Source organism: Mesorhizobium sp. M4B.F.Ca.ET.203.01.1.1 (genome assembly GCF_004791025.1).
Lineage (GTDB): Bacteria > Pseudomonadota > Alphaproteobacteria > Rhizobiales > Rhizobiaceae > Mesorhizobium > Mesorhizobium abyssinicae.
On the sequence record NZ_SRUO01000027.1, the window covers coordinates 1 to 42,406 of the forward strand.

Below are 42,406 nucleotides of genomic sequence, written 5' to 3' on the forward strand. Positions count from 1 at the left end.
CATCGCCAGAAACGTCCTCCAGGCAGCCGATGCCGACAAAGTCCCCATCAGCCACCGCATCAAGAAATGCGCCTGGAACGACGACTATCTCATCCAGGCGCTAACCCATATGCGATAGCCCTGCCCTTGAGGGGGAGATGCCCGGCAGGGCCGAGAGGGGGGCGAAGGAACGCTGCGCTTCCTTTCAACGCCCCAAGCAGCCTAAGCCCAGCGCCGCTCCGGCCCGTTGTCCAGCCAGGCGACATCTTCCGCCGACAGCTTGATATCCAGCGCCCTGAGACTGTCCTCCAGCTCGTCCAGCGTGCGCGGGCCGATCAGCGGCACCGACGGGAAGGGCTGCGCCAGCACATAGGCGAGCGCGACATGAATCGGGCTCTTGCCGAGGCGGTTGGCGAGCTCGATGGCGCGGTCGCGGCGGCCGAAATTCTTTTCGGAGTACCAGACCCTGACCAGCTCCTCGCTGTCATGCTTGTCGCGGCCAGCGCGGTCGGTGAAGAAGCCGCGGCCCTGGCTCGACCAGGCGAAGTTCGGCATCTGCCTTGTCGTCAGCCAGGCCTTCCAGTCGTCGGTGGACGAGGTGACGCAGCCGGCCCAGATCGGCTCCAGCATCTCGGCCAACGAGAAATTGTTGGAAAGCGCGCCGGGCTTCTGCTTGCCGGTGCGCTCGGCATAGGCGATCGCCTCGTCCATGCGCTCCATGGTCCAGTTCGAGCCGCCGAACGGACCGCGGATGCGGCCGGCCTTGACCTCTGCGTCCATGGCGTCGACGAACTCGCCGACCGGCACGTCCGGATTGTCGCGGTGCATGAAATAGATATCGACATGGTCGGTCTGCAGCCGGTCGAGCGACTGGGCGAGCTGCTTGCCGATGACGTCGGGATAGCAGAGCGGCGAATGCGCGCCCTTGCCGATGACGACCGACTGTTCGCGCACGCCGCGGCTCCGCAGCCATTGCCCGAGCAGCGTCTCGGTGTAGCCGGCGCCATAGACATAGCCGGTGTCGAACAGATTGCCGCCGGCCTCGAAGAAGGCGTCGAGCAGGATCGAGCCCGAGGAGAAAGTCCGGAAGTCCTCGAAGCCGAGCGCCACCACGGACGCCGGCTTCGGCAGGCCGGGAATGGCGCGCTTGGCTATCGCCTTGCCATCCCTGCGCAGCGGCCGGCCGGAGAGGGTGTTGAAGCGCTTAGCCGGCTTTTCGATCTCGTACTCCAGCCCGACCGCGGCGCGCCATTTGTCGAGCGCGCGCAGCGTGCCGAGGCTGTCGGCCCAGGACATGCCCGGCCAGGCGAATTCCTGCCGACCGGCCAGGATCGCCTCGCCGGCGCCGTCGACCTCGAAGGAATAGACATGGCGGGTCTCGTTGACGCTGATGGTCTCGCGGCTCCCGTCGGGCCGGATCAGGTCGATCCTGCCCAGCCCGACGTCGCGGTTGCCACCGGCGAACCAGAAGTCAGGCACCTCGATCTGGCCCTTGGTGCCAAGGATGCGCAGCACATTGTCCTGGTTGAGCGAGATGCTGCAGGAAACCTCGGCGACGATGCCGTCGGCAAACTGCAGCAGCGCCGAGGCCCATTCGTCGACGCCGGACTGGCCGAGATGGGCAGCGCCCACAACCTTGTCGGGCTCAGCGAAGGGTTGCCCGACCGCAGCGCCTGCAAGCAGCCGCGCCATCGATACAGGATAGCCGCCGACATCGAGGATGCCGCCGCCGGCGAGGTCGTTAGCATAGAGCCGGTGCTCCGGCATGAAGCCCGGCATGGCGAAGCCGAAGCTCGATTTGATCATGCGGACTTCGCCGATGACGCCCGACTTGATCAATTCGACCAGCTTCAACGTCTGCGGGTGCAGCCGGTACATGAAGGCTTCGCCGAGGAAAGTGCCGGCCTTGCGCGCGGCATGGATCATGGCGTCGGCCTCGAAGGCGGTGAGCGCCAGCGGCTTCTCGCACAGCACGTGCTTGCCGGCTTCAGCGGCCTTGATCGCCCATTCGGCATGGCCGGGATGCGGGATCGAGATATAGACGGCGTCGACGCCATCGTCGGCGAGCAGCGCCTCATAGCCGTCGAGGATGCGCGCGCCGGGGAAGGCCTCGGCGAGGCCCGGCTTGCCGGAGTTGCGGGCGCCGAGCGCTACCAGTTCGCCGGTGCGCGACTGCGCCACGCCGCCGGCAAAGGATTTGGCGATGCTGCCGGGCCCGACAATGCCCCAACGAATCTTTTGCGGTCTGGATGTCATGTCAAATCTCCTGCGGTCGCCGCCACGCATCCGCGATCGGGCAAGAATGGACCATTTTGTTCGAGCATGATCTTTCCGAAAACCGGTTCCCGCTTTTCGGGATCATGCTCCTAGAGCGGTTCAACGTTTCTTGGAATCGCCGAACCGCTCTAAGTATTTGTTTTTACGCAATTCCGGACGGAAAACCGTTGCACACTTTTCCTGGAATTGCTCTAGCGTATCCGCGCGCCCTTGGTGTCAAAGAGTAGCGCCTTGTCGGCCTTGATCGCCACCGTCAGATGGTCGCCACTCGCCCGCTGCCTGGATGCCTCGCGCTCGATGATCAGTTCGTCGTCTCCGGCACCGGCGTAGACGTAGCTCACCGATCCGAGATGCTCGGCGACATCGGCCTTGACGGCGATGTCGCAATCGCCTTTGCCGGCATCGAAGAAGTGTTCCGGCCTGACCCCTAGCACGACCTCGGCGCCGACCGCCGGAGGCGTGCTCTGGAGCGGCTTGCTCAGCCGCGCGCCGGCGTGGTTGACGAGCTCGACCGTCGCCGCGCCCGGCCCGGTCTCGACCACCCTCGCCGGCATGAAGTTCATCTTCGGCGAGCCGATGAAGCCGGCGACGAAGCGGTTGGCCGGGTCGTCATAGAGATCTAGCGGGGCGCCGATCTGCTCGACATTGCCGGCCTTGAGCACGACGATCCGGTCGGCCAGCGTCATCGCTTCGGTCTGGTCGTGCGTCACATAGATCATGGTGACGCCGAGTTCCTTGTGCAGCCGGGAGATCTCGACCCGCATCTGGACGCGCAGTTCCGCATCGAGATTGCTGAGCGGCTCGTCGAACAGGAAAACTTGCGGCTCGCGCACGATGGCGCGGCCGATGGCAACGCGCTGGCGCTGGCCGCCCGACAATTGCTTCGGCCGCCGGTGCATCAGCTCGTCGATGCGGAGAATCTCGGCGGCGCGCCTCACCCGCCGCTCGGTGTCGGGCTTCGGGTTGCCGTTCATGCGCAGGCCGAAGCTCAGATTCTGCTCCACCGTCATGTGCGGGTAGAGCGCGTAGGACTGGAACACCATGGCGATGCCGCGCTCGGCCGCCTCGACATCGTTCACCACCTTGCCGCCGATGGCGATCTCGCCGGCGCTGATGTCCTCCAGCCCGGCGATCATGCGCAGCAGCGTGGACTTGCCGCAGCCGGACGGGCCGACGAAGACGACGAACTCGCCTTCGGCGATGTCGATGTTGGCGCCATGGACGACGCCGAAGCCGCCGAAGCGCTTGACGACATTGGTGAGTGTGACCGCTGCCATATCGCCTTTTCCTACTTGACCGCGCCGGCGGCGATGCCGGCAATGAAATGACGCTGCAGGAGCACGAAGACGACGAGCATCGGCACGGTCAGCATGACGGCGCCGGCCATGATGCCGCCCCAGGAGACCTTGGTTAGGCCGATCAGCGTGCCGAGCGCCACCGGCGCGGTCATCGAACCGGGCTGGCTGTTGATCAGCAGCGGCCAGAGATAATTGTTCCACGAGGCGAGGAAGAGGATGATGGCGAGTGCGGCCAGCATCGGCCGTGCCAAAGGCAGCGCGACGAACAGGAAGATGCGCCACTCCTTGACGCCCTCGACGCGGGCGGCGTCGAACAGATCGGCCGGCATCATCGAGAAGGCCTGCCGCATGAACAGCACGCCGAGCGAATTGAACAGCGGCGGCACGATCAGCGCGATCCAGGTGTTGGCGAGCTGGAAGTCGCGCGCCACCATGATGAACTGCGGGATCAGCACCACCGAATAGGGCAGCGTGATGGTGCCGAGGATGATCGCCACCACCGCGCCCTTGCCGACGAACTGATAGCGCGCCAGCGCCCAGCCGGCCATCGAGGTGAGCAGCACCGACAGGAAGGTGTAGGTCACCGCCACCGAAACCGAGATGCCGATGGCGCCGACGAAATTGGTGTCGCGCTGCAGATTGTTGAAATTGTCGACGAAATTGTCGTGCGGCAGAAGCTCGATGCCGGGGCTGAAGATGCCGTTGTCGGGCATGGTCGAGAACACCACCATCATCCACAGCGGAAACAGCCAGATCACCGCCAGCGGCGTCAGGAACAGATGCAGCGCGATTGCGCGGCCGAGCCGGCTTTGCGAGCGCGAGGTCATTTCGGGTCCCTCGTCAGCCAGAGCTGCACCAGGGTGATGGCTATCGCCAGCCCCGCCATGGTGTAGGCGACGGCCGAGGCGTAGCCGAAATTGAGCGAGCGGAAGCCCTGGCGGTAGAGCAGCAGGCCGAGCGTCTCGGTGCCACCGCCGGGGCCGCCGCGTTCGGTGATCAGGAACGGCTCGGTGAACAGCTGCATGGTGCCGATGATCGACAGCACGGCGCAGAAGACGATGATCGGCTTCAACAGCGGCAGGGTGATGTAGAAGAACTGCTTGACCTTGCTGACGCGGTCGAGCGTGGCCGCCTCATAGACGTCGTCCGGGATGGATTGCAGGCCGGCGAGCAGGATGATGGCGTTGTAGCCGGCCCAGCGCCAGGTCACCGCGATCATGATCAGCGCCATGGCCGGCGTGACGTTGGAGAACCAGTCGACGCTGGGCAGGCCGACGCTGTTCAAGAGCTTGTTGATGATGCCGAAGTTCAGATTGAACATCAGCCGGAACACCGCCGAATAGGCAACCTCGCCGACTACCACCGGGGCGAAGAAGGCAAAGCGGTAGAGGCCGCGGACTTTCAGCAGCGGCGAGTTCAACAGCACCGCCATGACGATGGCCAGCGAGATCATCACCGGCACCTGGATGACGAGGATGAGCAGCGTGTTCTTCAGCGCGTTGTAGAAGGCCGGGTCGCCGATCAGCCGGCCCCAGTTGAAGGTCGGCGCGAAGCGCCAGGGCACGGTGCGCGTCGCCTGGAAGGAGATCAGGAACGAGCTGATGATCGGCCAGACCCAGAAGATGGAAAAGATCAGCAGATAGGGCGTGAGGAAACGATAGGCCGTGGCGTTCTGATGGCGCATCGTTTCCTCCTTCAATCGGTTGCCGCCTGTTGTGGCGGGCAGTGTTGATATGGATGCTGCCGGTGGGAGCAGCATGATTTGGCCAGGTCAGCGCCGCCCCTCATCCCCCTGCCGGGACCTTCTCCCCGTATCGTGACGGGGAGAAGGGGCTGGCCGCGGCCTTGGCATTTTGCAACGCTGGCGATTGGCGAAATCGCTGGCGGCAGCGTCCCTCTCCCCGTCACTATACGGGGAGAGGATGCCGGCAGGCAGGTGAGGGGCAGCGCCAACAGTCCGGCAAGGTGCCCTATATCTGGCCCACCAGCATCTCTGCCTTCACTTCACCGGCAGGCCGGTCGCCGAGGCGATCTGGCTTGCGGCGTCGTCGAGCGCCGCCTTGGCGTCCGGATAGCCGCCGCCCAGATATTTGGTCTGCACGGCGCGCATGATGAGCTCGGCATCGCTCTGGAACTGCGTGCCGCGGCTCGGCACGACCTTGGGCAGGGTGGCCAGGATATCCTTCCACACCGCCTGGCCGCCCCAGTAGGGCAGGCCTTGCGAGACATAGGGGTCGTCGAGCGCCGAGATCAGCGACGGCACCAGGCCGAAATCCTTCAGCATGGTGATCTGGCCTTCATTGGTCTCCAGCGTGTATTTCAGATAGGCGTAGGCCGCTTCCTTGTTCTTCGAGGCCGAGGTGATGGCCAGCGACGAGCCGCCGAGATTGGCGGCGCGCGGGCCGTCGGCGGTCAGGCTCGGCATCGGATAGACGCCCCACTTGCCGTTTTCGCCGGCCGATTCGGTGCGGATGGTGCCCTCATACCAGCCGCCATAGACCTGGGTGGCGACGGCGCCGGCGGTGTTGTTGGTGATCTTGGTGCCCCAGTCGGCCGAGGCCATGATGCCGGCGTCCTTCATCTCCTTGATCTTGGTCAGCGTGTCGACGCATTTGGGCTGGTTGACCGTGATCGACTGGCCGTCCTCGGCGAAATAGCCGCAGCCCTGCTCGTTGGCGATCATGCGGAAGAATTCGGTGTCGCCGTTGAAATCGGCGTTGGTCATGGTGACGCCGGGATTGGCGGCCTGGATCTTCTTGCCGGCGGCGATGAAATCGTCCCAGGTCTTGATCGAGGCGGGGTCGACACCGGCCTTCTCATAGAAGTCGCGGCGGTAGAAGGAGGCGACCGGGCCGGAATCCCAAGGCATCGCATAGGCCTTCTCGCCGACCTCGAGCTCGGTGCGCTTGAAATCGGGGAATTTCTTCTGGTCCTCGGCGGTGTAGCCCAGCGTATGCAGGTCGACGAAGCAGTCGGGGAACTGGCTCCAGTAGTTCTCGGCCTCGCCATTCTCGATCGAAACGATGTCCGGCAGACCGACGCCGCCGGCGGCGCAGCCGGCAATCGACTTGTCATAGGTCGGTTGGTTGCCGAGATCCTCGACGGTCACCTTGATGTCGGGGTATTTCTTGTTGAAGCCGGCGACGGTGGCCTTCAGCGACGAAGCCGCGATGTTCCAGCTCCAGATCGTGATTTCGCCGGATTGCGCCATGGCCGGGCCGGAGCCCAGGGCAAGCGCGAGCGCGGCGCAGGTCAGTGTGGTGCGCATTGAACTCCTCCCATTTCATTTGCTCTCTCACAGTGAGCGTGGCTAGATTATGCAGCGCGGAAGGCTTGTCCCGGACAAAGGGAAAAGAAAATTGGCGGAAAGTAAGATGCCGGAACGGCCGTTCTACCAGCCTGGCGCCAGCAGCGTGGAAGGCATGCCGCTGATGCTGCAGATGTTCCACACACAGCCGCTGGTTATGCTCAAGCCGCATTGGCACGCGCAGGTGGAAGTCAATTTCATCGTGCGCGGCAGCGTGCACTATTTGATGAACGATCACGAGATCTCGCTGTCGGCCGGCGAGATGTGCCTGTTCTGGGGCGGCCTGCCGCACCAGATGGACGATCTCAGTGACGATGCCGTCTATGCCGGGGCGCATTTGCCGCTGGTGCATTTCTTCCGGCTGCATCTACCCACCGATGTCCGGCACCGGCTGATGACGGGCGCCACGCTGGTGACGTCGGCCACCGACCAGGCTGACAACCACAATTTCGAGCGCTGGAACAACTACGCCCGCTCGGGCGACGCGGCCAAAGCCGAGCATGCGGTGAACGAGCTGCTGCTTCGGCTGGAGCGGGTGCGGTTCGAACCCTACCGGCTTGTTTCGAGGGTTCCCGCCGCACATTCGGCGGGCAGCCCCTTCGACCAGCAGTCCTCGCGCAATGTCGGGCGCATGTGCGACTTCATCGCCGAGAATTTCCTCTATGAGATCGACTGCGTCGACATAGCGGCTGTCGTGGATATCCACCCGAAATACGCCATGAGCATCTTCAAGAAGTCGACCGGGATGACGCTCAACGAGTATGTCAACCTGCTGCGGCTGAGCTATGCGCAGGCGCTCTTGATGCATGAAGACGCCAACGTGCTGCGCGTCGCCATGGATTCGGGCTTCGGCTCGCTCAGCGCCTTCAACAAGTCGTTCCGCAAGCTTGCCGGCATGTCGCCCTCCGACTTCCGCCGGGCCGGCGTCAAATAGCCGAGGATCACTTCATGGGTGCGCGCGTCGCGTCACCCCACCTCGACCGCCACCACCGAAATGCAGTCGCCGGCCTTGACCAGGCCTGGAAAATGCCGCGCCGCGAGCAGGCCCGACATTTTCGCCCCGATCTCCTGCGGCGCGACGCCGGTGCGGCCGATGCCATGAATGCGGGCGACGACCTGTCCCTCCTCGACGGGCTCGCCGAGATCGACCATCGTCTCGATCATGCCGTCGTCCTCGGCGAAGGCGAAGCTGTCGCCGGAAGGCATGTCGAGCCAGCAGGTCTTTGCCAACTCGACCGCACCGGCGACGATGCCGGCATGCTTGAGCACGTTGCGCACGCCGCGGCGCGCGATGCGCACCGTCTCGGCGCGGGAGGTGCCGCCGCCGCCGAGCTCGGTGGTGATGAACAGCTTGCCCATCTCCTCGGCGGCGGTGTCGAACATGCCGACGGCGTCGATCTCCAGCATCTTCATCGACCACGGCGCCGAGAACGCCTCGACCGCGTCGAAGCCCTTCGCTTCCAGGTCCTTGTCCGGCCTTATGTGAGCGGCGCAGAACGGCACGAAGTCGAGCGTCCTGCCGCCGGAGTGGAAGTCGAGCGCGATGTCGGTGCGCGGCAGGAGCTCACGCTGGAAATAGTCGGCTATCTTTTCCGTCACCGTGCCGTCGGGGCGGCCGGGGAAGCTGCGGTTGAGATTGCCCTTGTCGATCGGCGAGGTGCGGGTGCCGGCGCGGAAGGCCGGGTAGTTCATCGCCGGCACGATGATGACCGTGCCAGAGACGTCCCTGGGATCGAGCGTGCGGGCAAGGTCGTAGAGCGCCAGCGGCCCCTCGTACTCGTCGCCATGGTTGCCGCCGGTGAGCAGCGCCGTCGGCCCGTTGCCGTTGCGGATGACGCAGATCGGGATCATCACCGAGCCCCAGGCCGAATCGTCGCGGCTGTAGGGCAGGCGCAGGAAACCGTGCTGGACGCCGTCCTTGTCGAAATCGACGGTCGGGGCGATCGGTGAAGGACGCAAGGCCGCCATCGCGATCAATCCTTCGCGACCAGCTTGCGCGGCACGTTGGCCAGGCACTCGACGCCGGTCTCGGTGATCAGAATGGATTCGGTGATCTCCAGCCCCATCGTCTCCAGCCAGAGGCCCGTCATGAAGTGGAAGGTCATGCCGGGTTTCAGCTCGGTGCGGTCGCCGGGGCGCAGGCTCATGGTGCGCTCGCCCCAGTCCGGCGGATAGGAGATGCCGATCGGATATCCAGTGCGGTTGTCCTTGACGATGCCGTATTTCTTCAAGACGGCGAAGAAGGCGTTGGCGATGTCCTCGCATGTGTTGCCGGGCCTGGCGGCGGCAAGACCTGCCTCCATGCCTTCCAGCGTCGCCTTCTCGGCATCGAGGAAGGCCTGCGTCGGCTTGCCGAGGAAGACGGTGCGCGACAGCGGGCAATGGTAGCGGTTGTAGCAGCCGGCGATCTCGAAGAAGGTGCCCTCGCCGGCCTGCATCGGCCGGTCGTCCCAGGTCAGATGCGGCGCCGAGGCGTCGGCGCCGGACGGCAGCAGCGGCACGATCGCCGGATAGTCGCCGCCGATCCCATCGACGCCGCGCGTGCCGGCATCGTAGATCTCGGCGACCAGATCGCATTTGCGCATGCCGACCTCTATTTTGTCGACGATGCGCTGGTGCATGGCCTCGACGATGCGCGCGGCCTTGCGCATGTAGTCGATCTCGGTCGGGCTCTTCACCGCGCGCTGCCAGTTGACCAGCGCGGTGGCGTCGACGAACCGGGCGTTGGGCAGATGCTTCTGCAGCGCGGCGAAGGCGGCGGCCGAGAACCAGTAATTGTCCATCTCGACGCCGATGGTGAGCTTCTCCCAGCCGCGATCGGAAAGCACGCTGGACAAGAAGTCCATCGGGTGGCGCTCGGTCGACTGCACGTAGTGGTCGGCGTAGCCGATGATGTTGTCATGCGCGAGATAGGCGGTGCGCTTGGCGCCGTTGGCGTCCTGGCCGCGGCCGTACCAGACCGGCTCGCCTGAAGGCGGCACGATGACCGCCTGGTGGACATAGAACGACCAGCCGTCATAGCCCGTCAGCCAGGCCATGTTGGAGGGATCGCTGACGATCAGCAGATCGACCCCCTTGGCCGCCATGGCCTTCCGCGTCTTGGCGAGGCGCTCCGCATATTCGCCGCGCGTGAATTTCAAATTCGGCTGCATTGTTCTTGGTCCTCGTTTGTTGGGCCTTGCGGCCTTTTCGGAAAGCAGGTTTCCACCTTTCCGGATCACGCCTTGGCCAGGCCTCAGCTTTCGAAAATGGTCCCGGCATTGGCCGCTTGGGCGCGGTCACGGGCCAAGGTGGCGATCGCCGTGTCCTGCACGCCGGTGCCGGTGAGGTCGGCGATGGTGATGTCGCTGTCCGAGCGCCGGCCGTGCTTGTCGCCGGCGATGATCTGGCCGAGTTCGGCAACGTCGGCGTCGGCCGTCATCACCCCCGTCGCGATGGCATGATGCAGTTCGCCGAGCCGCTTGGTTTGCCTGGCGCTGTCGGCGACATAGAGATCGGCCATGCGCAGGATCGCCGGCGCGATCTCGTTCTTGTGCTCGGCATCCGAGCCCATGGCGGTGATGTGCTGGCCGGCCACGACGAAGCCGGCCTTGATCAGCGGTTCGGTCGACGGCGTCGTGGTGACGATGACGTCGGCACCGGCGGCCGCCTTCGCCGCGTCCGGCTCGGCGCGCACCATGATGCCGAGCTTCTCGCGCAAGCGGGCGGCGGTGGCGTCTGCCTTGGCGGCATCGCGCGCCCAGATGCGGGCTTCCGCGATCGGCCGCACCAGGCGCAGCGCCTCGAGCTGCAGTCCGGCCTGGAGGCCGGCGCCGAAGATCGCGGCGACGGCGGAGTCCGGCCGCGACAGGTGTCTGGCGGCGACCGCGCCGGCAGCGGCGGTGCGGATGTCGGTCAGATAGCCATTGTCGAGCAACAGCGCCTCGACCGCTCCGGTCTTGGCCGAGAGCAGCACCATCATGCCGCCGCCGCTGGGCAGGCCGAGCTTCGGATTGTCGAAGAAGCCGGAGCTGATCTTGACGGCGAAGCCGTCGATGCCAGGCACATAGGCGGATTTTACGTCGACCTCGCCGTGATGCTCGGGAATGTCGAGGCGCAGGATCGGCGGCATCGCCACCGGCAGCGTGGCCAGCGCGCGAAAGGCGTTCTCGACGCAGGCCACGGCATCGAGATCCAGCGCAACGATCTGGCGCAGCTCGGCCTCGGTGAGGATCATCATCCGGCTCATGCGGCACGCTCCACGGTTGATGGCGCCTCGCCGCAGACGATTCTTCTGTGCAGCGCCATGTCGATGTTGCGGCCGGACAGGATGAGCACGGCAGGTCCGGCCGTCTTGACCTTGCCGGCAAGCAGCGCGGCGATGCCGACCGCGCCGGCGCCCTCGACGATCTCGCGCTCCTGCTCATAGGCATGACGGATGCCGGTGGCGATCTCGTCCTCGGAGAGCAGAATAACATCGTCGAGCAGGTCGCGGCACATGCCAAAGGTCAGCCGGTTGTCGAGGCCGATGCCACCGCCGAGCGAATCCGCCAGCGTCGGCAGTTCCTCCACCTCGACTGGCCGGCCGGCGTCGAGGCTCGCCTTCATCGCGGCGCCCCGCGCCATGGTGACGCCGATGACTTTAGTGTTCGGGCTGACGCCCTTGACGGCGGCGGCGACGCCCGAAGCCAGTCCGCCGCCGGACAGCGGCACCAGCACGCTTGCTGCGTCCGGCACCTGCTCGATGATCTCCAGACCGAGCGTGCCCTGGCCGGCAATGATGTCGGGGTGGTCGAAGGGCGGCAGCATGACCAGGCCCTGTTCGCCGACCAGTTTCTCGACCTCCTTCTGCGCATCATCCTGACTGTTGCCGACGATGCGGATCTCGGCGCCGAGCCGACGGATCGCGTCGAGCTTGTTGTCGGGCACCAGCCGCGACATGCAGATCACGGCGCGGATGCCGTCGAGCCGCGCCGCATGCGCCAGCGCGCGGCCGTGATTGCCGGTCGAGGCGGCGACCACGCCGCGCGTCTTATCCTCAGGGCTTAGTGAAGCGATCGCGTTCGAGGCGCCGCGCAATTTGAAGGCGCCGGTGGTCTGATGGTGTTCGAGCTTGAGGTGGACGGGGTGGCCGATGCGATCCGTAAGGCTTTGCGACTGCACGTTCGGCGTGCGCTCGACCTTGCCGGCGATGCGCTCGCGGGCGGCGCGGATGTCGGCGAGGGTGATGGCGCTCGTCATGATTGGCTCAGCGACTTCGTCATCAGCCGGCCGAACTGAGGCCGCGCCGTGTCGTCGCCACACAGCCGCAGGCAATTCCAGGCCGTGGCCTGGTTGCTGGTGACGACCGGGCGGCCGATCGCCTGCTCCATGCCGGCGACCGCGAGCGCCGAGCGCAGCGCGGTGCAGGACACGAACAGCGCATCAGCCTCGGCATCGGTTGCCTTGCCGGCCAGTTCGACGAGCGCGGCCGGCGGGATGCGCGCCATCTCACGGTCGTCCTCGAAGCCGAGGCAGGTGAAGCTCACGATCTCGAAGCCGCGCTCGGCGAAATAGGCCGCCATCGGCCGGCTGGTCTCGACCGTGTAGGGGGTGAGGATGCTGATCCGTCTCGCGCCCAGCGCCTTCAGCCCGTCGACGCCGGCCATCGGCGGCGTCACCACGGCAACGCCGGGCCTGGCGGCCCGTATCGCCGCCTCGATCTCGGCGTCGCCGATCACCACCGAGGCCGAGGTGCAGGAATAGCAGATGGCGTCGAGCGGCTCGTCCGGCAGGATGAGCGCGGCGGCGGCCTCAAGCTCAGGCTGCATCCTGCGCAGATTCTCCGGCGTGGTCGGGTTCTTGTAGGGGATGCGGGCGACATAGACGCCGATCCGCTCGCTCGCCACCATGCGGCGGAAATCCGGCTCGCTGGTGTGGTCGGTGGCAAGGATGATCAGGCCGACGCGCTTTTCCAGCGGGCGCGCATCGAGGGCCGGCCTTGTCGGCAACAGCCTGATTTCGGGCAGCGGTTGCATCAAAACTACCTTTCGATCTTGCCGTAGCGGTGTTCCAGCCAGCGCAGCAGCACGACCGAGAAAAGGCTGATGATCAGGAAGAAGGCGCCGACCAGCGTCATCGGCTCGACGTAGCGGTAATAGGTGTTGGCGACGCTCTTGGCTTGGTTCATCAGCTCCAGCACGGTGATCGCCGAGAGCAGCGGCGTCTCCTTGAACATGGCGATGAAGTAATTGGCCAGGGCCGGGATCATCGGCGGGATCGCCTGCGGCAGGATGATGTGCGTCCAGGTCTGGCCGGCGCCGAGATTGCAGGCCTTGGCGGCTTCCCACTGGCCGCGCGGCACGTTGTCGATGCCGGCGCGGTAGACCTCTGCCGTGTAGGTGCCGTAGTGCAAGCCGAGCCCGATGACGCCAGCCACCAGCGGCGGCAACAGGATGCCGAAGTCGGGCAGCACGTAGAAGATGAAATAGAGCTGCACCAGCAGCGGCGTGCCGCGGATGAATTCGGCGAGGAAGCCGACGGTGCGCGACACGGCCCGGTTCTCCGAACGCCGCGCCAGCGCGATGGCCAGGCCGACGATCGCCGCCAGCACCGAGCCGAGCAGCGTCGCCAGGATGGTGATCTTCACCCCCTGGATCAGCGTCGGCAGGATCTCCCTGACGAAATTCCAATCCCAGTCCATCAGACGCGCACTCCGTCGATGCCGCGCGCCATGCGGCGTTCCAGCGAGCGCACGCCCCAGGAGATGACCAGCGCAAGCACGAAATAGATGACCAGGATGGTGGTGAATGGCATCAGCGTGTTGCCGGTCTGCGAGCGCACCACCTGCGCCTGGAAGGTGAGATCGGCGAGCGAGATCAGCGAGACCACCGAGGTCGCCTTGAGCAGTTCGATGGCGTTGTTGCCGAAGGTCGGCAGCATGACCAGCAGCGCCTGCGGCAGGATGACATGGCGCATGCCTTGCCAGCGGCCGAGATTGAGCGCGATGCAGGCCTCGTACTGCTCGCGGCCGATCGACTGGATGGCGCCGCGCACAACTTCCGCCGCATAGGCGCCGACATTCAGGCCCAGCGCCAGCACGCCGGCCTGCAGCGGCGTCAGCGAAATGCCGGCAAGGGGCAGCACGAAGTAGGCCCAGAACAGCTGCACGAAGATCGAGGTGCCGCGGAAGAACTCGATATAGGCGGTGGCCAACGCGCGCACGATGAAGAAGCGCGGCAGCCGCCCCATGCCGGCCAGGAAGGCCATGATCAGCGCCAGCACCGACCCCATCAGCGTCAGCTCGATGGTGACAAGCGCTCCCTGCAATATCAGGCCGAGATAGCCGGACCACTGGGTCATCTGGGTTCCAACGTTGGCGGTTAGCTTTCTTCTCCCCGTTCTACGGGGAGAAGATGCCGGCAGGCAGATGAGGGGCGGAGCCACCTTCTGATATCTTGGCGCTGCCCCTCATCCGGCCCTTCGGGCCACCTTCTCCCCGTGAACGGGGAGAAGGAAGAAAGCGCCCTACTTCGCCGCGCAGAGCTTTTCGCGCGTCGTCGACATCGCGGCGGCGGCCGAGAAGCCGTAGGGCTCGATGATCTTGGCGAACTCGCCCGACTTCTTCAGCTTGGCGAGCTCGACATCGTAGGCATCGCGCAGCGCCTCGTCGCCCTTCTTGAAGGCGGCGCCGTCGCAATAGACCGGCGCGCCCATCACCGGGGCGATGACTTCGAGGTTCGGGTCGTTGGCCTTCTTGACCAGGTCGTTGATCGACAGAACGGGGAGCGAATAGGCGTCGATGCGGCCATCCTGCAGCATCTTCAGGCCGCTCTGGCCGTCCGGCACGACGATGACGCGATCGCGCGGCACGCCGGCATTGAGCGCCAGCTTCTCCTCGGTGCCGCCGCCCGGCGCGCCGATGGTGGCGGAGCTATCCTTGGCGACGTCCTCATAGCTCTTGAAACCCTTCGGATTGCCCTTCTTGACCAGCATCGCCTCGGCGTCGCAGAGCACCGGCTCGGAATAGGCGACCGCGGCGCAGCGCTCCGGCTTCATGAACAGGCCGGCGGTGACGACGTCGAAGCGGCCGGCCTGCAGGCCGGGGATCATGGCGCCATATTCGGAGATCGAGGCGACGATGTCATTGACACCCAGGCGCTTGAAGATCTCGCGCGCCACGTCGGGCGCGGCGCCCGAGACCTTGCCGTCGGCGGCGACCGCCGTGTAGGGCGGTTCGTTGGCGATGGCGACGCGGGCGAAGCCCTGCCCCTTCAATTGCTCGAGCTTGGCGTCGTCGGCCGAGCGCGCGCCGGAGGCAAGCAGCATCGTGGTCACCGCGAGGCCGGCGACGCCGGCCAGAATGGCAAGTTTCTTCATTGTTCCCAACTCCTTGTTGTTATCCTGGTTTGCGTTGTTTCAGGACGACTGCGTCGCCCGTCTAGGATGGTCTCGTCGCTTCGGGCTTCGTCGCCCGCGGGACGACTTCGTCGCTCGCGGGACGACTTCGTCGCCCGTTAGACGCGGTGTCCGGCCGCGATGATCTTTTTCAGGAAGCCTTGCGTGCGCTCCTGCTTGGGGTGGCGGAAAATCTCGTCGGGCTTGCCTTCCTCGACGATGCGGCCGCGGTCGAAGAACAGCACGCGATCGGCGAAATCGTGGGCGAAGCCCATCTCGTGGGTGACGAGCAGCATCGTCATGTCGGTCTCGGCGGCGAGCTTGCGCATGACGTTAAGCACCTCCTCGACCAGCTCCGGGTCGAGCGCCGAGGTGACCTCGTCGAACAGCATGATCTTCGGCGACAAAGCGAGTGCCCGGGCGATCGCCACGCGCTGCTTCTGGCCGCCGGAAAGCTGCGCCGGCATCGCCTTGGCCTTGTCGGCCATGCCGACCATGTCGAGCAGTTCCATCGCCCGCTTTTCGGCTGCGGCGCGCGCCACGCCCTTGGTCAGCATCGGCGCCAGCGTCACGTTGTCCATGACGCATTTGTGCGGAAACAGATTGAACAGCTGGAAGACCATGCCGATCTTCTGGCGCATTTTCGCCAGATGGCGCTCGTCGGCGGGCAGGAGCTGGCCGTTGCGCTCCATGTGGTAGAGATGCTCGCCATCGACCTGGATGTGACCGCCGTCGATCTTCTCCAGCGTCATCAGGATGCGCAGGATCGTCGTCTTGCCGGAGCCGGACGGGCCGATCAGCGCCAGCTTCTCGCCGGGCATGACCTGCATCGACAGGCCGTCCAGCACCTTGAAGGCGCCGAAGCTTTTGGAAATGGCGTCGACCTTGATGATGGGCGCGGGCAATCAATTTCCCCGTTCTGGAGAAGCCTATGCCCTTAACGATGCGGAACGCGCTAAATCATGTCAATTAGGAAAATAATATCATGACAATATTTCCGACGCGGCACAATTTCAGGGCAATCTGAACTCCGCTTGTGCATCAGATGGCGAGCAGGAGATGCTCCGGATCGCCAAGCAGCAGCTTGGCGACAACGCTCAAGCCGGCGCGCAGTTCCGCCTCGGCGGTCGAACCCAGCGAAATGCGCACCGCGGGATGCCAGGATGCCTCGGCGATGCGGAAAGAGCTGCCGGGCGCGATCGCCACGCCGCGCAGGCGGGCCTGCGACACAAAACTCTCCTCGGCGCGGTCGCCGGGAAGCTCGAGCCACAGGTGCAGCCCGTCGCGGTGGACGCGGTAGTCGATGCCGGCCAGCACCTCCGCGGCGATGTCCTGGCGCCGCCTGAGCGCGGCGCGCTGCCAGTGGACCAGCTCCATCGCCGTGCCGTCGGTGACCCAGCGCGTGGCGATCTCGGCCACCATCGGCGTCGCCATCCAGTTCGAGACGAGGTGACGGTTGGCCACCGCCGCGACATAGCGGTCGGGCGCGGCGAGGTAGCCGATGCGCAGGCCGGGCACGGTGATCTTGGTGAAGGAGGTGACGTAGAGCGTGCGCTCCGGCGCGAAGGCGGCGACCGGCGGCGGCCGGTCCTCGACCAGCGGGCCGAGCACGTCGTTCTCGATGATGGCGATGTCGTGCTTGCGCGCCACGGCCGCGATCTCCTCGCGCCGCCTGGCATCCATCAGCGTCGCCGTCGGGTTGATCACCGAGGGCTGCACGAAGACGGCGCGGATGTCGGAGTGCCGGCAGGCCTCATCGAGCGCCTGCGGGATCAGCCCGTTCTCGTCGATCGGCAGGCCTTCGAGGTTGAAGCCGAGATAGCGGGCGAGCGGCACCAGCGTGTGGTGGCCGATGGCCTCGGTGGCGACCGTCGAGCCGGGGGGCGCCACGCTCATCAGCGCCACCGTCATGCCGGCGGTGGCGCCGTTGGTCAGGCTGATGTTCTGCGGCGAGGCGTCGAGGCCGCAAAGCCGCAGCCATTCGACCGCCACGGCGCGGTGGCGCGGAAACACCATGTTCGGGCGGAAGGACAGTGCCGAGCTCGACAGGAGGTTTTCGGCGAGCCAGCCCAGCGCCTGCTTCAGCCGCTCCAGATGCATCGGCTCGCAGACCGGCTTCAGGATCGAGAGGTCGATGACCTCACCCAGGCGCTCGGGAATGTAAGGCGGATCCTCCTCGCGGCGCTGCGTCTGGACGAAGCTGCCTCGGCCGATCTCGCCGGAAATCAGGCCGCGCCGGATCAGTTCCTCATAGGCGCGGCTCACCGTCTGCACCGACAAATTCAGGTCCTCGGCGAGCCTGCGGTGCGTCGGCAGCCGGGCGCCATTGGCGAGCCGCCCGTCATGGATGGCGCGGGCGAACTGGTCGGCCAGCGACTGGTAGGCCGGGCGGCGAATGAGGGTGGGATCTGGCTGCCACAATGTCATGACTTATTAGAGATCGAAATCAGTGCAATTGACAATCGAAATCATGCGCCCCCATGGTGGCGGCAGCAAAAAGTGGACGCCCATGACCGCGGTGAAACTCGACCCGATCGACCTCAAGATCCTCGACGCGATCCAGCGCGACGGGCGCATCACCAAGCTGGCGCTGGCCGACAAGGTCGGCCTGTCGCCGACACCGTGCTGGATGCGGCTGCGCAAGCTGGAAAAGGCGGGCATCGTCTCGGGCTATCATGCCTCGGTCGCCATGCGAGCGGTGGCGCCGGTGGCGACCGTGCTGGTGGAGGTGACGCTGGCCAGCCACCGCCAGGCCGATTTCGACCGTTTCGAGCGCGTCGTCCGCGACATCCGCGAGATCGTCGCCTGCTGGTCGGTGGGTGGCGGCGTCGACTATGTGCTGAAGGTGATGGCGCGTGACATCGACGCCTATCAGCGGCTGGTCGACAGCCTGCTCGAGCGCGAGATCGGCATCGACCGCTACTTCACCTACATCGTCACCAAGACGGTGAAGGAGGAGACGGTGCTACCGGTGGCGGATCTGCTGCCGGGGCAAGGTTGAGTCGGTCTCGCGATCAGCTTGGAGATTGGCCGAACGTCCGCTGCTTCGCCCCAGGGTGACGAAGCGGAGGAGGCTCGGCCAGTTTTCACGGTTCGGTACTCACCGCCGGCCGTCGCGCTAGAGAGATCATCTGCGCCCAAGGGTCATTAGAGACAATCTCTCTACCTGCGGCTGCCGAAACAGCCTCTCTGTCTCGACCGCGCGGCTAGTCTCTCCGTATCGCCTCGGCACCGGGAGACCTGATCGATGTCCGCGCATCTTGCCCGCACGAACCGCCATGAAGCCCTCGACGGCCTTTCCGACCGCCGGCTGCTGCGGGCGCTCGCCTATGTCGACAGCCACTGGACGGCGAGCGAGGCGGCGGAAAGTTTCGCGGTCACCGATCCGGCGACCGGCTCAGCGATCGCCTTCGTTGCCGCGCTCGATGCAGGGCAGACCACGAAGGCGATCGATGCCGCGTCCCGCGCCTTTCCGGCGTGGCGGGCGCTGCTGCCGCAGGAGCGCTCGAAGATCTTGCGAAAATGGTTCGAGCTGATCATCGCCGCCAAGGACGATCTGGCGCTGCTGATGACGCTGGAGCAGGGCAAGCCGCTGAAGGAATCGCTGGGTGAGATCGACTACGCCGCATCCTTCGTCGAATGGTATGCCGAAGAAGCCAAACGCCTCAAAGCCGAGAGCGTCAGCAGCCATCTGCCGAATGCCGAGATGACCGTGCGGCGCGAGCCGCTCGGGGTCGTCGGCGTCGTCACGCCGTGGAATTTTCCCTCGGCGATGCTGACCCGCAAGGCGGCGGCGGCGCTTGCCGCCGGCTGCACCATCGTCGCGCATCCATCCTCGGAAACGCCGCTCTCGGCGCTGGCGCTGGCCGAGCTCGGCGAGCGCGCCGGGCTTCCCACCGGCGTGTTCAACGTCGTCACCGGCGAGGCGCGCAAAATCGTCGGCGCGATGTGCGCGGATGCCCGCGTCCGCGCCATGAGCTTCACCGGCTCGACCGAAGTCGGCCGGCTGATCGCGGCGCAGAGCGCGCCGACGATGAAGCGGCTGGTGATGGAGCTCGGCGGCCATGCGCCGCTGATCGTGTTCGACGATGCCGACATCGACAGGGCTGTGACGATTGCGCTCGACGCCAAATTCGCCACCTCAGGCCAGGATTGCCTCGCCGCCAACCGCATCTATGTGCAGCGGCCGATCTACGAGCGGTTCTGCGCCGCCTTTGCCCGCCGCATCGAGGCGCTGAAAACCGGCAATGGGCTTTCCGGCGATGCCGACATCGGGCCGCTGATGCACGAGCGCGCCGTCCAGAAGGTGGAGGAGCAGGTCGCCGACGCGCTCGCCCGCGGCGCGCGCTGCCTGGGCGGCGGCGGGCGCCATGCCGCCGGGCCGCTGTTCTATCAGCCGACGCTGCTCGTCGATGTGCCCGACGAAGCGCTGATCATGCGCGAGGAGACGTTTGGCCCGGTCGCGGCGGTGACGCCCTTCGACGACGAGGCGGAGGTTGTCGCCCGCGCCAACGCCACCGAATACGGCCTGGTCGCCTATGTCGTGACCGAAAATGGCGCCCGGCAGGCGCGCATGGGCCGCGCGCTGGACCACGGCATGGTCGCCATCAACCGGGTGAAGATCACCGGCGCGCCGATCCCGTTCGGCGGCGTCAAGCAATCCGGGATCGGCCGCGAAGGTTCGCGCCACGGGCTCGAAGCCTTTACGGACCTCAAATATCTTTGCCTGGACGTGGCGTAAGGCGCGTCGATATTCAGGTGATGCCGGCCTGCAAATGGCGGCTTCCTGCGCTTCCGGTGCTCACGTACCAAAAGTACGCTCCGCTCCGGTTCTCGGAATCCACCATTTTCGACTCGGCCTGACCTGAATCTCGACGCACCTTGGGCCGCGCAAGGCGATCTTTCTCAAGGAGTCAAAAAATGCTTGAACAGTCCAACGAACTTGCCGCCTGGGATCGCGACCACTTCTTCCATCCCTCGACGCATATGGGCACCCATGCGCGGGGCGAGTCGCCGGCGCGCGTCATGGCCGGCGGTGAGGGCGTCACCGTCTGGGACAATACCGGCAGGAAGAGCATCGATGCCTTCGCCGGCCTCTATTGCGTCAATGTCGGTTACGGCCGCCAGAAGATATCGGATGCGATCGCCGAGCAGGCGAAGAACCTCGCCTACTACCACGCCTATGTCGGGCATGGCACCGAGGCCTCGATCACGCTCGCCAAGATGATCGTCGACCGTGCGCCCGAGGGCATGTCGAGGGTCTATTTCGGACTCTCCGGCTCGGACGCCAACGAGACCAACATCAAGCTGATCTGGTACTACAACAACGTGCTCGGCCGGCCGGAGAAGAAGAAGATCATCTCGCGCTGGCGCGGCTATCACGGGTCCGGCGTGATGACGGGCTCACTGACCGGGCTCGACCTGTTCCACAACGCCTTCGACCTGCCGCGCGCGCCGATCCTTCACACCGAGGCGCCCTTCTATTTCCGCCGCGCCGACCGCTCGCAGAGCGAGGAGCAGTTCTCGCAACATTGCGCCGACAGGCTGGAAGAGATGATCCTCGCCGAAGGGCCGGACACGGTCGCCGCCTTCATCGGCGAGCCGATCCTGGGCACCGGCGGCATCGTGCCGCCGCCGGCCGGCTATTGGGAAAAGATTCAAGGCGTGCTGAGGAAATACGATGTGCTGCTGGTCGCCGACGAGGTGGTGACCGGCTTCGGCCGTCTCGGCACCATGTTCGGCTCCGACCATTACGGCATCAAGCCGGACCTGATCACCATCGCCAAGGGGCTGACCTCGGCCTATGCGCCGCTTTCCGGCGTCATCGTCTCCGACAAGGTCTGGCAGGTGCTGGTCAACGGCGCCGACAAGCTCGGCTCGCTCGGCCATGGCTGGACCTATTCGGCGCATCCGATCTGCGTTGCCGCGGGTGTGGCCAACCTGGAGCTGATCGACGAGATGGACCTGGTCACGAACGCCGGCGAGACCGGCGCCTATTTCCGCGCCGAGCTGGCCAAGGCCGTCGGCGACCACAGACATGTCGGCGAGGTGCGCGGTGACGGCATGCTGGCGGCGGTCGAGTTCGTCAAGGATCGCGACGACCGCGTGTTCTTCGATCCGGCGCTGAAGGTGGGGCCGCAGATCGCCACGGCGCTCGCGGCCAGCGGCGTCCTCGGCCGCGCCATGCCGCAGGGCGACATCCTCGGCTTCGCGCCGCCGCTCTGCCTGACGCGTGAGGAAGCCGACACGGTGGTGGCGAAGACGGCCGACGCGGTGAACAGCGTGTTCGCCGGACTCTAGTTTGACCGTCGGCGCCGCCCCTCATCCGCCTGCCGGCACCTTCTCCCCGTATAGTGACGGGGAGAAGGGAGAAGCTTCGACGCTGGAGCCCCTCTCCCCGTCCTTCACGGGGAGAGGGTAGGGTGAGGGGCAGCGCCAACCTATATTGAGTTGGAGCCAACATTCATGACATCCCATCCCCCCATTCCAGCCACCATGGCCGCCGTGCAGCTCACCGGCCATGGCGGTCCGGAAAAGCTCGTCTACCGCACCGATGTGAAGGTGCCCGCGCCGGCCGCCGGCGAAGTGCTGGTCAAGGTCAGCGCCTGCGGCATGAACAACACCGATGTCTGGGTGCGCCAGGGCGCCTATGGCACGGAAGAGGATGCGGCGGCGGTGTCGACCTGGCGCCGGCAAGGCAACACGCTTGTCTTCCCGCGCATCCAGGGCACCGACACGGTGGGGACGATCGCCGCCGTCGGCGACGGCGTGTCTGCCGACCGTATCGGCGAGCGGGTGATGGTCGACTTTTCGATCTACAACCGCGACGACGATTCGCTGGCCGACATCGACTATATGGGCCACGGCCGCGATGGCGGGTACGCCGAGTATCAGACCCTGCCGGCCGAGAACGCGCATGTCGTCGACACCGATATGAGCGACGTCGAGCTCGCCACCTTCTGCTGCGCCTATCTCACCGGCGAGCAGATGCTGGAGCGCGCGGCTTTGAAGGCCGGGGAGCGGGTGCTGGTCACCGGCGCTTCGGGCGGCGTCGGCTCGGGCATCGTGCAGCTGGCGCGGGCGCGCGGCGCCATCCCCTATGCCATTGTCGGCAAGGGCAAGGAGCAAGCGGTGCTCGATATCGGCGCCGAGAGGGTGATTACGCGCGGCGTCGCGGATCTGCCGGCCGCCGTCACCGAGGCGACCGGCGGGCAACCCATCGATGTCGTCGCCGACCTGGTCGGCGGCGCGATCTTCAACGATTTGCTGCGCATTCTTCGGCCGGAAGGGCGCTACACGACGGCGGGCGCCATCGCCGGGCCGGTGGTGCAGCTCGACCTCCGGACGATGTACCTCAAGCAGTTGCAGCTCAACGGCTCCAGCCAGGGCACGCGGGCGGACTTCCGCCGCATCGTGCGCTACATCGAGGACAGGAAGATCAAGCCGCTGGTCGGCGGTGTCTACAGGCTGTCGGACTTCCACCGCGCCCAAGCCGATTTCATCGCCAAGGATTTCGTCGGCAAGCTGGTGGTGGTGCCGGACGCGATGTGGGCTCGCTGAGCGCGAGCCGCCCGTCGCCCGACCGCTTGCCGGCGCATAGGCGCGCCCTAGATGCCGCCCCTAGCTACGGGGGCGGCCGGCAAGAGATGCCTCAAGCCTCCATGCTGATATTGACATCGGTCAAAGTTGCACACTAAACCTTGCTGCGTAATCGGTTACGTAACCGATTACGGATCAATCAAGTGGAGGAAAGCATGAGCAAGGATCCAAACGCGTCCGGTCTCGATCTAGGCCAGTTCTCGCGCCGTCAGTTCCTCAAGACCAGCGCATTGGCGGCCGGCGCCCTGGCGCTGCCGTTCGGGCGGGCGCTCGCCGCCGACAAGCCGAAGGTCGGCCTGGTCATGAAGTCGCTCGCCAACGAGTTCTTCAAGCAGATGCAGGCCGGCGCCGAAGAGTACGCGGCCAAGAACAAGGACAAGTTCGATTTCGCCGCCGTCGGCATGAAGGACGAGCGCGACTTTGCCGCGCAGGTCGACGCCATCGAGAACTTCATCACCCAGAACTTCAACGTCATCGTGGTCGCGCCGGCCGATTCGAAGGCCATGGTGACGCCGATCGCCAAGGCGCTGAAGGCTGGCATCAAGGTCATCAACATCGACGTCTCGCTCGATACCGAGGCCAAGAAGAAGGCCGGCATCGACCTCGCCTTCTTCGGTCCGGACAACCGCGCCGGCGCCAAGCTCGCCGGCGATGCGCTCGGCAAGGCGCTGGGCAAAGGCGGCAAGGTCGTCATCCTCGAGGGCAATCCCGAGGCCGACAACGCCAAGGAACGCAAGCTCGGCTTCGACGATGCGGTGAAGGAACACGGCCTCGACCTGCTCGATTCGAAGACCGCGCATTGGGAGACCGAGGAAGCCAACACGCTGATGACCAACTTCATGACCCAGCACCCCGACATCCAGGGCGTGATGGCGGCCAATGATTCGATGGCGCTCGGCGTCGTCAAGGCGATCGACGCGGCCGGCAAGTCCGGCCAGATCAAGGTGGTCGGCTTCGACAACATCCCGGCGGTCGGGCCGCTGCTGAAGGAAGGCAAGATGCTGGCCACCGTCGAGCAGTATGGCGCGCAGATGGCCGCCCTCGGCATCGACTACGGCCTGCGCGAGCTCGCCGGCGAGAAGTTCTCCGGCTGGGTCAAGACCGACATCAAGCTGGTCACCGGCTGAGGCGGGCGAAGAGGCACCGGGCATTTAATGGCTGGTGCCATCGCTGCGCTTACCTCATCATCGCCGCCGGCAATTCCGGCGGCGGTGACGGCGCGCCGACGCCGCCTTGGCGGCCGAACGGCGCAATCCAGGATTTTGCTGCATGGATGACGCGATTCTTTCCCTTCAAGGGGTCGGGAAGATCTTTCCCGGCGCCGTCGCGTTGAGCGACGTCTCGCTGTCGATCGCGCGCGGCGAAACCCATATCGTGCTCGGCGAGAACGGCGCCGGCAAGTCGACGCTGATCAAGCTGCTCGCCGGCATCCACCAGCCGGACAGCGGCGCGATCGCCTTCAACGGCCAGCCCTACCAGCCCAAGACGCCGCATGACGCGCATCAGACCGGCATCCGCATCGTGCATCAGGAGCTAAACCTGCTCCCCTATCTCAGCATCGCCGAGAATCTGATGCTGGAAAGCCTGCCGCGCCGCCGTTTCGGCATCGTCGACGGCAAGGCGCTCAACCGGCGCGCCCTGGTGCTGCTGAAGGAGGTCGGGCTCGACATCGATCCGCGGACGCGCGTCGAGGCGCTCGGCGTTGCCCAGATGCAGCTGGTCGAGATCGCCAAGGCGCTGAGCTACGACAGCAAGCTTCTGGTGCTCGACGAGCCGACGGCGACGCTGACGCCGCCCGAGATCGAGCGCCTGTTCGCCATCATCAAGCGGCTGAAGGCCAAAGGCGTCACCATCATCTACATCTCGCACCGCCTGCACGAGGTGTTCGAGATCGGCGACCGGGTGACGGTCCTGCGCAACGGCAGGCTGGTCGCCACCCGCGATCTGCACGGCCTCACCGTGCCCGACCTGGTGCGCATGATGATCGGCCGCGACATCGCCGACGAATACGGTTTCGACACTTCGATCGTGCCGGGCGAGGTCGCGCTCAGCGTGGCGAACCTGAAGCGCGACGCCACGACACCGGCGATTTCCTTCGATGTGCGGCATGGCGAGATCCTCGGCGTCGCCGGGCTGGTCGGCAGCGGCCGGACGGAAGCCATGCGCGCCCTGTTCGGGGCCGATCCGAAACTCGATGGCGTCGTCGCCATTGACGGCAGGCCGGTGGCGATCACGGCGCCCAAGGACGCGGTCCGGCATGGCTTGAGCCTGCTGACCGAGGACCGCAAGGGGCAGGGCCTGCTGCTCGACCTGCCGGTGGACAAGAACATCACCATCACCGATCTCGGCAAGGTCTCGCGCCACGGGCTGGTCAACCGCAAGGCGGAGGCGGTGGCGGCGACCGACCTGGTCGGCCAGCTGCGCGTCAAGGCAAGCTCGATCGAGCAGGCGGTGCGCAACCTGTCCGGCGGCAACCAGCAGAAGGTGGTGTTGGCCAAATGGCTGTTCCGCGGCACCTCGACACTGATCCTCGACGAGCCGACACGCGGCGTCGACATCGGCGCGCGGCGCGAGATCTACCAGCTCTTGTGGATGCTGGCGGCGGCTAAGAAGGGCATCATCATGGTGTCGTCCGACCTGCCCGAGCTGATGGGCATGTGCCACCGCATCGTCGTCTTTTCAAAAAACAGAATTGTCGGCGAGGTGCCGCGCGCCGAATTCGACCAGGAGCGCATCCTGTCGCTCGCCTATCAGGAGTATGTGCGACCATGAGCGAGACGTCCGAAGCAACCGTGTCGGCGCCTGTTTCCCCCGGCCGGGCGAAATTCCTGCGCTTCCTCATCCGCGATGCCGGCGTGCTCCTGGCGCTGGTGCTGATCACCGTGTTCTTCTCGGCCAGCGCGCCCTATTTCGCGACGCCCGGCAACGCGCTGAAGATCTTCGTGCAGATCGCCATCAACACGGTGCTGGCGGCCGGCATGACCTTCGTCATCCTCACCGGCGGCATCGACCTGTCGGTCGGCTCGGTGCTGGCGCTGTGCACGGTGGTGGGCGCCACCATCATGATCAACGAGAGCCTGTCGCCGGCGGTGGCGATCACGCTGGCGCTGCTGGCCTGCATGGCGACGGGTGCCGCCTGCGGACTCCTCAACGGCTGGATCTCGACGCGCTGGAAGATCCCCTCCTTCATCGTCACGCTCGGCATGCTCAACATGGCCGCAGGCGCGGCGCGCGTGGTCAGCGACAATTCGACCATCACCGGCCTGCCGCAGAGCTTCGTCGATTTCGGCAATCTGATCATCGGCGGCTTCCTGCCCTCGATCTTCCTGGTCGCGGTGCTGGTGATCGCGGTCGGCTGGTTCGTGCTGCGCTTCACCGTCTTCGGCCGCATGATCTTCGCCGTCGGCACCAATGACGAGGCGGTGCGGCTCTCCGGGCACAATCCGGACTTCTACAAGGTCGCGGCCTTCACCATCAGCGGCCTGACCGCCGGCATCGCGGCGATGGTCTATCTGTTGCGCCTCAACATCGGCAGCCCGATCGCCGGCGTCGGCTACGAGCTCAACGCGATCGCCGCGGTCATCATCGGCGGCACCAGCCTCAGCGGCGGCAAGGGCTCGATCATCGGCACGCTGGTCGGCGCCTGCATTTTGCAGGTGCTGAGCACCGGCCTGCAGCTTCTGGGCGTCGGCGACAATTTCAAGCCGATCGTGATTGGGCTTGTCATCGTGCTCGCCGTCATCCTAGACGCATATAGGGAGAGGCTGTTGCGCAAGATACGCTAGGTTTTCCGTCCGGACTTGCGTGGGAAATGTAGGAGCGCTGGGACCAGGGGCCATGACAACGATCGCCGATGTCGCGCGTTACGCGGGGGTGTCCGTCGCAACGGTCTCGCATGTGATGAACCGCACGCGCCATGTCGAGCCGGAGACGGCCGAGCGCGTGCGCGCGGCGATCGCGGCCCTGCGCTACAGCCCGAATTCGCTGGCGCGGAGTCTCAGGCGCGGCGAGACCAAAACCATCGGCCTGCTGCTCCCCGACAATTCCAACCCGTTCTTCGCCAGCGTCGCGCGCCAGATCGAGGATGCCGGGTTTGTCGCCGGCTATACGGTGATCCTGTGCAACTCCGACGGCAGCGCCGAGAAGGAGGAGCGCTATCTGTCGGTGCTGATGGCCAAGCAGATCGACGGGCTGATCTTCGCCGGCTCGTCCGACCATGCGGGGGTGTTCTCGCGCCTCGCGCCCGACGTGCCGGCGGTGCTGCTCGACCGCGAGATCCATTCCGTCCATGTCGATTCCGTGCTGGTCGACCACGATCACGGCGGCTATCTCGCCGGCCAGTATCTGGTCGGGCTCGGGCACAAGCGGATCGGCGTCATCGGCGGCCCGCGCGATTCGAGCTCCAGCCCGGCGCGCCTGCGCGGCTTTACCCGGGCGCTGCAGGAAGCAGGCGTCGACCTGCCGGCTTCAGCAGTGGTCGATTCCGACTACCATTTCGCCGGCGGCCGCCTGGCGATGGAGCGGCTGCTGACGCAGGCGCCCGACATCACGGCGGTGTTCGCCTGCAACGATCTGATGGCGATGGGCGCGGTCACGGCGCTGCGCTCACGCGGATTGCGGGTTCCCGACGACATGTCGATGATCGGCTTCGACGACATCCCCTATGCCGTCACCACCTGGCCGCCGCTGACGACGATCGCGCAGCCGGTGGAGAAGATCGGAACGCGGGCGGTCAGCCTGCTGCTGGAGCGCGTCGCCGAGCCGGCCGCGCATTCGCGCCGAGAGATCCTGATGCCCGTGCTGGTCGAGAGGGAAAGCTGCGCGCCGTTGCGCGGGTAAAGCGATCCCGAAATTGAGAACAGGTTTTCTTACTTCGGCCGTGAACTCATAAATGAAAGGACCAGCACGAGTGGAAAGCAGACGATGAGGTTGCTATCCTTCCAGGATGAAGCATGAACGTCTTTGCGCAATCGCTCACAACTTCGCCGACTCGATGGCAAGTGGCCTAGGCTTTGTTGTCGGCTACTGCCAAACCGACGTGTTTGGAGAGGCCGCCACCACCACGGGTGGAGTAATCGAGATCGACTTCCTGCGCGGGAGTGTTGTCAGAGGCCGCCCTTCGGACCAATTGAAAAGTGCTGCGGTCATGTTTGGGCAAGCCTTTCCTGCCTTCTGCAAAAAGAACGGCGCGGAGGTGACGGACTTCCAGAGTTTTCTCGCTGCGTTTGATGCCATAGGCGGCAGGTGCCGCGCAGTGCTGACCGTTGTAGATCGAAACGGCCGCCGTTCTCTTACGGAGTATGACGGCGTCCCGTTGAAGCGCTTAAGAGTTCTGGACACGTTGGGCCGTATACGCCGAAAAACGAGGCAGATCGAAAAAGTTAGCCAGTAAGCCAGTGTCCCGAATGGCGACATGCATTGGTGGCGGCAAATGTTGACGTCAGCGCTGCCCCTCATCCGCCCCTTCGGGCACCTTCTCCCCGTGAAACGGGGAGAAGGAAAAGGCTCAAGCCGCTGGCTGCATCTCCGCTCTCAGCAGCATGCCGAACAGGTCGCGCGGCTCGTCGGGGTCGGCGAGCAGGTCGAGCTCCTCATAGAGGCCGGTGGCCTGGAGCTGGTCGCGGACGTAGCGCAGGGCGGAAAAATCCTCGGTGGCGAAGCCGACGGAATCGAACAGCGTGATCTGCTCCGGCGCCTTGCGGCCTTGCGCCTTGCCGGTCATCACCTGCCACAGCTCGGTCACCGGATGGTCGGCGTCGAGCTGCTGGATCTCGCCCTCGATGCGGGTCTGCGGCGGGAACTCGACGAAGATGTCGGAGCGCAGCAGGATGTCGCGATGCAGCTCCGTCTTGCCGGGGCAGTCGCCGCCGACGGCGTTGATGTGGACGCCGGCGCCGACCATGTTGTCGGTGAGGATGGTCGCGTACTGCTTGTCCGCCGTCACCGTGGTGATGATGTCGACGCCTTCGACCGCGTCCTGGCCGGTCGCGCAGATGGTGATGTCGAAACCCTTGCCGGCGAGGTTGCGGGCGCATTTTTCAGAAGCCGAACGGTCGATGTCGTAGAGGCGCAGCCTGTCGATGCCGAGCAGCGCCTTGAAGGCGATGGCCTGGAACTCGGACTGGGCGCCGTTGCCGATGATGGCCATGGCGCGCGAACCTTTCGGCGCCAGGTATTTGGCCGCGACGGCGGAAGTGGCGGCGGTGCGCAGCGCCGTCAGGATGGTCATCTCGGTCAGCAGCATCGGATAGCCGGAGCCGACATCGGCGAGCACGCCGAAGGCGGTGACCGTCTGGCGGCCCTCGCGCATGTTCTTCGGATGGCCGTTGACATATTTGAAGCCGTACATCTTGCCGTCGCTGGTCGGCATCAGCTCGATGACGCCGTCATGGCTGTGCGAGGCGATGCGCGGCGTCTTGTCGAACAGCTCCCAGCGGCGGAAATCCTCCTCGACATAGGTGGCAAGCTCGGTGAGGAAGCGCTCGACGCCGATGGTGAGCACCAGCTTCATCATGCGGTCGACGCTGACGAAAGGGACGATGGCAAGGCGGGACGGCTGGGTCATGATCAGAGGCTTCCGGAATGGCTGCGGGTCGGGCGGTCCATGATGCGGCGGCCCATCAGGCTGGCGGTGAGGTCGACCATCAGGGTGGCGGTGCGGCCGCGCTCGTCGAGGAACGGGTTGAGCTCGACGAGGTCGAGGCTGGTGACCAGGCCGCTGTCGGACAGCATCTCCATCACCAGATGCGCCTCGCGGAAGGTGGCGCCGCCGGGCACGGTGGTGCCGACGGCCGGGGCGATCGACGGGTCGAGGAAATCGACATCGAGGCTGACATGCAGCAGGCCGTTTTCCTGCTCGACCTTGGCCAGGAAGGCGCGCAGCAAGGGCGCAATGCCATGCTCGTCGATGGTGCGCATGTCATGCACGGTGACGCCCGCCTCGTTCAGCGCGCGGCGCTCGGCCGGATCGACGCTGCGCAGGCCCATGGCGCAGATGCGGGCAGGATCGACGGTCACAGGTAGATCCGGGAAATAGCCCTTGAAGCCGGCCTGCCCGCTCGCATAGGCGAGCGGCACACCGTGCAGATTGCCGCTGGTTGTGGTGTCGAGCGTATGGAAATCCGGATGCGCGTCGAGCCACAGCACGAAGAGCGGCCGGCCGAGTTCCGCCGCCCGGCGCGCGACCCCGGATACCGTGCCGGCGGAGATCGAATGGTCGCCGCCGAGGAAGATCGGCAATGCTTCGCGAGACGCCGCGTAGGCGGTGTCGGCGATCGCCGCCGTCCAGGCGGAAATCTCCGGCAGCGCTTTCAGCGCAAGATTGCCGTGGACGACAGCGCGCGCCTCGGCCTTCTCGACCGCGCCCCAGTCCTCGACCTGGTGGCCGAGTTCCGACAGCACCGAGACCAGCCCCGCCGTGCGCAGCGCGCTCGGCCCCATCTCGCATCCCATCCTGCCCGCACCGTCCTGCACCGGCGCGCCAACGATCCTGCAGCGCATGATTCTATCCGTCCTTGCGATTGATCGCAGGAATGAACCATCATCCGGTGGCGGTTTGAACAGACGAAATTGGCATTTCGAGAAGGCTGATCTATCATATTGGACAAATGATTTGATCGAAATGGGCAGTCATGGATGCGCTTGACGAAAGGCTGGTGACGCTGCTGAGGCACGATGCACGGCGCAGCGTCTCCGATCTCGCGGTCGACCTCGGCGTGTCGCGCGCCACGGTTCGATCGCGCATGGCGCGGCTGGAAAAGTCGGGCGATATCATCGGCTACACGGTGGTGCTGCGCGCCGACGCGGTCGACCAGCGCATGCGCGGCGTGATGATGATCGAGATCGAGGGCCATGCCGCCGACCGCGTGATCCGGGCGCTGGGCGGCTTCGCCGAAGTGTCGACCATCCACACCACAAACGGCCGCTGGGACCTGGTGGTCGAGCTTGGCACCGCGTCGCTGACCGATTTCGACGCGGTGCTGCGGCGGATCCGGCTCATTCCCGGCATAACGGGGAGCGAGACGAGTTTGCTGCTGGCGACGCCGAGGACGACGCGGGCGAGGCTGGCGTAATAAAGGCGGCAGACGTCAGGAGTGGACGGCGACGCGCTTCCTTTGCGTCGCGACTTTCCCCTATTCTCCGGGGTATGAGCCGAGCCATAAATCGTGGGAACCAGCGCGATGCTGAAGATAATCGCGGCCGGGGTCGGCCTCGGCCTTGTCGGGTTCCTCGTCGCGATTTTCACCATGGGCGCCGGGCACGGAACGAATGTCCCGGGTTTCATCGTGGTCCCCTGGGTGATGCTGCTGATGATGGCTGGCGCTGGCGCCTTGCCCGGGTTGCTCAGCGCCTGCGTCCAATTCACGATCTATGTTGCGCTGATCCGCTTCAGGCCGCTGCTTGCGCTGCCCATCGGGATCCTTCATTGCGTCGCCGCGGTATGGGGAATGGCGCGCAACGGTATCTTGTTCTGAAGGGCCCAAAACGCGAAAAAGCCGCGGCGAACCGCGGCTTTTCGTTTGCTTGATCCCCGGAGGGAAACTGGAGCGGGTGAAGCGATTCGAACGCTCGACCCCAACCTTGGCAAGGTTGTGCTCTACCCCTGAGCTACACCCGCTCACGCGGCTTTGGGCCGCAAGCCGGGCCTATATGGCTGAAGAGCGCGGCGATTGCAACAGGGAAATGACGGGCTTTTTCACCTAGCTCGACAGGGCTAGAAGCTCCGTTGCGGCAGATGCGGGGATTCGTCGCTTGCCCCGGCGACGGTCTTGTCTCGGTGCGGTGATTGGCCGTAAACGGCGTAGCCGGAGCCGAGACCAAGCGCGACAGAAGTGAGGACCGATGCCGAAGACCGAAGCCGAGCTCAATGCCTTTCTTGCCGACCTCGGCATCGGCGTGTCGACGATCCGCCATCCGCCGCTCTACACGGTCGCCGATTCCCAGGCGCTGCGCGGCGAGATCGCCGGCGGCCACACCAAGAACCTGTTCCTCAAGGACAAGAAGGACAATTTCTTTCTCGTCACCGTGGATGAGGAGGCGGAGGTCGATCTCAAGCAGATCCATCATCTGATCGGCGCGGCCGGCCGCGTCTCGTTCGGCAAGCCGGAAATGCTGATGGAACTGCTCGGCGTCATTCCGGGCGCAGTCACCGTCTTCGGGCTGATCAACGACAGCGAGCGGCGGGTCAAGGTCTTTCTCGACCAGGAGTTGATGAGCCATGCGGTCATCAATGCGCATCCGCTGACCAACGAGGCGACAACTTCGATCGCATCGGCCGATCTCGTCAGATTCGTCGAGGCAACCGGACACGATGCTGTTATCTTGAAAGTCACGTCATGATCGCCACATGGATGGCGAAACCTGACCTCCAGCAAGAATTGTCGCGCCTCCCGCTGGCCGGCGGCGCGACCGGAAGGGCAATGACATGAGCGACAACAATCCATTCGGCAGCAGTGGCGGCCAGTATGCCACGACGGTGCAATATGGCGGCGGCGAGCCCAAGCTCTCGCTCGGCGAGGCGCCGGCCGACCTGATCAAGGACACGACGACGGCCGGCTTCGCCGCCGACGTCGTCCAGGAATCGCGCCGCCAGCCGGTGCTGGTCGACTTCTGGGCGCCGTGGTGCGGCCCCTGCAAGCAATTGACGCCGCAGCTCGAAAAGGCGGTCAAGGCCGCCGGCGGCTCGGTCAAGCTGGTCAAGATGAACATCGACGACCACCCCTCGATCGCCGGCCAGCTCGGCATCCAGTCGATCCCGGCGGTCATCGCCTTCAAGAACGGCCAGCCGGTGGACGGCTTCATGGGCGCCATTCCCGAAAGCCAGATCGCCGAGTTCATCAAGAAGGTCGGCGGCAAGAACGGCGCCGGCAACCAGGTGGCGGAGGCGCTGGCGGCGGCGGCGGAAGCGCGCGGCGCAGGTGACGCGCAGACCGCGGCCGACATCTACGACGCCATTCTCGAGCAGGCGCCGGAAACGATCGAGGCGATCGCCGGACTCGGCGAGCTGCTGTTCGAGGCCGGCGACACGGAAGGCGCCGAGGCCGTTCTGGCGCGGGCGCCGGAAGACAAGAAGGACGCGCCGCCACTTGCCGCGCTGCGCGCCAGGATCGCGCTCGCCGCGCAGGCCGCCTCGCTCGGCAATCCGGCCGAGTTCGAGCGCCGCCTTGCCGCCAATCCGGCCGACCACCAGGCGCGCTTCGACCTTTCGATGATCCAGAATGCCCGCGGCGAGCGGACGCAAGCCGCCGACAATCTGCTGGCGATCATCAAGGCCGACCGGAGCTGGAACGACGACGGCGCCAAGGCGCAGCTGTTAAAATTCTTCGAAGCCTGGGGCATGACCGACGAGGCGACGCTTGCCGCACGGCGCAAACTGTCGTCGCTGCTGTTTTCCTGAGGCGGTTCGCCGGCTGTTTTTGCCGCATGGGCTTGCGGCCGGATGCGAATGCGCCAGATTAAGCTGCGTTGATTTTTCAGGTGAGGCCGGCCTGACCTGAATCTCGACACAGCTTGGAGGCACGAGTAGCCTTTGGCGGCGAGGAGGAGATCGCGGCTTTGACACGCTTCAGGCGATCGGAGGGCTGATTTGCAGGCGGGAAACGCGCATTACCGGCGTGGCGCCGATCTGCCGGCGACGATCCCGGTGTTTCCGCTTGCCGGCGCGCTGCTGTTGCCGGGCGGGCGCATGCCGCTCAACATTTTCGAGCCGCGCTATCTGCAGATGGTCGACGAGGCGGTCGGCGGCGCGCGGCTGATCGGCATCATCCAGCCCAGTCTCGACGGCGCCCTGCGCGACGACGGCGAACCGGAACTGTGCAGCGTCGGCTGCGCCGGGCGCATCATCTCGTTGGCCGAGAGCGGCGACGGCCGCTACCTGATCTCGCTGCAAGGCGTCTGCCGCTTCCGCATCACGCATGAGGCCGCCACCAAGACGCCGTTCCGGCAATGCCGGATCGCGCCCTTCCTCGCCGATCTCGATGAAGACCGCGCCGGCGCCGAGGTCGACCGACCGTCGCTGCTGAAGGCGTTTCGGGCCTATCTGCAGGCCAATGATCTCGAAGCCGACTGGGAGAGCGTCAGCCGCGCCGAGAACGCCATGCTGGTCAACGCGCTGTCGATGATGGCGCCCTATGGGCCGGCCGAGAAACAGGCGCTGCTCGAGGCGGCGGACCTGAAAACGCGCGCCGAAACGCTGATCGCCATCACCGAAATGGCGCTGGCGCGCGAGGGTGAGGATTTTGGCTCGAGCCTGCAGTAGGTGTATCGATATTCAGGTGAGGCCGGCCTGCAAACGGCGGCTTCCGGTGCTTCCGGTGCTCACGTACTTCAAGTACGCTCCGCCCCGGTTCTCGGAAGCCACCATTCTCGACTGGGCCTGACCTGTATCTCAACACACCTTACGCACCAGTCGGACAGGGAAAAGTGCAATGGCTGCGGAAGGACGTGACGGACAGAAGGCCAGTGTCGATCCGAAGCTGCTGGAGCTGCTGGCGTGCCCGCTGACCAAGGGTCCGCTGACCTGGGATGCGGAGCGCGGCGAGCTGATCTCGCGCGTGGCCAAACTTGCCTATCCGGTGCGCGACGGCATCCCGATCATGCTGCCCTCGGAGGCGCGGACGATTTCCGCCGAGGACCTGCTGTCGCCGCCGCGGCTCGGCGGGCCGGCGTGAGTGGGTACGGCGAATAGAAAAGAGGGTCGCATCCGGTCGAACCGACCCCCTCTGGCCTGCCGGCCATCTCCCCCTGGAGGGGGGAGATCACGCGCAGCAAAGGCGGCCCCTCCCATTTTTCTGGATTGAAAGCCGGCGGGCGAAGTGAGGGTGCCTTTCCTCTCCCCCGTCGATTGGGGGAGAGGTGTCGAGCGAAGCTCGACGGAGTGGGGGTCGACCTGCTCACCGCGTCTTTGTGTCAAGCCGGGGGATGTCTCGCCTTGATTGGCCTTGGTGCCGAATTGTCGGCGACGGCGCATTTGAGGACCGCCTTCCCCCACTCCGTCGCTGCTTCGCAGCGCCACCTCTCCCCCCTCCGGAGGGAGAGGAAAGGAGCCTCGCGGCGGGCGGGATGAGCTGGCGGAGAGGAGGAGCGCGATATGGGATTGCGTAATCCCGGGAAGGCGTAGGCCGCCTACTGAAAATTCCGCCCCCTGGGCATGACGCTTTCCGCCTTGTCCGATAGCATGGCGATGTCCGGCGGGGCGGGCAGAGCCGGGGTCATCTCCTCCAAAAGCATGGTCAGCCACGGCGTCAGGTCCTCGATCTTCTCGGCGACGATGTGGATGACGCCTGATTCCTGCTGTAGCTTGCCGGTGACGCGCACGAAGCGGGCGCCCATGACGATGGGGCGGAAGCGGGTGAAGGTCCTCTCCCAGAAAATGACATTGGCGACGGAGTTCTCGTCCTCCAGCGTCAGGAAGATCGCGTTGCCCTTGCCGGGGCGCTGGCGCACCAGCACGAGGCCGGCGACGGAGACGCGCCGGCCGTCCTTGACGGACGGGAGACGCGCATTGGGGGTGACGCCGGCGCGGTCGAGCCGCTCGCGCAGGAAGGCCACCGGATGCGCCTTCAAGGACAGGCCGAGCGAGCGGTAGTCGTGGATGACATGCTCGCCGAGCGGCATTGTCGGCAGCCTGGTCTCCGGCTCCAGTTCGCGCAGGCGGACCGTCGGCTGGTCGAACAGCGGCAATTTCTCGGCGGCACTCTTGCCGTCGAGCGCGCGCACCGCCCAGAGCGCGGCGCGGCGGTCGAGGCCGATCGAGCGGAAGGCGTCGGCCTCGGCCAGTCGTTCGATCTCGCCGACATCGAGGCCGGAGCGCAGCCAGACGTCTCGCACGGTCTCGTAGCCGGCGCCGCGCCGCTCGACGGACAGCGTCATGCGCTCCTCCGACAGGCCCTTGATCTGGCGAAAGCCGAGGCGGACGGCATGGCCGGTCTCGATCACGCCGCGCATCTCGGCATGGCGGGCAAGCACGCGAGCCGGATCGAAGGCGGTCTGTTCCAGCGCGCAGTCCCAGACGGAAAAGTTGATGTCGACCTCGCGCACCTCGACGCCGTGGTCGCGGGCGTCGCGCACAAGCTGCGCCGGCTGATAGAAGCCCATCGGCTGCGAATTCAGGATCGCGGCGCAGAAGACATCCGGGTAGAAGGTCTTGAACCAGCAGGAGGCATAGACCAGCAGCGCGAAGGAGGCGGCATGGCTTTCGGGAAAGCCGTATTCGCCAAAGCCTTCGATCTGCTTGAAGCAGCGCTCGGCGAAGGCCTGCTCGTAGCCCTTGCCGACCATGCCGTCGATCATGCGCTGGCGGTAGTTGCCGATCGTGCCGGTGCGCTTGAAGGTGGCCATGGCGCGGCGCAATTCGTCGGCCTCGCCCGGCCGGAAGCCGCCGGCGACGATGGCGATCTTCATCGCCTGCTCCTGGAACAGCGGCACGCCCAGCGTCTTGCCGAGGATCTGCTCCAGCTCCGGCTTGGGATATTCGGCCTGCTCCTTGCCCTGCCGGCGGCGCAGATAGGGGTGCACCATGTCGCCCTGGATCGGACCCGGCCGCACGATCGCCACCTCGATGACCAGGTCATAGAACGCGCGCGGCCTGAGGCGCGGCAGCATCGACATCTGGGCGCGCGACTCGATCTGGAAGACGCCGAGCGTGTCGGCGCGGCAGATCATGTCATAGACGCGGCCATCCTCCTCCGGAAGGGAAGCCAGCACATAGGGCCGGCCATAGGCGTCCCGCGCATCCGGATAATGCTGCGTGAGCAGTGTGAAGGCGCGCTTCAGGCAGGTCAGCATGCCGAGCGCCAGCACGTCGACCTTGAGGATCTTCACCGCGTCGAGGTCGTCCTTGTCCCATTCGACCATCTTGCGCTCGTCCATCGCCGTCTTGACGATGGGGACGACCTCGTCGAGCCGGTCCCTGGTGATGACGAAGCCGCCGACATGCTGGGACAGATGCCGGGGAAAGCCCATGATCTCGTTGGCGTGCTCGATCACCTGCCTGGCCAGCGGATCGCTGCGGTCGATGCCGCCGGCGGCTGCCTCCTTCTCGCCGAGCTCGGAGGTCGACCAGCCCCAGATCGAGCTGGTCAAGGCGGTGCGGACATCCTCGGACAGGCCCATGGCCTTGGCCACCTCGCGCAGCGCCGAACGGCCGCGATAGCTGATGACGGCGGCGGCGAGCGCGGTGCGCTTGGCGCTGTATTTCTGGTAGATATAGGCGATGACTTCGTCACGCCTTTCATGCTCGAAGTCGACGTCGATGTCGGGCGGCTCGTTGCGCTCCTCGGAGATGAAGCGCTCGAACAGCGTGTCGATCCGGTCGGGGCCGACCTCGGTGATGCCGATGCAGAAGCAGACGATGGAATTGGCGGCGGAGCCGCGCCCCTGGCACAGGATATGCTGGCTGCGGGCATATTTGACGATGTCGTAAACGGTGAGGAAGTAGCGCGCGTAGTTCAGCCGCTCGATCAGGGCGAGCTCTTCCCCGATGCGTTTCATCACGGCGGCGGGGACGCCGGCCGGATAGCGCGTCGCCGCCCCTTCCCTGGCCAGGCGCTCGAGCTCGGCCTGCGGCCCCAGGCCGGATTCGGTCGGCTCGTCCGGATAATTGTATTCGAGGTCGCTGAGCGAGAAGGTCAGCTCGCCGGCGAAGCGCAGCGTCTCCGCCAGCGCTTGCGGGTGGCGGCGGAAAAGCCTGGCCATTTCCTGCGGCGGCTTCAGATGGCGCTCGGCGTTGGCCGCCAGCTCCAGCCCGACCTGGGAAACGGGTGTGTTGAGGCGGATCGCCGTCAGCACGTCCTGCAGCGAGCGGCGGCCGGGGCTGTGATAGAGGACGTCGTTGGTCGCCATCAGCGGCACGCCCAGCCGGTCTGCCATCGCCGCCGCCTGCTCGACGCGCAAACGGTCATTGCCGCGATAGTCCGGCGCCACGGCAAGCCGCAGCGCCGCGCCAAAACGATCCTTAAGCCGGCTAATCATTGCGAGACTGCCATCCGGATCCGACGACAGGTCAGGCAGCGCCGCCAGCGACATCAGATCCCCCCATTCGAGAAGGTCGCCCAGCTTCAGCAGCGTCGCCCCCTTCTCGTTCTCGTCGCGCAGATTGGCCTGCGTCAGCATGCGGCACAGATGCCCCCAGCCGGCGCGGTCGCGCGGATAGGCGAGGATGTCGGGCGTGCCGTCGCCGAACACCAGCCGGCAGCCGGGATGATAGGCAAGCGTCTCCACCCTGGCCTGCTGCCAGGCGCGCACGACGCCGGCCACCGTGTTGCGGTCGGCAAGCCCGATCGCGGCGAAGCCGAGGTATTTCGCCGCGACCACCAGTTCCTCCGGCTTGGAGGCGCCGCGCAGGAAGGAGAAGTTCGACTGGATGCCGAATTCGGCATAGGCGGTGGCGGCGAGCGCGTTCATGCGAAGACCCCGTGCATGAACCAGCGCGGCGGCATGTCGGACGCGCCGTAGAGGCCCTGGCGGTAGAGCCAGTAGCGGCGGCCATCGCTGTCCTCGATGCGGAAATAGTCGCGGGTCGGCGCTTCCTCCTCGCCGGGAAGCCTTCGCCACCATTCCGCGGCGATGCGTTCCGGCCCTTCGGCGCGGGCGACGCGGTAGAGCGCGCGCCGCCAGCGGAAATTCATCGGCGGTCCCTCGGGCATCTCGGTGGCCGGCACCTCGATCGGCTCGGGCGAACGGAACAGGCGGATCGGCCGTTCCGGCGGATAGATGGTCACCGGCGGAACGGCGCGCTCCGGCCGCTTGAGCGGCGCGCGCCTTTGCGGCGCCTCGGAGAAGGGGACGATGGCGACGGCGCGCTCCGGCAAATGGCTCTCGACGGCAACCGGCCGCAGCACCGCGGCCTCGCCGAGCCGCGCGCGGACGCGGTCGGCGAACAAAGCGATATCGGCGTCATCGTCGTTGGCCTCGCCGGTGAGATCGGCCTGCTGCATGTCGAAGGCCGCCGCCGACAGTACCGAAAGGCGCACGAGGTCGAAGCCGTAGCCGGCGTCGATGTCCTGCTCGAGTGCCGCAAGCCGCTCGTGGAACAGCCTGCGGATCAGCGATGGCTCGCGCAGCGGGCGCGAGGTGCCGACGGCGATGCGGCTGACGGCGCCGTCGACGCGGAAGAGCAGCAGAGCGAGCGCCCTCGCGCCCTCGCCACGCCGCTCGAGGTCGCCCTTCAGCGCCGTGGCCAGCCGGCTCACCAGCCGCTCGATGTCGTCGGTCAGCACGACCGGCTCGGCCAGGTGGCGCTCGACCGAAAGCGGCGCCACCGGCAGGCGCGGCGACACCGCCTCGTCGAGGCGGCCGAGCGCCTGGTCGAGGCGCAGCAGCAAGCCAGCGCCGAAGCGGCGGGCAAGCGGGGCGCGGGGCGCCGTCATCACCGCGCCCGCCGTGCGCAGGCCGACGCTTTCGAGGCTGGCGCGCGTTTCCGGCTCGATGCGCAGTGCCGAGAGCGGCAAGGGCGCCAGCAGCGTCTCCTCCTCGCCGCCGGCGACGATCCGGTCGCCATGAAAATGCGCCGCCGCCCAGGCGGCGCCCGGGGTCGAGGCGAGCCCGGCGCGGACATCGAAACCCTGCTCAAGGAAGCGCGACAGGATCTCGTCCTGCATGGCGCGTTCGCCGCCGAAAAGATGGGTGCAGCCGGTGACGTCGAGGAACAGGCCGTCGGCGCCGTCGATCGCCACCAAAGGCGTGTAGCGGTCGCACCAGTCGGCGAGGCCTTCGAGCAGGCGGCGGTCGGCCTCTGGATCGGCCTCGACGATGTCGATCGTCGGGTGCATGGCGCGCGCGTCGGCGATGCCCATGCCGCGCTTCAGCCTGAGCGCCTCAGCCCGCTCGTCGAGGGCGGCGATGCGCTGGGCGTTCATGTCGCGGTGGCTGATCACCAGAGGCAGGTGCTGCGACGGCCGGGAACGCCAGGACCGCCCCAGACGCTGGCGCAGGATGCGGTCGGCGGCGAGATGCGGAAACCACAGCGACAGGATTCGTTGCCCGTTCTTCCTGGGTCCTTCTTTCCTCGAAAACATGTTCATCGGGGTTCCACTCCAGTGTGAATTGTCCGGGGAGCGCGGTGCGGCTCTTGCCGATGTTGACGGTGAAGGCGGGACGGCCGATCGAGCCGGCCAGCGGCCCGGCGATCGTCGCGCGGCTTGCCGAGGGCGCGGCCGACACGATGAGGCGCACGGGCGCGGCGGTCGGCTCGGCCTCGCCAGCCTGGCGCAGCAGCAACACCGGCCGGCCGGCGTCCTGGGCGCGGGCGTGCAAACGCCGCGTCGCGGTGAGGTCGAGAGGCCGCGGGCTGCCGCGGATTTCGAGGATGACGGCGGCGAGCGCCGTCATGCGGGCGGCTTCCTCGGCGATCCACAGCGCGTCGAGCAGCCTCGGCGTCTCGGAAAACAGCAATTGCTCGGGCGCGATGCCGAACAGGCTCCGAAGTCCGCCGGCATAGGGGAAGCCGGCCTCGCGGAAGATTTCCGAGGTGCCGACCCACAGCACCGGCAGTCCCGGCTGCCGCGTCAGGATCAGGCCGGCAAGCGACAGGGCAAAGCCGGCGACGGCTCCGGCGTCGCGGGTCTCGACGCCATGGATCTCGCTCAGCGCCGCCTTCGGCAGGCCGCCGCCGAGGGCGTCGTCGAGCGGCTCGATGCCGGTGCGCAGGAAGGCATCCGGCGCGGCAACGGCAAGGCCGCGCCGAACCACCGTGACATCGGCGATGTCGCGGTCATCAGGCGACGCGCCGGCCGGCGCCGCCAGGCGCTCGGGCAGCGTTCCCTCGATCTTCGCGATCTGGCGGCGCAGGGCAAAAACAGTCTCCCGCGCCACGGCGGTCATCGCCATGACGGTCAACTTTCAGCAGCATTGTTCCTGTTATGTTCCTATAGATTCCAGAGCGGTCCGGAAGAGTCAAGCAGAGTCATTGTGAATTTATTCCTCTGTCATTGTGCGCTTTCGTTTGACGCAATCCGGATGGAAAACCGCTTCACAGTTTTCCTGGAATTGCTTTAGCGCTGGCCACCGAAGGCCAGCGGGCCGCAAGCCCGGCAAAGACGGTTCCCAGCAACAGCTGCGGCGCCCGCTGAAACCGCGTCCGTCTCGACAATGCCGCGCCGATCCGGCTGGCGGTCAGGATGACCAGACCGTTGACGACCAGCCCGATCAGGTTGAGCACGGTTGCCAGCACCAGTATCTGCCCCGCCACGGACCCGGCCTGCGGCTGCACGAACTGCGGGAACAGCGCCAGCACGAACAGCGCCATCTTCGGGTTGAGGAGATTGGTCAACAGCCCCTGCCGGACGATGCGCGCTAGCGAGTGGCGCGCAAGGCCGGCGACCGGCGCAAGCGCTGCCCCGTCGGAGCGGAACGCTTTCCAGGCGAGATAGGCCAGATAGGCAGCGCCGGCGTAACGCACGATGTCGTAAGCGATGGGCGCGGCAAGGAACAGTTGCGACAGGCCGAAGGCAGCGGCCAGCGCATGGCAATAGGTGCCGGCGGCGATGCCGACATAGGTCGCCAGGCCAGCCGCGCGCCCCTGGCTGGCGCTGCGGGAAGCGATCAACAGCATGTCCGGCCCCGGCGTCGCGGTCAAAGCGAGGCAGGCAATGGCGAAAAGTCCAAGGGTGGAAAGGTCCGGCATGAGGAGCTCCTGATACATGGCCGGAACCGACGGATAGCCGATTCCCCGGCAGCGGCAAAGGATATGCAACGGAATTGCCGCATCATTTGCCTCGACCGGCGCGAAAGCCTATATGCCGGGATCAAAGGACAAAGAATGGCCCGCATCTACAAGACCCGCACCTGGCACGACCAGCTTTCGCCGTCGATGGAGGAAATGGAGTTCCTGGCGCTGGAGACTTACGCTCATTTGCCGGAGGATTTCCGCAAGCTGACCGGCGAGATCGTCATCCAGATCGCCGACTTCCCGACCGACGAGATCATGGACGATCTGTCGCTGGAAACGCCGTTCGACCTGCTCGGCCTGTTCGAGGGGCGCGGCATCGCCGAGCGCTGGAACCCGCAGACCGGCGAGGGCCCGAACCGCATCACGCTCTACCGCCGCGCCATCCTCGACTACTGGGCCGAGAACGAGGAGACGCTGGGCGACATCGTCACCCATGTGCTGATCCACGAGATCGGCCACCATTTCGGCCTGTCGGACGACGACATGGAGCGGATCGAGGAAGCGGCGGAGCAGACGGCCTAGAGCCTTTTCGCGAAATCGCATCGCGCCGTTCCTCCCCCCCGTCGATCGGGGGAGAGGTGTCGAGCGAAGCTCGACGGAGTGGGGGTCGACATGGCTGGGGCGTTGTTATTCAGCCAGGGCGATGTCTCGCCTCGACTGAGGTCCTGCGCTGAATTATCAGCGCCGCCGCATTTTGAGGACCGGCTTCCACCACTCCGTCGCTGCTTCGCAGCGCCACCTCTCCCCCCTCCGCAGGGAGAGGAACGGTGCCTGTCCGAACCGGATAGATAGGTAACAGAATGGACCGATTGCATAGGTGACAGTTTTCTCCCTCGCCGGAGGACCCGGCGATGGTTTGGCGAGAGACTGGCATCATGGACGAGCGGCTTCGTTTTGTAGTGGATTGCCTTTCTGGCGAAGAGA

38 protein-coding genes and 1 tRNA gene are annotated in these 42,406 nt (G+C 65.9%); 17 read left to right on the top strand and 22 right to left on the bottom strand.

What is annotated here, in order from left to right; all coding sequences use genetic code 11:
• Positions 1-201: 201 nt before the first annotated feature.
• From EN846_RS32595 to EN846_RS32615, 5 genes are all read right to left on the bottom strand, one after another.
• A complete protein-coding gene (locus EN846_RS32595; RefSeq protein ID WP_135914096.1) occupies positions 202-2,235 on the bottom strand; it encodes an aldo/keto reductase in 2,034 nt (677 codons plus the stop codon).
• Between the two features lie 212 nt (positions 2,236-2,447).
• Positions 2,448-3,533: a sn-glycerol-3-phosphate ABC transporter ATP-binding protein UgpC gene (gene ugpC / locus EN846_RS32600; RefSeq protein ID WP_127392907.1), complete on the bottom strand. Its 1,086-nt coding sequence runs from the start codon at positions 3,531-3,533 to the stop codon at positions 2,448-2,450.
• Positions 3,534-3,544: 11 nt separating this feature from the next.
• Positions 3,545-4,381 (bottom strand): carbohydrate ABC transporter permease, encoded by an 837-nt coding sequence (locus EN846_RS32605; protein ID WP_127286634.1) that lies wholly within the window; start codon positions 4,379-4,381, stop codon positions 3,545-3,547.
• Positions 4,378-5,238: a sugar ABC transporter permease gene (locus EN846_RS32610; protein ID WP_126057345.1), complete on the bottom strand. Its 861-nt coding sequence runs from the start codon at positions 5,236-5,238 to the stop codon at positions 4,378-4,380. The genes EN846_RS32605 and EN846_RS32610 overlap by 4 nt, the downstream gene beginning before the upstream one ends.
• A gap of 315 nt (positions 5,239-5,553) precedes the next feature.
• Complete coding sequence (locus EN846_RS32615) at positions 5,554-6,822, bottom strand: ABC transporter substrate-binding protein (protein WP_127286635.1); 1,269 nt, start codon at positions 6,820-6,822, stop codon at positions 5,554-5,556.
• Between the two features lie 106 nt (positions 6,823-6,928).
• Between EN846_RS32615 and EN846_RS32620 the strand changes: the two genes are divergently transcribed.
• Positions 6,929-7,795, top strand: coding sequence for a helix-turn-helix domain-containing protein (locus tag EN846_RS32620; protein ID WP_127286636.1), 867 nt, complete (start codon positions 6,929-6,931; stop codon positions 7,793-7,795).
• 32 nt (positions 7,796-7,827) lie between these two features.
• Here the strand turns inward: EN846_RS32620 and doeB are convergent, their stop codons facing one another.
• From doeB to EN846_RS32670, 10 genes are all read right to left on the bottom strand, one after another.
• Entirely contained in the window at positions 7,828-8,829 is a 1,002-nt protein-coding gene (gene doeB / locus EN846_RS32625; protein WP_128272811.1) for a N(2)-acetyl-L-2,4-diaminobutanoate deacetylase DoeB, read from the bottom strand.
• A 5-nt stretch (positions 8,830-8,834) separates the two neighbouring features.
• Complete coding sequence (gene doeA, locus EN846_RS32630; protein ID WP_127392351.1) at positions 8,835-10,013, bottom strand: ectoine hydrolase DoeA; 1,179 nt, start codon at positions 10,011-10,013, stop codon at positions 8,835-8,837.
• Positions 10,014-10,096: 83 nt separating this feature from the next.
• Complete coding sequence (locus EN846_RS32635; protein WP_127392352.1) at positions 10,097-11,089, bottom strand: cyclodeaminase; 993 nt, start codon at positions 11,087-11,089, stop codon at positions 10,097-10,099.
• Positions 11,086-12,081, bottom strand: coding sequence for a hydroxyectoine utilization dehydratase EutB (gene eutB / locus EN846_RS32640; protein WP_189379575.1), 996 nt, complete (start codon positions 12,079-12,081; stop codon positions 11,086-11,088). The genes EN846_RS32635 and eutB overlap by 4 nt, the downstream gene beginning before the upstream one ends.
• Positions 12,078-12,857: an ectoine utilization protein EutA gene (gene eutA, locus EN846_RS32645; protein WP_127309140.1), complete on the bottom strand. Its 780-nt coding sequence runs from the start codon at positions 12,855-12,857 to the stop codon at positions 12,078-12,080. Before eutA ends, eutB begins: the two co-directional genes overlap by 4 nt.
• 5 nt (positions 12,858-12,862) lie before the next feature.
• Positions 12,863-13,522 (bottom strand): ectoine/hydroxyectoine ABC transporter permease subunit EhuD, encoded by a 660-nt coding sequence (ehuD, locus tag EN846_RS32650; RefSeq protein WP_127286487.1) that lies wholly within the window; start codon positions 13,520-13,522, stop codon positions 12,863-12,865.
• Positions 13,522-14,181 (bottom strand): ectoine/hydroxyectoine ABC transporter permease subunit EhuC, encoded by a 660-nt coding sequence (gene ehuC / locus EN846_RS32655; protein WP_135914097.1) that lies wholly within the window; start codon positions 14,179-14,181, stop codon positions 13,522-13,524. Before ehuC ends, ehuD begins: the two co-directional genes overlap by 1 nt.
• Before the next feature lie 165 nt (positions 14,182-14,346).
• Positions 14,347-15,198, bottom strand: a complete 852-nt coding sequence (gene ehuB / locus EN846_RS32660) for an ectoine/hydroxyectoine ABC transporter substrate-binding protein EhuB (RefSeq protein WP_127309142.1) — start codon at positions 15,196-15,198, stop codon at positions 14,347-14,349.
• 137 nt (positions 15,199-15,335) lie between these two features.
• A complete protein-coding gene (gene ehuA, locus EN846_RS32665) occupies positions 15,336-16,121 on the bottom strand; it encodes an ectoine/hydroxyectoine ABC transporter ATP-binding protein EhuA (protein WP_127286484.1) in 786 nt (261 codons plus the stop codon).
• 136 nt (positions 16,122-16,257) lie between these two features.
• On the bottom strand, positions 16,258-17,643 hold the full coding sequence (locus EN846_RS32670; RefSeq protein WP_127392354.1) for a PLP-dependent aminotransferase family protein: 1,386 nt from the start codon (positions 17,641-17,643) through the stop codon (positions 16,258-16,260).
• 82 nt (positions 17,644-17,725) lie between these two features.
• On the opposite strand from EN846_RS32670, the gene EN846_RS32675 reads away from it, so the two are divergent.
• The 9 genes from EN846_RS32675 (at position 17,726) to EN846_RS32715 (ending at position 28,207) form a co-directional block, all read left to right on the top strand.
• Entirely contained in the window at positions 17,726-18,217 is a 492-nt protein-coding gene (locus tag EN846_RS32675) for an Lrp/AsnC family transcriptional regulator (protein WP_127392355.1), read from the top strand.
• Between the two features lie 246 nt (positions 18,218-18,463).
• On the top strand, positions 18,464-19,957 hold the full coding sequence (locus EN846_RS32680) for an NAD-dependent succinate-semialdehyde dehydrogenase (protein ID WP_127392356.1): 1,494 nt from the start codon (positions 18,464-18,466) through the stop codon (positions 19,955-19,957).
• 179 nt (positions 19,958-20,136) lie between these two features.
• Entirely contained in the window at positions 20,137-21,516 is a 1,380-nt protein-coding gene (locus tag EN846_RS32685) for an aspartate aminotransferase family protein (protein WP_128272807.1), read from the top strand.
• A 165-nt stretch (positions 21,517-21,681) separates the two neighbouring features.
• Positions 21,682-22,776 (top strand): alcohol dehydrogenase family protein, encoded by a 1,095-nt coding sequence (locus EN846_RS32690; RefSeq protein WP_127392512.1) that lies wholly within the window; start codon positions 21,682-21,684, stop codon positions 22,774-22,776.
• A 194-nt stretch (positions 22,777-22,970) separates the two neighbouring features.
• Positions 22,971-23,942: a sugar ABC transporter substrate-binding protein gene (locus EN846_RS32695; RefSeq protein WP_127284794.1), complete on the top strand. Its 972-nt coding sequence runs from the start codon at positions 22,971-22,973 to the stop codon at positions 23,940-23,942.
• 142 nt (positions 23,943-24,084) lie between these two features.
• Positions 24,085-25,587, top strand: coding sequence for a sugar ABC transporter ATP-binding protein (locus EN846_RS32700; RefSeq protein WP_127392513.1), 1,503 nt, complete (start codon positions 24,085-24,087; stop codon positions 25,585-25,587).
• The gene (locus tag EN846_RS32705) at positions 25,584-26,600 is read left to right on the top strand and encodes an ABC transporter permease (RefSeq protein ID WP_127284792.1); all 1,017 of its coding nucleotides are present in this window, start codon (positions 25,584-25,586) and stop codon (positions 26,598-26,600) included. Before EN846_RS32700 ends, EN846_RS32705 begins: the two co-directional genes overlap by 4 nt.
• Before the next feature lie 52 nt (positions 26,601-26,652).
• Entirely contained in the window at positions 26,653-27,654 is a 1,002-nt protein-coding gene (locus EN846_RS32710; protein WP_127392515.1) for a substrate-binding domain-containing protein, read from the top strand.
• Positions 27,655-27,760: 106 nt separating this feature from the next.
• On the top strand, positions 27,761-28,207 hold the full coding sequence (locus EN846_RS32715; protein WP_127392516.1) for a hypothetical protein: 447 nt from the start codon (positions 27,761-27,763) through the stop codon (positions 28,205-28,207).
• A gap of 114 nt (positions 28,208-28,321) precedes the next feature.
• On the opposite strand, the gene EN846_RS32720 is transcribed toward EN846_RS32715, so the two are convergent.
• Entirely contained in the window at positions 28,322-29,380 is a 1,059-nt protein-coding gene (locus tag EN846_RS32720) for an ornithine cyclodeaminase (RefSeq protein WP_127392517.1), read from the bottom strand.
• Between the two features lie 2 nt (positions 29,381-29,382).
• Positions 29,383-30,315 (bottom strand): arginase, encoded by a 933-nt coding sequence (gene rocF, locus EN846_RS32725; protein ID WP_127392518.1) that lies wholly within the window; start codon positions 30,313-30,315, stop codon positions 29,383-29,385.
• Between the two features lie 131 nt (positions 30,316-30,446).
• Between rocF and EN846_RS32730 the strand changes: the two genes are divergently transcribed.
• Both EN846_RS32730 and EN846_RS32735 read left to right on the top strand, forming a co-directional pair.
• Positions 30,447-30,887 (top strand): Lrp/AsnC family transcriptional regulator, encoded by a 441-nt coding sequence (locus EN846_RS32730; RefSeq protein WP_127392519.1) that lies wholly within the window; start codon positions 30,447-30,449, stop codon positions 30,885-30,887.
• Between the two features lie 108 nt (positions 30,888-30,995).
• On the top strand, positions 30,996-31,289 hold the full coding sequence (locus EN846_RS32735; RefSeq protein WP_127309150.1) for a hypothetical protein: 294 nt from the start codon (positions 30,996-30,998) through the stop codon (positions 31,287-31,289).
• A 68-nt stretch (positions 31,290-31,357) separates the two neighbouring features.
• Here the strand turns inward: EN846_RS32735 and EN846_RS32740 are convergent.
• Positions 31,358-31,432: transfer RNA gene (locus EN846_RS32740), tRNA-Gly, on the bottom strand.
• A 224-nt stretch (positions 31,433-31,656) separates the two neighbouring features.
• Between EN846_RS32740 and EN846_RS32745 the strand changes: the two genes are divergently transcribed.
• The 4 genes from EN846_RS32745 to EN846_RS32760 all read left to right on the top strand — a co-directional run bounded on the left by EN846_RS32745 (position 31,657) and on the right by EN846_RS32760 (position 34,484).
• Complete coding sequence (locus tag EN846_RS32745) at positions 31,657-32,154, top strand: prolyl-tRNA synthetase associated domain-containing protein (RefSeq protein WP_127309151.1); 498 nt, start codon at positions 31,657-31,659, stop codon at positions 32,152-32,154.
• A gap of 85 nt (positions 32,155-32,239) precedes the next feature.
• Entirely contained in the window at positions 32,240-33,211 is a 972-nt protein-coding gene (trxA, locus tag EN846_RS32750; RefSeq protein WP_127392684.1) for a thioredoxin, read from the top strand.
• Between the two features lie 189 nt (positions 33,212-33,400).
• Complete coding sequence (locus tag EN846_RS32755; RefSeq protein ID WP_127309153.1) at positions 33,401-34,072, top strand: LON peptidase substrate-binding domain-containing protein; 672 nt, start codon at positions 33,401-33,403, stop codon at positions 34,070-34,072.
• 169 nt (positions 34,073-34,241) lie between these two features.
• Entirely contained in the window at positions 34,242-34,484 is a 243-nt protein-coding gene (locus EN846_RS32760; RefSeq protein ID WP_127309154.1) for a Trm112 family protein, read from the top strand.
• Between the two features lie 454 nt (positions 34,485-34,938).
• Here the strand turns inward: EN846_RS32760 and EN846_RS32765 are convergent, their stop codons facing one another.
• From EN846_RS32765 to EN846_RS32780, 4 genes are all read right to left on the bottom strand, one after another.
• Positions 34,939-38,217, bottom strand: coding sequence for an error-prone DNA polymerase (locus EN846_RS32765; protein WP_127392683.1), 3,279 nt, complete (start codon positions 38,215-38,217; stop codon positions 34,939-34,941).
• Positions 38,214-39,689 carry a DUF6504 family protein gene (locus EN846_RS32770; protein ID WP_128275526.1) on the bottom strand — a complete coding sequence of 492 codons (1,476 nt, stop codon included), beginning with the start codon at positions 39,687-39,689 and terminating at the stop codon, positions 38,214-38,216. The genes EN846_RS32765 and EN846_RS32770 overlap by 4 nt, the downstream gene beginning before the upstream one ends.
• Positions 39,631-40,641 (bottom strand): hypothetical protein, encoded by a 1,011-nt coding sequence (locus EN846_RS36220; RefSeq protein ID WP_127286467.1) that lies wholly within the window; start codon positions 40,639-40,641, stop codon positions 39,631-39,633. The genes EN846_RS32770 and EN846_RS36220 overlap by 59 nt, the downstream gene beginning before the upstream one ends.
• 142 nt (positions 40,642-40,783) lie before the next feature.
• Positions 40,784-41,437, bottom strand: coding sequence for a LysE family translocator (locus tag EN846_RS32780; RefSeq protein WP_127392681.1), 654 nt, complete (start codon positions 41,435-41,437; stop codon positions 40,784-40,786).
• A gap of 135 nt (positions 41,438-41,572) precedes the next feature.
• On the opposite strand from EN846_RS32780, the gene EN846_RS32785 reads away from it, so the two are divergent.
• Positions 41,573-42,004: a metallopeptidase family protein gene (locus EN846_RS32785; protein ID WP_127286465.1), complete on the top strand. Its 432-nt coding sequence runs from the start codon at positions 41,573-41,575 to the stop codon at positions 42,002-42,004.
• Positions 42,005-42,406: the final 402 nt, after the last annotated feature.

Bases quoted from the DNA above. Each gene is read 5' to 3' on its own strand.
- doeA (WP_127392351.1), bottom strand. From the start codon at position 10,013: ATGCAGCCGAATTTGAAATTCACGCGCGGCGAATATGCGGAGCGCCTC.
- EN846_RS32615 (WP_127286635.1), bottom strand. From the start codon at position 6,822: ATGCGCACCACACTGACCTGCGCCGCGCTCGCGCTTGCCCTGGGCTCC.
- EN846_RS32680 (WP_127392356.1), top strand. From the start codon at position 18,464: ATGTCCGCGCATCTTGCCCGCACGAACCGCCATGAAGCCCTCGACGGC.
- EN846_RS32635 (WP_127392352.1), bottom strand. From the start codon at position 11,089: ATGAGCCGGATGATGATCCTCACCGAGGCCGAGCTGCGCCAGATCGTT.
- EN846_RS32710 (WP_127392515.1), top strand. From the start codon at position 26,653: ATGACAACGATCGCCGATGTCGCGCGTTACGCGGGGGTGTCCGTCGCA.
- EN846_RS32685 (WP_128272807.1), top strand. From the start codon at position 20,137: ATGCTTGAACAGTCCAACGAACTTGCCGCCTGGGATCGCGACCACTTC.
- EN846_RS32720 (WP_127392517.1), bottom strand. From the start codon at position 29,380: ATGACCCAGCCGTCCCGCCTTGCCATCGTCCCTTTCGTCAGCGTCGAC.
- EN846_RS32705 (WP_127284792.1), top strand. From the start codon at position 25,584: ATGAGCGAGACGTCCGAAGCAACCGTGTCGGCGCCTGTTTCCCCCGGC.
- EN846_RS32735 (WP_127309150.1), top strand. From the start codon at position 30,996: ATGCTGAAGATAATCGCGGCCGGGGTCGGCCTCGGCCTTGTCGGGTTC.
- trxA (WP_127392684.1), top strand. From the start codon at position 32,240: ATGAGCGACAACAATCCATTCGGCAGCAGTGGCGGCCAGTATGCCACG.
- ehuC (WP_135914097.1), bottom strand. From the start codon at position 14,181: ATGACCCAGTGGTCCGGCTATCTCGGCCTGATATTGCAGGGAGCGCTT.
- EN846_RS32715 (WP_127392516.1), top strand. From the start codon at position 27,761: ATGAAGCATGAACGTCTTTGCGCAATCGCTCACAACTTCGCCGACTCG.
- EN846_RS32605 (WP_127286634.1), bottom strand. From the start codon at position 4,381: ATGACCTCGCGCTCGCAAAGCCGGCTCGGCCGCGCAATCGCGCTGCAT.
- EN846_RS32695 (WP_127284794.1), top strand. From the start codon at position 22,971: ATGAGCAAGGATCCAAACGCGTCCGGTCTCGATCTAGGCCAGTTCTCG.
- ehuB (WP_127309142.1), bottom strand. From the start codon at position 15,198: ATGAAGAAACTTGCCATTCTGGCCGGCGTCGCCGGCCTCGCGGTGACC.
- ehuD (WP_127286487.1), bottom strand. From the start codon at position 13,522: ATGGACTGGGATTGGAATTTCGTCAGGGAGATCCTGCCGACGCTGATC.
- EN846_RS32670 (WP_127392354.1), bottom strand. From the start codon at position 17,643: ATGACATTGTGGCAGCCAGATCCCACCCTCATTCGCCGCCCGGCCTAC.
- EN846_RS32595 (WP_135914096.1), bottom strand. From the start codon at position 2,235: ATGACATCCAGACCGCAAAAGATTCGTTGGGGCATTGTCGGGCCCGGC.
- eutA (WP_127309140.1), bottom strand. From the start codon at position 12,857: ATGCAACCGCTGCCCGAAATCAGGCTGTTGCCGACAAGGCCGGCCCTC.
- EN846_RS32730 (WP_127392519.1), top strand. From the start codon at position 30,447: ATGGATGCGCTTGACGAAAGGCTGGTGACGCTGCTGAGGCACGATGCA.
- ugpC (WP_127392907.1), bottom strand. From the start codon at position 3,533: ATGGCAGCGGTCACACTCACCAATGTCGTCAAGCGCTTCGGCGGCTTC.
- EN846_RS32620 (WP_127286636.1), top strand. From the start codon at position 6,929: ATGCCGGAACGGCCGTTCTACCAGCCTGGCGCCAGCAGCGTGGAAGGC.
- doeB (WP_128272811.1), bottom strand. From the start codon at position 8,829: ATGGCGGCCTTGCGTCCTTCACCGATCGCCCCGACCGTCGATTTCGAC.
- EN846_RS32700 (WP_127392513.1), top strand. From the start codon at position 24,085: ATGGATGACGCGATTCTTTCCCTTCAAGGGGTCGGGAAGATCTTTCCC.
- EN846_RS32780 (WP_127392681.1), bottom strand. From the start codon at position 41,437: ATGCCGGACCTTTCCACCCTTGGACTTTTCGCCATTGCCTGCCTCGCT.
- EN846_RS32745 (WP_127309151.1), top strand. From the start codon at position 31,657: ATGCCGAAGACCGAAGCCGAGCTCAATGCCTTTCTTGCCGACCTCGGC.
- EN846_RS32760 (WP_127309154.1), top strand. From the start codon at position 34,242: ATGGCTGCGGAAGGACGTGACGGACAGAAGGCCAGTGTCGATCCGAAG.
- eutB (WP_189379575.1), bottom strand. From the start codon at position 12,081: ATGACGAGCGCCATCACCCTCGCCGACATCCGCGCCGCCCGCGAGCGC.
- rocF (WP_127392518.1), bottom strand. From the start codon at position 30,315: ATGCGCTGCAGGATCGTTGGCGCGCCGGTGCAGGACGGTGCGGGCAGG.
- EN846_RS36220 (WP_127286467.1), bottom strand. From the start codon at position 40,641: ATGGCGATGACCGCCGTGGCGCGGGAGACTGTTTTTGCCCTGCGCCGC.
- EN846_RS32765 (WP_127392683.1), bottom strand. From the start codon at position 38,217: ATGAACGCGCTCGCCGCCACCGCCTATGCCGAATTCGGCATCCAGTCG.
- EN846_RS32610 (WP_126057345.1), bottom strand. From the start codon at position 5,238: ATGCGCCATCAGAACGCCACGGCCTATCGTTTCCTCACGCCCTATCTG.
- EN846_RS32675 (WP_127392355.1), top strand. From the start codon at position 17,726: ATGACCGCGGTGAAACTCGACCCGATCGACCTCAAGATCCTCGACGCG.
- EN846_RS32690 (WP_127392512.1), top strand. From the start codon at position 21,682: ATGACATCCCATCCCCCCATTCCAGCCACCATGGCCGCCGTGCAGCTC.
- EN846_RS32785 (WP_127286465.1), top strand. From the start codon at position 41,573: ATGGCCCGCATCTACAAGACCCGCACCTGGCACGACCAGCTTTCGCCG.